Raw genomic sequence first — 51,313 nt, 5'->3', positions numbered from 1 at the left:
GCGCTGGCGTGCGTTGCGTTGTCCTTTCTTTTGCCTTCCGGTATTTCCGGGTCGTCGACGCCTTCGGATAGGGAAAACCTGCGCGAAATCGTTGGCTACACGATACAGCAGGAAAAGGAAAGGATTGAAAGGCCCGTCTTCAGCCCATCCATGCATTTCTACACGGAATCCGTACAGGTAAAAATCTCCAGCGGGCGGCCTGATGCGCGGATATTCTATACCGTTGACGGCTCCCGCCCCACAAGGTCCGGCACCCGCTATACAGGCCCCATTACCCTTGTACCCGAGCAGGGCAAAACCTGCATTGTCGTCAAGGCTGTCGCGGTGATTGACGGGCAGGAAAGCGCGGTCAGCACGCACAGCTATTTTATTGAGCCGGGCATCCGTTCGCGTTACGGCTCTTATGTTTTTTCTCTTTCGACGGACAATGAAAACCTGTACGGAGACGCTACCGGCATACTTGTGCCGGGCAAGCTGCGGGCAGAGTCCGTGCAAAGACATCCCGAAAAAGACACGAACGCCCACGACGCCAACTATAAAGGACGGGGCCGGAACTGGGAACGGCCGGTGGATGTGGAAATTTTTGATCCGGACGGTGTCCGTCTGCTGTCGCAAAAAGCCGGACTGCGTGTTTTTGGCGGCGTGTCGCGGCATTATCCGCAAAAATCTCTGCGCCTCACGGCCCGCAAGACCTATGAACCGGCTGCGGGTAAATTCAAATACCCCTTCTTTGCCGAACTGGCCCGCGAAGATGCCGTATTCCCTGTGTTTTCCTATGATTCCCTGACGCTGAGCAGCGGTGGGCAGGATCTTTATGATGCGCAGATACGCACGCCGCTGATTGCGCGTATCGCCGCCCGGGCCGGGTATTCTTGGGTATCGCCGATGCATTCCGCTGCGGTTTATATTAATGGCGCTTATTATGGCCATGCTTATCTGACCGCCCGGATGGACGACAGCCTGCTGGAGAGTTTTTTTAACCGTTCGCGGGAAGATTTTGTCGCTTTTAATGGCGGCGTAAAAAGACTGCGCTCATCGCCCAAATATCCGGAATTGCTGAATTGGCGCATGATAAAAGAATTCAGGGCGTTGACGAGGCGCTGTGAACTCGAACCAATGAGTGATTCTCTTTATAATGATGTCTCAAATAAGATCGATGTTGATGATTTTATTTTATATTATGCCATAGAGACATATATAGATAATAGAGAATGGCTGCACGATGACCAGAACAACATTAAAGTCTGGCGCTATACAGGTGTTGAAAAAGTGCCTGGTTCTGCTCTGGATGGTCGGTGGCGCTACGTATTATATGATATGGATGTTTCTGCCATGAGTCCGTGGGGTGGTGCCAAGCCTCCGTCCAATCCCACCCTGTTCGCCTCCCTGCTTGAGCGCCCGGAATCGGCCGCTCAGTTTGCCAATAATATTTGCGACATGGCTTTTGCTCATTACGCTGAAGACAATGTGCGGCAAGTCATGCAGGAACTGAATGTCATAAGCCTTGGCGAAATTGAGTATGCGGCGCAACATGGCGTATATAGCCCGCCCGGCCTGCAACAGACCATTGCCAGAGGGCGTGAAAACATTCTTACGTTTTTCAGGGAGCGTCCGGAACATGCGCTCAATGAGCTGCGCCGCATTCTGGGCTATACAGACCTTTATCACGTTGTGGTGAAAGGTCCGGCCCGCCTTAATACCATCGACCGGCCCGATCCCGAAGGCTGGTATTTTGTTGAAAATTCCGTTGAGCTTGCTGCGACCCTGCCGCCGGATAAGGCCGTACGGCATTGGGAGGTGAACGGGCAGGTCAGGCGGGGGAACAAAATCACGCTTTCCTCGCGTGATGCGGTAGCGGGTGAAGTGCGGGTGAAGCTTGTGACAGAAGACAGCCCGTCGCCGCTGGTGCTCGAAGATGCCTATGATCACGGCCATGTCTGCGGCTTTTCATTGCGCAACACCACAGACAGACCATTTGAAGCGCAGGGGCTGTACCTGAGCGACAGATTGGGCAAACCCCAAAAGTACGCATTGGCGGGTATGGTTTTTACTCCGGGCGAAGCGGTTCCTTTTGTGGGCAAGGGCGCGCGACACATTTCCGCCCTGAAGAAAATGCAGGTGAACTTCAAGCCCGTGCAGGGCGAAACCATTTATCTGCGCAACCGGGATGGGCAGATACTGTCTTCTATTCGTGTTGAATAACCATTTACCATGTTTTGCATGATGCCGGTGACGTATGACTGAAGAGCTTCGCAAGGTTCTGCTGCTGTTTTCGCAGCAGGAAACGCTGACCATGTTTTCTCTGGCTGTGACAATGGCTGTTGCCCTTGGCTGCGGGCTTGCCATTTATTTGCTGTACCGCTTTTTTTATCGCGGCATTGTTTATAACGAAAATTTTGGCGTTCTCATTCTTATCGTCAGCGGCATAACCGCCTTTATCATCATTACCATCGGCACGAATTTTGTTCTGTCGCTCGGTATGGTCGGGGCGCTGTCCATTGTGCGTTTTCGCGCTCCCATCAAGGATCCGCTGGATGTGGGTTTTCTGTACTGGAGCATCGCCGCAGGCCTTACCGCCGGGGCACGGCTCTATATGGTCGCGATTTTCGGCACGGCGGTTATTGGCCTTGTTTATATTGCCATGACCTTTGTGCACAGGGATGCACGCACGTTTCTGCTGATCTTGCGCTATGCCCCCGAAGCTGAAGGGCAGGTGAGTACGCTGCTGCAAAAATTGAAATGCAAGCTGAAAAACAAAAGCGTTTCGCGCGGTGCTACGGAGCTGACCCTTGAGGTCAAGGTCAGGAAGGGCCGCATAGAATTTATGGATGCGTTTACTGCGGCCGATTTTGTGGATAGCGCTACGCTGGTGGAATACAACGGAACCTATTCGTAAAAGCAGCATTTGCACATAATACGCATCTGCGCGGCGTGATCCGCAGAAATGAAATATGACTCAGGGGCATAAAAACCTCCACGAGAGTGGAAGTTTTTATGCCCTTTTTGCGTCGCCCTGCCGCCTGCGCGCGGGTGCGCCATGCAGTAGATTTTACCTTTGCGCACACACATTCTCAATGTTTTTAAACGACCAGTGTCGTTGTTAAGCGTGAAGATAAATTGAACTTATGTTTTATCAACCGTCGAGTAGTGTTAAGGCTGCACGGCTTGGGTCCGCATTGATTGCCGTTTGCGGGCGCTTTGCTTTTGTGGAAAAAGCGGGCATAAAAGAGCAGGAATGTATACTGATAATACAAGGTACAGGCTAGGTTATGAAGCATTCACGACGTATGTTTCTTATGGGGGCAGGGGCGGCGGGCCTGTCGGCAGTGACGGGGCGCGGCAGTGGCGATGCGTTGGCTGCCACGGGTGGCGGCGCTCAGTACGCCACGTTGCTGGAGCTTGAAAAATGCATCGGCTGTGGCGCATGTGTCCAGGGCTGCCAGGAGCGCAACGGCGCGCGGTATCCCGTGGTGAGCAGGCCCATGCCCGAGCTCTTCCCACCGGGTACAAAGACTGAAGACTGGTCGCAACGGCAGGATGTGGATGACAGGCTCACCCCCTATAACTGGCTGTATATTGAAACCGTGACCGTGCAGAAAAACGGCGCAAGCTTTGACCTGCACATACCGCGCCGGTGCATGCACTGCACCAATCCGCCCTGTGCCAATCTCTGTCCCTGGGGTGCGTGCAGCCGTGATCCGCAGACCGGCACTGTGAATATCAGTCCGTCCACCTGTCTTGGCGGGGCCAAGTGCCGCACGGTCTGTCCGTGGCATGTGCCGCAGCGCCAGTCCGGGGTAGGGCCGTATCTGCATCTTATGCCGCGCTTTGCAGGCAACGGCGTCATGTACAAATGCGATCGCTGTGCGGACAGTTACGCAAAGGGGCAACTGCCCGCATGTATTGAGGTCTGCCCCGAGCAGGTGCAGACCATCGGTCCCCGCGCGGGACTGCTCGCCCATGCGCAGGCGCTTGCGGCCGAGCGCGGCCATTATCTTTATGGTGTGACAGAAAACGGCGGCACCAACACGTTTTATCTCTCGCCCGTGCCGTTTGAAGACCTGGCAGCCGTAAAGGAGCCGGGGCCGGGCAGGCCCACCTTGGCGGATGTGCCGGACAGTATGGCACAGGCTGCGAACCTGGGGCGTATGCTTGTGGCTGCCCCGCTGGCGGGCATTGCGGCAGGCATGGCGCGAAGCGCCAAAAGCGGCAGCGCCGCGCTGGATGCAAAACAGGCGGCCACCGGGCTCACGGGAGTTGCGGCGGCAAAGCCCGCGTCGCTGGCGGTTCCCGGCTGGATAAAACGGCTATGGGTTACTGTGGCTCTTATACTGGGCTTTACCGGCATGATGCAGATGCCCATAGCCACGCGCTATGGTTTGACAGGACTGCCCGGTATGGGCTGGACCGGAGATTTTTATACCACCCTGAATATCCACTATGTGGCAGGTGCGGTGCTGATAGCATTGTGCTGCCTGTTGATGACGCTCAAACTGAAAGCAGGTGGCGGTTTTCCCCGGTTTGTGTTCTGGGGGGCGGTGCGCGCGTGGCTGGTTGCGGGCTTGATATTTACGGGAATTTTTCGCGTATTGAAAAATCTGCCTGCATTTTCTTTTGCACCGGAACTGGTCATGGGCATGGACCTCGCGCATCTGGGTCTTGCCGCGGTTCTCGGCGTGCTGTCTCTGACGCTGTGGGCCAGCGGCCGTAAGGCCTGGACGGGCCTGGCGCGGTAACGCACCCGCAGGCGCGGGCAGCTTGTTTTTCCGGTGACAGAAGCCGCTTGCCGTTCTGCATGATACACAGGTCGGCAAGCGGCTTCTGTTTTGTTTTACTGGCGTAACGGCGCGGGGACAGCCCCAGGGCGTTTATGTTTTGCGAACAGGCGCCGTAATATCTTTACAGCGCTACGTGACTGTTACGAGCATCCGGGGCGCATTTGCCGCAACGGCATTGAAAAACAGTGCCTACAGCATTTCCAAAAAGGCCTCAATGCGCACCTTGAGCTGTTCGGTGTCTGTTTCGGAGTAATCTGTTTCAACATTCAGATAGGGCAGCCCCAGGTCATTCTGCACAAATTTTTTCAGGGTCCAGGCTTCAACAGCATAGGTCTGGCAGCCCTGCCATGTGAGGTCCACCACGGCATCTGCCGAAAAATCCGCCGCCATCTGCCGCAATGCCTCGTACCTGTGCGGATTGGGGGACATGACGGCGCAGGGTACATCCAGATAGCGTTTTGCCATCTCGGTCAGCGGGTCGCTGTCTTCTTCCATCATGACGCGGGTTTTTTTATAGGCCGAGCAGTTATCAAGGCAGACAACGCTACCGCCACATTCCTCAATAAGGCGCACGACCTTGTGTGAGCCAAGACCCACAGGAACGCCCGTAAGCAGAATGCGCGGAGCCTCAGGGCTGAAAGCCGTCTGCCCCTCATCGGCCAGTGTACCCATTTCCCGGGCCAGATCCTCCAGCATGGCGATGCCCACTTCCTTGTCGGGAAAGAAGGACGTCTTGAAGGCGATTTCCACCAGTTCCACTCCGGTAACAGGCGAAGGCCTGCGCTGCGCCAGATCCATGACAGCCTTGAGTGCCAGCCGCTCACGGTTCATCAGGATAATGGCCTCGCGCAGTTTGGCATCGGTGATGCTGACGCCGAATTCCTGCTCAAGACGGCGTACCAGCCCTTCAAACTGCTTGCGCCAGTAGGACAGGGCGTCGTTGTCCTGAATCTGCGGCAGTTGCAGCAGGGCCACAGGTTTATACGGGGCGAGCAGTTCATACATTTTTTTCTTGCCGTCACAGGTGGTGTCGGCCACCACAATGTCTGCGGCCGCCAGGTAGGGACAACTGTCATTGAGGGCAAAGCCGAAGCTGCTTTTGATCAGCGGGCAGAGGGAGCGGGGCAGCACCTCTTCGGCGGCGGGTATGGAATCGTTTTTTGTGCCGCAAAGAGACACGGGAATGGCCCCGGCAGCCAAGGCAATCTCTGATGGCGAATACAGGCAGAACTGCCCCACCACTTTTTTGCCGTTCTGCTTGGCTTCCGTAAGGTTGAGCACGTTTTTTTCAAAGGCCGTGGTAATTCTGTCAAAACTGGCGCATTTCATATCCGCTCCTTGCTGGTTTACGATTTGGCCCTTTTGCCGGGCCGACTAGGTATGATGTTTCTTTTCAAGCTGATGCGCCGCAAGCAGGGCAGCACCCAGAGCGCCCACCAGTTGCGGTTCATCGGGAACACGCACAGGCATTTCCAGTTCCCGGGAAAGAAATTCGCAAAACGCCGGGCTTGTAGCCATACCGCCGGTAAAAACACATTGCCCCGTAAAAGAAATGCGGCGTGCAAGGCCCCGCATGCGCCTGGCTATGGACACAAAAACCCCGGCCGCCAGATCGGCGGGCGGGGTTCCCTGCGCCAGCAGGCCGACAATTTCTGTTTCGGCAAACACTGCGCACATGCTTGAGATGGGTACCGGGCTGCCGCCAGCCGCGGCTTTGCCCAGTTCGTCCAGCGGCATGCCCAGAATACCGGCCAGTACCTGCAAAAAACGCCCAGTACCTGCCGCGCATTTGTCGTTCATTACAAAGTCACGCACACCGCCGTTTTCATCCAGGCTGATGGCCTTGCTGTCCTGCCCGCCGATATCGAGCACCACACCGGAACCGGGAAAAAGCCACGAAGCGCCGCGGGCATGACAGGTGATTTCCGTCACGGTTTTATGGGCAAACGGCAGGGCGATGCGTCCGTAGCCCGTGGCCACAATGCGGGCCAGGTCGGCCCGGTCCACCCCGGCCTGGCCGCAGGCGGCATCCAGCGCGCGCTCGCCCGCTTCCCGGGTGTTCCAGCCTGTGGGCAGCACCGTGCCACCCGCCATGCTGCGGCTTGTCGTATCAAAAATGACGGCCTTGGCGGCCACAGAGCCTACATCTATTCCGGCTGCGAACATTGTTTGTCCTCCTGGGCATTGGGCATGCCGTGCGTGAACGCTCCGCAAGGATTTTTATGAAATCCTCGCCGCAAAACAGGCGCGGGCAAGCTGTGTCTGCCGCGGTGCGGCTGTTTCACCCGGTCTGCCCAAGGGCGGGCGCGTTACCGTGTGAGCCATGCCGCCCCTGGGCATTGTGGATGCACCTGCGACAGGCATAAAAAAACCCCGCGTTTTGCGGGGCTGCGCTATGAAGAGGAGGACCGGCGGAAAATCTGAACCGCCGCTGATGGAACAGGAATGGCGCTGTTCAGAATTTCAGGCGGGACAACCTGCCCCACAGCGCCACGATTCAGGTTACGCCAACGCGCGTGCGGCGCTGGACGGCAGACAAGGCAGGGCCGGCGAGAAAGCGTCTTGTGCTGAGCGGCGTTACATCCGCCGCCCTCAGGAACTCATCTGTCTGTATGGCCTGCCTTGCTGTTGTTTTCATCTATGAACTATCGTCAAAAGAAACAGGACTGTCAATCGGTGGCCCTGTGGCTCGCGCTCGTGGTGTTTCGCGAAAAAACTGCTGCGCGGCGCTTTTCGCTTGTCGTTGCCGCAAGACCGGTTTTTCCCGATGCTGCGTACCGGGCGCGTTGCAACGTTTTTGCAGCCAGGCGGGAGCGACATGCACGGGACAGCGATTACGGCCTGTTCACTGCCTGTTCGCGGCCTGTTCGCGGTATGTAAGGATGCCGCTTTCTGCGGTGCGGCAGTTGTTTCAAAAAGAGGCCCTCTGTCCTGTAACAAACAGAGGGCCTCCGGGTCGGTTTACTATGCGTGTTTATTGCTTCGGCTGCTCTTTTTCCGGAGCGGAGGCATTGTCTGCATTCGTTTTTTCGGTAGCGGAGGCATCTGGGGCAACAGGCGCTTCAGGTGTGGCTGCCGCAGGCTCTTCGGGGTGCGCGCTCTGGGCCTTGGCATCGTCTTCACCGGCAGCGGCGGCCTTTTCGTCCTGCGCCGTGGTGGCGGGCGCTGCCTCTGCCGCCGTGTCTTCAACCGTGGGAATTTCGGCTGCACCCGGTACTGTTGCAGGGCTGGACGCGGCGGAGGCATCTTCCGCATCCTGTGCGGGGGCGGCGTTACGGTTTTTTATTTCTTCGGCTGCACGGGCATCGTAGGCGGCCGCTTCAGAAGCTGCTTTTTCCAGCGCTTTTTCAACCGGGCTCGCCGTATCAGCAGGGGCCGCAGTATCGGGTTGCGGTACGCCTGTTTCCGGCGCTGCCGGTTCGGAGGTGGTTTCTTCCGGCGCAGGGGCAGCCGCTTCAGGGCTTTTTACTGCGGGCGCAGGAATCGCGGGGGCGGCTTGGGGGTGCAGCAGTTCATCAAGGTGACGCAGTTGCGCCTGCGGCACGGTCTTGAGCTGGGGGCCAAGCAGCATGGTGCCGGGCTGGGCCAAAAGAATCACAATGACGGCGCAGATAAGCAGAGCCCCACCCATGCCGCCATGCGCACCCTTGCGCACCATGCGGCTCAGCAGTACGGCGGCTACTATGCAGATGCTGCCAAGAATGGGCAGAGCCTTGAGGCCGAGCACCATTTCCCGCTGTTCGGGGCTGAGGCTGAATTTGAAGAAGCCGCCCATCCAGTCGAGCGTGGGGCCAAAGCCCGCCGCCACCAATGCCATGCCCGCATGCAGAAGACACAGGGCCGCGAAAATGAAGAACAGGCGGCCGCCAAGGCCGGAAAGGCGCAAAAGGGCCTTGCCCAGCAGTGGGGCGGCCAGGCAGATGATGGTAAGGGCTGCGGAGGCCGGGTCGTAGGCAGCCAGGCTCAATACGCAGGCCACAGCCAGGCTGATCCACAAAAAGGCAATGCCCGAACGCTCCTTGCGGGAGGCAGCGAGGTCGGCGGGGGCGGTGCGCAGCACTCGAACCCACGAAACGCAGGCCATAATGGCGGCCCAGGGCAGCAGGCCCGCTGCCGCCACAAGCAGAGGCAACCACCACTGGGCGCTGGGCCAGGGCCAGAGAATAAGGCGCTCGCCCAGAAACTTGAGATAGCCTTCAGGCTGCTGCCACAGCATGACGCCGCCAAGCCAGCAGGCCAGCAGCAGCAGGAGCAGCACAAAACCGGTCACGCCGTCCATGCCCTGCGCCCGGCGGAAGGTTCCGCGCCAGCTCAGGAAGAAAACACTGGTCACAAGCGGCAGCATTAGCTGAAAAATTCCGCCTGTAAGTCCGGCCAGGCCCGCCAGGATGAAACCGGCGGGCAGGCTTACCCAGGCATGGGGTTTTTGCCAACCGTGGCAGAGCAGCGCCAGAGAAAAGAGCGTGAGAGCCGTGGCAAGGCTTTCAGGCCCGGTAAAATGGGCCATGGGAACAAAGAGCGGCGCGGAAAGAAGAATCATGCCGCCGGCCAGCGCTGCCTGAGCGCCAAGGCCCGCAACACGGGCCAGGGTCCAGACGCTCATGAGGCAAAGCAGTGCGCCCGCCAGGCCCGCCATGGGAAAGAGCAGATGCCCGAAACCGGGACCCGCCAGAGCCACGAGGCTTTGCATGCCCGCAAGATACCAGTGGTACACAGGCCAGTGCGCCAGACCCGGGGCGGCGGGGGCCAGCCACAGGCCGCTCTGGCTGGTCTGGCTGAAGATGAAGATGCTCTCCGCTTCGCGCGGGCAGTACAGGGCATTGCCCATAAAGGCGGGCCAGGCCTGAGCCAGAAGGAGCAAAAGCAGAAAGAACGGTCCTACCCGGCTGGCGGTTTCAAAAAATTTCTGGGCGGCGTTTGGTTCCGGGGGCGTCATTGCAGCCTTGATACCGGCTGCCACGACGTTTTCGGACGTGGCGGCTCCGGTGCTGCGGCCGTTTTTGCCACGCCAGGACGAGAATACGCCCCGTTTTTTGGCTGTACCGGCAGCCTGGCTGCCGTCGGCGGGGATGTGCCCCGCATGCGCTTCGCCGGGGCGGCAGGACTGCTCATGCATCTGCGGCTGTTCCTGCCTGCTGTTTGGCATTGCCTCCGGGCTTACATCCGGGCTTGCGCCGGTTTCAGCATCTGGCCTGGAGTCTGTCCCGGCATGAGGCGCAGCACAGGGGCAGTCTGCCGCAGGGTGCTGTTCATCCGTGTCCGCACCGGACGCCGGACAGGCGGTTTCCTGTTCCTGGCCGGGCGCGGCTGCCAGAGTTTCCTGCCCCGGCCCGGAAGAAAGGTGCTGGTCGGCATTGTCCGTGCATTTGGGCTGGCCGTCCTCAGGCAGGGTGGAGTTCTGGGTCATGGGTTCGCTCCTTCAGGTGTTGCCGCCTGTCCCGTGAGCAGAATATGCCGGGCCTGGCGGGCGTCTAGGTCAAGTTCCACAGTGCGCCCTTGCAGGGGCAGGTTTGGGCCGGATGGTACCTCGTGTGCCGCGCGGGCCGCTGCGGGCAGCGCGCAGGCAAGGCGCTGCCGCTTGCCGGAAAAATTGGCGGCCAGCAGCCAGTAGCCGCCGGGCAGGGCGCTCAGCACGCCGACACAACCCGGAGGCCCTGAAAAAATTTCTGCTACCCGGCCTCCGGCCAGACCGGCATCACGCCGGGCGCGTAAAAGAGCCGCCAGTTCATGAAGAAAACTCTGCCTGTCGGCCCACTGCCTGTCCAGAGAGCCGAAAGCCAGCGGCAGGGGCGGTATGCTGCCCGCATGCCCTGTCTGCTCATCCCACAGGGGAACGCTGCCCATACTGGCGGGCAGACCCGCCGGGGGGCGCGCCATGTTGAGCGCTCCTGTCATATCCTGCGGGCTTATAAAAGCAAGGCCGGGCAGTCCCACGCGGAAGGAAAGCAGCAGCAGCACTGTCTGCCGCAGGATTTTCGCCTGCTCCGGCCGTACTGCTGCCGTCGCATCCAGCCCCAGAGCCAGTGCCGCAAGACCGGTCTGCGTGGTCCACAACTCCGTGGCATCGGCAGGGGCCTGGGCCTGCTCCTGCGCGCGGCGCGCCATGTTCCGTCCTTCGGGCAGGGCCAGCAGGGGGCGCCAGTCCACACTCTGTCTGTCTTTTTGCCCACGGGCCAGACGGCTGTGGTCCACGCCTTCGGCCAGCGATGCCCGCAAAAATCCGGCAAGGGGAGCGGCATCGCCGCTCAGCAGCGCGTAGGCCGACGCCGGTTCCGTAATGGTGTCGCGTGTAAAATCCACGGCCGTATCCAGCACCGCCCGCGTCAGGGAGGGCGGCAGGGCGTCGTCCTGCATGGCCCATCCGCCGTAGCGGTGGACTTCACCCGACAGGGCGTCCAGCGCCTCCAGGCCGGGTGTCAGCTCCATCAGCCGTTGCGCGTCCGCCGTACTGCCCGGCGTACTGTCCCGGTCAGGAGCCACTCGCCGGGGCTGGGCGGAGCGTCGTGCTTCAGGCGCTCCATCGCCGGATGGCGGAACATCCAGCCCCATAAGGGCCTCCATGCGCAATCCGGCCAGGGTCTGCTGCTGCAGCCCCGTATGACGGATAACCGCAGCGGAAAATATGCGCCGCGCCTGCCCGGAGGGGTCCTGCCAGAGCAGAACTGGGCGCAAGGGATGCCCGCTGTAGCGGTAAACCCACCGCCGCGGCTGCCCGTCCGCGCCGCGCACTTCACCCGTGACCGCCCAGCCGCCGGGCGTGGTCCAGGCCACGCCGTCGCGCACGAGACGTTCAGGTAAAATGCCGCGCTGGGTCAGCGCCTGCACGGCCTGCGGGCGCAGGGGCAGGCAGTCCCATTCATCGGCGGTGACAGGCAGGACATCCCAGTCTTTTTGCGGCACGGCCATCATGGCATAGAGGCCGTCAAAACGCGAGGCGTGCCGCGCCTGCAAAATAAAATCAGGCCCAAGGCCCGTGGCTGAGGGCGGCAGTTCGCCGCCCAGTTGCACATCGAGATTTTCCAGGCGGCCTGCGGCCCTGTCAAAATCTTCTTCACTGCCCAGAGCAGTATCGAAACGCAGGGCCGTTACGTTACCTCCGCCGGGGGTAAGCATTTTATAGCTGCCCCATATGTCGCCTCTTTCGCCAGTGGGGGCTGCGAAAAGACCATTCAGGCCTGCCTGCCCGAGCATGTCGGGCAGGGGGGACAGGCCGAGCGCCCGCCAGAAAGGCTGCCCTGATGTAACCGTGTGCGGATTCACATCCAGCCAGGACGGAGCGGCGGAAAGCAGCAGGGGAACCCGGCGGGCCGCGGCGCTGTTGCGCCAGATAAGACCTGTACCGGACACCTGCGCCGTCAGGTCCTGGGTGGAACCCAGCATGGATTGGCGCTCAAGCCATTGCAGATAGCCCGGATCAGCCCGGGGCAGAGGGCTTGTGTGCGCTCCGGCCCGGGCGCTTGCGTTCTGGTCTGCCGTTTTTTGCGCGGCGGTTTTCTGGCCCGGCGCGCATGCGCCGAGCAGAACAGTCAGCAGCAGGCAAAGCAGCAGTGCGCCCTGCGTGAGAACGCTGTGAGCAGCGCTCGGCGCAGCCTGGCTGCGCGAAGGCAGCGCGCGGGTCCCCGCCTTTTGCGCGGCACGGCAGGCTGCCGCCACAGGGCGGCATGCCGCACCGCACGTAGCGGGCGTTGCGCCGTGCCGGTTCAGGACCGGGCTTCTTCCTCTGCCTTGGCCGTATTCCACAGTTCGTCCTTTTCATCGAGGCTCAGGGCGTTGAAGTCCTGCCCCTGGGCGCGGGCCAGCTCTTCCATACGGGTAAAGCGCTTCAGAAAGCGGCGTGTGGCCAGGTCCAGGGCCTCACTGGCCTTGATGCCCTTGCGGCGGCCCAGTTCGGTAATACTGAAAAGCAGGTCGCCAAGTTCATGCTTCTGGGCTTCCGCGCTGCTGTTGGCGGAGGCGTCCAGCCATTCCAGCCATTCGGCTTCCACCTGCTGCTCCACCTCATCGTCCTTGGCCCAGGTAAAACCCACGCGGGCGGCCTTGGAATGAATACGGTAGGCCTTGATCAGCGGCGGCAGGCTTTCGGGCAGGCTGTCAAACAGGCCCTTGGGTTTGCCGTCTTCATCGGCGTGTTCGGCCCTTTTGATTTTTTCCCAGGCTTTGAGCTGTTCATCAAGGCTGTCAAACACCGTGTCGCCAAAAACGTGGGGATGGCGGCGGATCATTTTGGCCCTGTTGTTGTTCAGGGCATCGGCAAAGGTGAATTGCCCGTTCTTTTCGTACAGCCGCGCCACAAAGAGCAGCAAAAAGGCCACATCGCCCAGTTCTTCGCGGATGTCGGCCACATTGCCCGAACGGATGGCGCTGACAAGTTCGTGGCTTTCTTCAATAATATAGTCGGCCAATGTGTGGGCGGTCTGCTCCTTGTCCCAGGGACAGCCCTCGGGACCGGTGAGCGTGTCAATGATGCCCTGCAACTCTTCAACAGCGTTTTTTTCCATGAATTTGTGTTCCTTGTGCCGGTTACTGATACGAAGGCCGGAGGCAGCCCTTGCGGTATGCCCGCCGTCAGGTTGCCGCACTGTGCGCGGTGTGCCGTCAGACGGCGCGGTTGCGGCGGAAGCCAGTTTTCCGGCCGCATTGGCCTTTTAAAACATACAGCCCATCACGGGACCTGTTCAGGGCAGGCGCACATGACATTGCCCTGACGGCAGGCGGGCAGATGGCTGCCGCCGTGATGCGGGCGCAGGGCGACTGCGCCGCCAAGCATCATAAGTAAACGCCGTAAACGCCTTGAGAGGCTGCCCTCAAAGCTGATATACCCTAGAGACCCAGGCGCGACACAATATCCGGCGGCAGCCAGCCGCGGACCTGCGCCGTGAGGGCGTTAAAATAGGGCAACACACGGCTGTGCTGCATAAAGGCCGCCTGGGAAAAGAATTTTTGCAGCAACAGCATGCCCAGGGACCACAGCAGGGCGCCCTTGGCAAGGCCCAACATGGCTCCGGCCATCCTGTCGGCCCAGGTGACGAAGGAAAAGGAAAGAATCTTTTGCAGCAGCCGGGCAATAAGCGCCACAGACACAAGCACGCCGAGAAAGACCAGCACGTAGGCGGCCACGGTGCGCCAGCCGGGGTCTGTGATGAGCGTCAGGTGGGGTGAAAGCCTGTCGTGGTAGTTGTGGGCCATCCAAAAGCCGCCCAAAAGCGATACGATGCCGGCAACTTCACCAACAAAGCCGTGCAAATATCCACGCCCGGCAAAAAACACCAGCGTCAGAACAACAATGAGGTCAAAAATATCCTGGCCCATGCCTTCTCCCTGGAAAGTGCCTGTATGCGGCTTCTTGCGCACGCTCCGCAGCCTCATGCGAACAGCGCAAGGCAGCATAGCAAAAGCGCGGGCGCGGCACAATGCACCGGGGCCGCCCGCGAAGCTGCCGGTATTTTATGGAGGCCGATATTCTGTTGCCGGGGCGGCGGCAGGGTTTGCCCCGGCACTGGTCGGCATATCTGTGGCTTTGACAAGATGACGGCAGATATTACATTGCTCAGATGTGCGGCCTCGCGCATGACGGCAAAGCGGAAGCAACGGGGGAAACATGAACAGCGAAAAAGGCCGGGTCGCCGGAGTGGTGCTGGCAGGAGGGCTTTCAAGCCGCATGGGCGCGGACAAGGCCCGCTTGCGCCTGCCGGGCGCTTGCGGCGCGGGCATCGACGCTGCCGCCGCGCCCGACCTGCTGTTCACGGCCTGCGCCCTTGTGCGTTCTGTTTTGCCTCTCTGCCTTGTTTCCTGCCGCGCCGATGCGCCCCGGCAGGGCTATGACTGCGTTTTTGACGCACTGCCGGGCCAGGGACCGGCTGCCGGGCTGCAGGCGGCTCTGCGCCATGCCGGGGAACTTGGCTATACGGCCCTTCTGGCTCTTTCGTGCGATCTGCCTCTTATGGATGCCCACACACTGCGCAGACTGCTGGCGGCCAGGGATGCCGCGCCGCCGCAAACACTGGTTACGGCCTACCGTGCGCGGGATACCGGCCGTGTGGAGTCACTCACTGCGGTGTATGAGGTGGCTGCCCTGCCGTATTTTGACGCGGCCCTGGCCCGGGGCGAGCGCAAGCTGGGCCTGATGGTTCCCGGCGAGCTGCGCCATTTTGTAGACTACGGACCGGAAGAGTCTGAACCTTTTTTCAACTGCAACTGTCCCGCCGACCTTGAGCAGGCCCGGACCCTGCTGGCGCAAAAAAATGCACGCTTTGCTGAAAAAGGGTGATTTTTACAGTAACGTCCAATTGTTATAGCGCGTTAGCGCCGTATGCGGCTTTATGGGCGCGCGCGTGAAAACCAGCGTTATCCGCGCGTGCGGGGCTTTCAGCGCACAGGGAGAGAAAAGCGGCGCACAGGTAGCCAGAACAGACGAATTGGCTTACACAGGGTCAAAACAGTATTCGCATCCGCTCCGGCAGGGGCTGCGGCATTGGAGAAAAGCATGAATATCGGTTCCTATACATTCGACGAATTCCGGCGTCTGGCGGAAAACTTTCATGGCTATGCCGCGCCAGGGCTGCTTGTGGGCGGATATATGGTGGAGCTTGCCAAAAGGCATATCCCCGAAGGCACGCTTTTCGAGGCCGTGGTGGAATCCGGCAAATGCCTGCCTGACGCCGTGCAGTTGCTCACCCTGTGCAGTATCGGCAACGGCTGGATGAAGATACACAATCTGGGGCGCTATGCGGTATCGCTTTTCGACAAGCATACGGGTGAAGGCGTGCGCGTAAGCCTGGACCCGGAGAAAATGGCTGCCTATCCGGAAATCAAGGCATGGTTTTTTAAGGAAAAGCCCAAGAAAGATCAGGATGTTCCGCGTCTTGAATCCGAAATAGAACAGGCCGGAGACAGCATCTGCAATGTGGAGCCTGTGACCATAAAGCGCCGCTTCATCGGGCATAAACACATGACGCGCATTGTCTGCTGTCCGGGCTGTGGCGAGGCCTACCCGGTGGAAGACGGCCCGGTATGCCGGGGCTGTCAGGGCGAGGCTCCCTATGTGGTGGCGCGGCGCGAGATCAAGGCGGCTCCCCGGCAGGAAACCGCCGGAATACGGGTGGTTCCTGTGGAGGAGGCCGTGGGGCATACCGTGGCGCACGACATGACCCGTATAGACCCCGGCCAGTTCAAGGGGCCGGAGTTCAAGGCCGGGCAGCGCATCAGCGTGGGCGATATATGCCGCCTACAGCAGATGGGCCGTTTTCATGTGGCAGTGACCGACAGCCCGGTAGGGGAGAGTGATTTTGCCGCCTATGCCGCGCGAAGCGGTGACACGGTACACGAAAATGAAGCGGCCGAGGCCTTTGCCCGGCGCATGGCGGGCGAGGGCGTGGCTTTTTCGCTGCCGCCCCGCGAGGGCAAGGTGGAATTTACCGCCGAGCGTGCCGGTCTTTTTACCGTGAATGTGGAGCGCATGCGGCACTTCAACCTGGTCCCCGAGGTTATGGTAGCCTCGCGGCAGGACGCCACTGTGGTCAAGCAGGGCGGCCCGCTGGCCGGGACCAGGGCCATACCGCTTTTTATCAGCCGTGAGCGCCTCTCCCAGGCGCTTGAGACGCTGGAAGGCGGCCCGCTTTTCAGCGTGCTGCCCCTGCGCAAGGCGCGCGTGGGCATTCTTGTGACCGGAACCGAGGTTTTTCAGGGTATTATCGAAGACAAGTTTATCCCCATCATCACGGCCAAGGTCGCCATGCTGGGCTGCGAGGTGGTCAGAACCGACATCGTACCCGATGACAGGGCCATGATGGGCAAAGCCGTGGCGGAAATGCGCGCGGCGGGCGCGGATCTGCTGGTGACAACGGGCGGGCTTTCCGTGGACCCTGACGACGTGACCCGCCAGGCCCTGCTGGACGCCGGGCTTACCGATGTGCTGCACGGCGTACCCGTGCTGCCGGGAACCATGAGCCTTATTGGCCGCATACCCGGCCCCGGCGGCGGCATGCAGGTGCTTGGAGTACCCGCCTGCGCCCTGTACTTCAAGACCACGTTTCTGGATCTTGTGCTGCCGCGCCTTCTGGCCGGGCGCGAGATTACCCGCGCCGAGCTTGCCCGCCTGGGCGAGGGCGGCTATTGCCTGGCCTGCCATACCTGCACCTGGCCCAAGTGCTGGTTTGGCAAATAATGGAGTAAAATCCGCAGTTTCATATTCTGCTTAACGGCCTGTGAAAAAGTTTTCGCAGGCCGTTTTTTTGGGCGCTTTTGCGGCCGGGACCGCCCCGTTGGCAACGGGCGTAAAAAGAATTTTGCTGGTAAATAAAATGATAAAAGAAAAAATCAGTAATTTCAGGCGATATTTTGTGCACGTTTTTTGTGGTTTTTTAGCAAAAAATGGACAGCGGCAAGGGGTAGTTTAAGTATCTCGCTGTAATGGTATGACAATTTGCGAGATAGAGAAAAATATCACAAACACGTGAAACTATAATATAAAATGCCGAACAATCTTGCGACATCACGATTTTTGGAATATGGTGATCGCAACTCTTTTTATTATTATCAAGGCGCACACATTGTCGCCAAAGCTTCTTTTGCGCGGCTGCCTGCCTCGGCCCCGCGCATGTGACAGGCACAAACAAGGAGAGGTCTCATGAAAAGCACTCGACGGAGTTTTCTCAAAGGTGTCGGTGCAGGGGTATTATGCCTTACGCTGGGGCACCTGGGTTTTGACCTGGGCGAGGCCCAGGCATACGCCGGCAAACTCAAGATCGAGGGTGCCAAGGAAGTATCGAGCATTTGCCCCTTCTGTTCTGTTCAGTGTCAGATCATCGCTTACGTCAAGGGCGGCAAGCTTGTCTCCACTGAGGGCGATCCGGACTTTCCCATCACCGAAGGCGCGCTCTGCGCCAAGGGCGCGGCGCTGTACTCCATGTACACCAGCGACCACCGCCTGATGAAACCCATGTATCGCGCTCCGTTCAGCGACAAGTGGGAAGAAAAAGACTGGGACTGGACCCTTGAGCAAATAGCGCGTCGCGTCAAGGACGCACGCGACAAGGACATGATCCTTAAAAACGACAAAGGGCAGACGGTCAACCGTCTGGAAACCATCTTCTGGATGGGAACCTCGCACGCTTCCAACGAAGAATGCGCTGTTATCCATCAAGCCTTGCGCGGCCTGGGTGTTGTCCATATGGACCACCAGGCACGGGTCTGACACAGCCCCACTGTTGCGGCTCTGGCAGAGTCGTTCGGACGCGGTGCAATGACCAACCACTGGATCGACATCAAGAATGCCGATGCGGTGCTTATTATCGGCAGTAATGCCGCTGAACATCATCCCGTGGCTTTCAAGTGGATCATGAAAGCCAAGGACAACGGGGCCGTGCTCATGCACGTTGACCCCAAGTTCTCGCGTACATCCGCCAGGTGTGATTTCCATGTACCCCTTCGTTCGGGTACGGACATTCCCTTCCTGGGCGGCATGCTCAACTACATCCTTGAAAACGGTTTGTACCACAAGGAATACGTCAATAACTACACCAACGCGGCCTTTGTGGTGGGTGACGGGTACGCCTTTGAAGACGGGCTTTTCAGCGGCTATGACGCCGCCGCCCGCAAGTATGACAAAAGCAAGTGGGCTTTGGCCAAGGGGCCTGACGGCGGTCCTGTCGTGGACCCCACGCACCAGAATCCGCGCTGCGTCATCAATCTCATGAAGGACCATTACTCCCGCTACACGCTTAAAAACGTCTCCGACATTACGGGCGTTTCGCAGGACAACCTGCTCAAAGTGTACAAGAACTTCTGCGCCACCGGTAAGCCGGACAAGGCGGGAACCATTCTTTACGCACTGGGCTGGACACAGCATACCGTAGGTGTGCAGAACATCCGCCTTTCGAGCCTTGTACAGCTTTTACTGGGCAACATAGGCATCGCCGGGGGCGGCATCAACGCGCTGCGCGGCGAACCCAACGTGCAGGGCTCAACCGACCACGCCCTGCTGTACAACAACATTCCCGGTTACCACGGCACGCCCCAGGCCCCGTGGCAGACCCTGGCCGAGTACAACAAGGCCAATACTCCGGTAACGGTGGTGCCTAACAGCGCCAACTGGTGGGGCAACAGGCCCAAGTATGTGACAAGTCTGCTCAAGGGCTGGTTCGGCGACGCCGCCACCCCCGAAAACGACTTCTGCTACAGCCTGCTGCCCAAGCTGGAACCGGGCGTGGACTATTCGTACATGTTCATTATGGACAATATCTATAACAACAAGATCAAGGGCGGCTTCATCATGGGTGTAAACCCCATGAACAGCTTCCCCAACACCAACAAGATGCGGGCAGCCCTGGACAATCTTGACTGGCTGGTCTGCTCTGAAATCCATAACTCGGAAACCACGGATAACTGGCAACGCCCCGGCGTAGACCCCAAGACCAAGAAGACCGAGGTCTTTTTGCTGCCTTCGGCCCACCGCATCGAAAAGGCGGGAACCATCAGCAACAGCGGACGCTGGCTGCAGTGGTTCGACAAGGCCGTGGAACCCGCCGGAGAGGCGCGCAACTTCGCTGATGTGGTTGTGCCTCTCTTCAACACCATTCGCAGTATGTACAAGGCAGAGGGCGGCGTGTTGCCCGAAGCCGTGCTGAAGATGCACTGGACGGACAAGTACGATCCCGAAGAATGGGCCAGGCGCATCAACGGTTTCTTCTGGGCTGATTCCAAGGTGGGCGACAAGACCTATAAACGCGGTCAGCTTGTACCCACCTTCGGCGTGCTCAAGGACGACGGCACCACGTCTTCCCTCAACTGGATATACACCGGAAGCTGGACGGAAGAAGACGGCAACAAGTCGCGGCGGCGCGACCCCAGCCAGACGCCCATGCAGGCCAAGATCGGCCTCTTCCCCAACTGGTCGTGGTGCTGGCCGCTCAACAGGCGCATCCTGTACAACCGCGCCTCGGTGGACATGAACGGCAAGCCCTTCAACCCCAACAGGGTTGTTATCGAATGGGACGGCAGCAAGTGGGTGGGCGACGTGCCCGACGGCCCCTGGCCGCCCATGGCTGATGCCAAGGGCAAGCTGCCCTTTATCATGGTCAAGGACGGCCTTGCCCAGTTCTACGGTCCCGGCCCGGCTGACGGTCCGTTCCCCGAGCACTACGAGCCTGCTGAAACGCCCCTGGCGAGCCATCCGTTCTCCAGGCAGCTCAGCAGCCCGGTGTATAAATACCACAAAACCGACATGGACAAGATCGCGCCTCCGGCCGATCCGCGTTACCCCATAGTGCTGACCACCTACAGCCTTACCGAGCACTGGTGCGGCGGCGGTGAAACGCGCAACGTACCCAACCTGCTGGAAACAGAGCCGCAGCTTTATGTGGAAATAAGCCACGAGCTGGCCAAGGAAAAGGGCATCAAGAACGGCGATGGGGTCGTACTTGAAAGCGCGCGCGGCAACTGTGAGGCCATCGCTATGGTAACGGTGCGCATACGGCCCTTCACGGTTATGGGCAAAACTGTCCACCTGGTGGGCATGCCCTTTGCCTTTGGCTGGACAACGCCGAAAACCGGTGATTCCACCAACCGGCTTACCGTTGGCGCGTATGACCCCAATACTACCATTCCCGAGTCCAAGGCCTGCTGCGTAAACCTGCGCAAGGCTGATAAGCTCACCGAAATAGGCTAACGAGAAGGGCGCGCCCTTACGGTAGGGCGCGCCTGACAAGGAGCATACTATGCCGAAAACATTCTTAGTTGACACCACGCGGTGCACGGCATGTCGTGGCTGCCAGTTGGCCTGTAAGGAATGGCATGATCTGCCTGCCAACCACACCAAGCAGCTCGGCACGCACCAGAATCCGCCGGATCTGAACCCCAACAATCTCAAGATTGTACGCTTTCACGAATATATCAATGATGAAGGCAACGTGGTCTGGAACTTCTTTCCCGACCAGTGCCGCCATTGCCTTACGCCGCCCTGTGTGGACGTGGCAGACATGGCGGTGCCGGGCGCCATGATACAGGACAAGAAAACAGGGGCCGTGCTGGCTACGGAAAAATCGGCCAAGCTCAGCGAGGACGATGCCCAGGCCATACAGGAAGCCTGCCCCTACAATATCCCCAGGCGTGACCCCGAAAACGGCCTTCTGACCAAGTGCGATATGTGCATCGACCGTGTCAGCGCGGGCATGCAGCCTATCTGCGTCAAAACCTGCCCCACCGGGGCCATGGTCTTCGGCGAGCGTGAAGAGGTGCTGCCCCTGGCCCAGAAGCGCCTTGAAAACGCCAAAAAGCGTTGGCCCAAGGCTTTTCTGGCCGATATGGAAGATGTCAGCGTGATCTACCTGCTGGCCGACACCAAAGATAAATATTACGAATTCGCGGCCTTTATGTAGAGCGCTTCAGTCGGGTTTCAGTTTGGCATTGCCATAATTGTCAACTGAAATTATGCTGATTCACAGCGTTGCCGTCAGGCCTGCACAGTATTCAACGGCTTCCGGCTTTATGCCGGAAGCCGGAATTCACGGCACAGCCGGGCGGAGCACTTGGGCATATCTTCGGCGAAAAAGCCTTTTCGCCGAAAACAGGCCTGCCGCTTCGGTGGCCGGGCCTGCGATACGGCATCAAGTGCGGCGCGCGGGAAACAGCCCGTGCGCCGCTATCACCTTTCGGACGGAGGTTACGGCCTCCGGGTTTGGGAGCATCAATGGCCTCATCCTGCCAAAGCGTGGCAAAAACCCTGGCGGAGGTGGTGGAATACCGCCCCGTGCTGGAACCCGTGCTGCGGGCGTTTGAACCCCTGCTGGCCGCCCAGGCCCAATTGGCCGAAGATCTGGCCGACAGCGTACGCGCTTCGGGGCTGAAACTGCCTGAAGCGCAGCCCGGCGCTCTGGAGCAGGGCCTTTCCCTGCTGGCAGGCGTGCCGCTGACGGGAGCCGCCGAACCGCTGCGCCAAAGCGCCGAAAAACTGTTGCCTCTTTTGTCTACGCTGGAAACCATATCTTCCCATATACCCGCCCTTGAGGCTTTTTTGCTGGCTCCGGCCGGAGCGGCAAAGAAGGGCAAAGGGGCCAAGGCCAAACAGGACTCGCGCGAGGCGCTGGCCGAAGCCCTGCTGTCGGGCAACAGCGAAGAAGAAACCCGTCTGGCTGCCGCGCATGACCTCGATCCTTCCGTGCTGCATTTTGCCTTCAGCTTTGTGCTGGCCCCGGTATTACGCGCTCTTGTGTCAGGGAGCCTGCCGGAAGAAGGGGACGCCCCCTGGGATGCGGGCAGCCTGTGGCGACAGGGCTACTGCCCCGTATGCGGCTGTTTTGCTACCATCGCCTGGCTCGACAAGCCCCAGGTTGATGAAAAAAATGCCTATCTGACCGGCGGTGGCGGCAAAAAACACCTGCACTGCGGCCTGTGCGGCACTGACTGGAAATTTATGCGCGGAACCTGTCCCTCGTGTGGCGAAAAGGGCAGCGGCGTCATCGAAATGCTGCGTGAAAGCGGCTCGGCCCACGGTGAACGGCTGGACTGGTGCACCAAGTGCAAAACATATTGCCCCACGGTGGACCTGCGCGAACGCGACGGAAAGCCGGATATGGACGCGCTGGCCCTGGGCATGATGCATCTGGACATGGTAGCGGCCCGTAAAAAGCTGCGCCCGCTCAAGGTTTCGTTCTGGAATACTTTTTAGGGCAGGCTAACGGTGGAGCTGTTCTGACGGCTTGGGAGCAGGCGCCCGCCGCAAGGGTGCAGGCCGCAAGCATGGCGGAGGCAGTGGCAGCATGAGATTCATGCGCCGTGAGCCGCCGCGAGCGCAAAGAGTTGTGTGTAAAAGGCCGGAAGCATGACGGGCCGGGCCAACGGGCAGAAGCGCGCCCGCAAGCCGCCGGGCTGAAGATACGCGCCAGCGGCGCGTCAGAGGCCAGGTCGGCCGGGTGGTCCGGCATGCGCAGAGACACAAAGGAAACCGTTGCAGTAATGAGGATTTCTGCTCTTTACCAAGGCTGACGGTCCGGGCGAAACCTGGCGCATCAAGGCATGCATGAGGTTTTGCGCTTCGGGCCGCTGTGGGCAGAGAGCAAAAATGATCATTTTGCTGGGCTTCCGAAGATTTACTACCTCAGGAGGAGCTTGTTCATGAAAACCCTGGTCATCACTCTTTTTGCCCTGACGTTTGTGTGGGCCGGCGGCGCGCAGGCCCGCAGCGTCAAAGAGATGTCGCAAGCCATCAAGGAACCTATTGAGATTGAAGCTTCCGGCTCCAAGCGCATGAACGTCATGTTTCCCCACACTGCACACAAGGGTATCTCCTGCTTCCACTGCCACCACGAGGAAGGCGGCGACGGCCGCTATGTGGCCTGTACCGAGTGCCACTCCACGCCCGGCGCTCGTGAGCGCGACCCCATGAGCATGTTTATGGCGTTCCACTCCAAAAACGGCGACCGCTCGTGTCTTGGCTGTCACAAAAAGCTTGCCGCTGAAAATCCGGGCAAGTTCCCGCAGTTCAAGGGCTGCCGCCCTTGTCACATGAGCCCCGCCGCGCGTGAAGCCGCCGAGGCCGCCAAGGCTGCCAAAAAATAGTTTTGCAAGCACAGGCGGCACTTGTGCCGCATGCAGGATGCCGGTCAGCCAGAGGTTGACCGGCATCCTTGCCTTTATGGACAGAGATTTGCCTTGTAATGTGGATTTTTCGGCAGTTTCTGCGGGAAGACCGGGTGTTTTTTACTGTTCCGCTGCATTTTTTATCCGCGAGTTGCCCGGCTGCTGTTTTATTCTGCCCGAGGCCCCTGATCCTGCGTTATGTACTGGCTAGAGTCTTTCACACTTGAAATGCGCTACAATGATTTGTTTCCAGATCCTTGTCGCCAGATGGTTGCAGGGTGGCTTTGCCGATCGTCAAGCAATCATTTGAAGCGTTAATTGCCCTAGCTGCTGACTCCTGACGGCGCAGGCTGTCAACAAGAGCTTTCAGGGCGGCCGCCTGGCCCGCCAGCCCGGTTACGGCTCCTGCCGCATCGGTCAAGGTCTGGGCATTGTGCCTTCCGGACTGACTCACCTGGCTGACCGCATGGGCAACCGCGTCACTGGCAGCGGACTGTTCTTCGCTGGCAGCAGCAATGGAGCGCACCTGTTGCGCCGTGGCCTCAGCCATGCCCACGATGGCTTCAAGGGCCGCACCTGATGCGTTCGCGCTCGTTGTAGCCCTTGTTACCTGCGCTACGGCTTCATCAAGTGAAGCCATGCTGTGTGTTGTGCTTTTTTGCATGGCGCTGACGGCGCTGTCCACATCTTTGGTGGAAGCCATAGTTTTTTCGGCCAGCTTGCGTACTTCAGCCGCGACCACGGCGAAACCCCTTCCGGCATCTCCGGCACGGGCTGCCTCGATGGCGGCATTGAGGGCAAGCAGGTTGGTCTGGTCGGCAACGTCTGAAATAAACCCCATAATACGGCTGATATCGCGCGCGCGAACATCAAGGTCGTCCATATCTGTCTTGAGCCGTGTGGAAAGTTCGCTGACCCTGTTGATACTGTCCAGAGCTTCTCTTACTACCTTGGCTCCATCCTCGGCGCTGGCTTTTGTGGCGGCGGACGCCTGAGCTGCCTGCCCGGCGTTTGCGGCTGTTTGCCGCGCTGTGGTGTTGATCTGCCCCATGGCCACAGCCGCTTGATCCAGGCTTGCGGCGGTGGTCACGGCTTCCCGGCTGGACTCATCCATGCGCAGGGTCAACTGCCCGGATTCGGCACTGAGGCAGTGGGCCATTGTTTCCAGTTGCGCGGCTGTCTGTAGAATGGTTTCCGCCCTCGTCTGTGCCTGCTCCCGTGCCGACTCGGCTTCGCTCAGGGCTTTTTCCGCCCGCTGCGACTGCCGCAAAGCTATTTCAGACTGCTCGTTGGCCCGTTCTATATGCTGTTGCAATGAGGCCACCATGGTCAGGATGGAGGCGTATACGCCGTGCGCAGACGTTTTTTGTGCGCTCGTGTTCACTTTGTAGTCCCCCTGGGCCACACGGCGGGCAAGATCGCACAGCTTGCCGGGGTCAATGCCCAACTGGCGATTGACGGACAGGGTGAGCAGGCTGGCGACCAGAATGCTGCACAGTATGGCTACACCGGTAAGAACCGCCGCCAGGGTCTGCGACTGGGCGGCAATATGGCGGGCGGCCTCAGCGGCCTGGCGGCTGCGGCTTGTATCCAGCTCAAGCAGATGTTCATAAAACCGCGTGAGTCGCAAGAAATTGGCCCGGCTACGGTCGAAAAGAGCTACGGCCTGCTCGCTTTCTCCGGCCAGGGCCAGCTCGATGATCTGCTCACGGTTACGGCTGTCTTCGCGGGTGGCGGCGGCAATGCCTTCCAGCAGTGCCGGCAGGCTCTGGGCCTGTTCCTGCGGATCCGGCAGGGTACAGCCGGGTGGTACGGCGCGCGCCGACAGTTCGCCATACGCCTTTTCATGCCCGGCCAGCGCCCGGAGAGAGCGGCTGATCCGCGAGGTGTATTCCGTGATGCTGACGCTGTCCGTGCGGGTGCTGACGGCGGCAAGGTCCGAGCGGATGGAATAGAGCAGGGCATTCATGGCCTGTACCGCAGCCAGTGAAGGAATAACCGTTTCGTTTATATGATCTACAGTGGTGGTAATTTTTTGGCTGTTGCGCATGTATACGGCAAAAAGAAGCGTCATGAAAAGAATTATGCAGCAAAACGAAAGAACAAGTTTGACGCCAAGCTTCATGTGTATCCTCAGTATTGTTATTGTCTGGCATGGGCTTTTTACCGCACGGCATGAAGATAGCTTCATACGTCGACAAGGCATGACGGTCATATGGCAGCAAGGTTATTCTTTCGGGGGAGGGTGATTGTCTGTAGCTTCTTTTGCTTCTTCTGCATCATCAAACATGCTGTTGCTGCCCGGCAACTGTTTGCAGCGCTTTTTTAGCGAAGCCGCTGCACGGGCAAGGGCAAAGCCGCTTTTGAACCTGCAAGAGCGCACACCCACTATGGTCAGGGACATGAGCGGAAAACGCTCTTTCTGCTGTTGGCGGTTTTTGCTTTCCATCCAGCCATTGTGCAGGTCTTCGGTAGTGTAAAATGCGGCCACACCCTGCTCGAATGCGTTCAGGATGCTCAGGCAGATATCTTGCGCCCGCGACAGACTGGTTACAGCTATGAAGTCGTCGCCGCCGATATGCCCCACAAAATCGCCTTGAGGCATATTTTCGGCAATGATGGAGGCCAGGCGCTTGAGTACGCGGTCGCCGTTCTTGAAACCGTATTTGTCGTTGTATGCCTTGAAATTGTCGATATCGAAGTAAAGTACGCGCCTGTCCTGCCCAAGGCGTGCCAGGCGCTCAAGCTCGATGTCTATAAGGGCGTTGCCGGGCAGCTCGGAAAGGGGGTTGAGCTGGCGGGCGTTTGCCACTTCAAGCTCGATGCTTTTTTCAAGCAGTTCGCGCACGGTGACAATGCCTGTATGGCAGCCGTTGCGGGTAACGGTTACAAAGTCGTAGATCTTGTTGTTGTCGCGGCGCATGGCCTGCCGGGAGACAATATCTATGGTGGTCTGGTGGTCCACAGCCAGAAAATCTTCATCCATCACCGAGGCAACGCTTTTTCCGGCAAAAAGGGAAAAGCCGAAGCGGCCGCTCAACTGGCGATGTAACTGGTGGCGCATGACCACGCCCACAGGTCTGCCTTCATGCACCACGCACAGGCCCTGAAGATTTTCGTCGCGTTCAAGGTAGGCGGTCGCCTCCAGTACGGGCAGGCTGGGAGGCACGGCAACGCCGGGCCGGGTAATGTGGCGGACGTGGAACTTGTGTACGCGCGCGCCGAAAAAGCGGTTTTTTATTTTGTTTTCACGGTGGATGATGCGCGTCACACGGGCGTCAATGGGCTGTGGAGCTGGGGCGGGGCGCTGTATGAAGTAGCCCTGCCCGTAAGGCACATCAAAGCTGATGAGTGTGGCCAGCTCTTCTTCTGTTTCAATACCTTCGGCGATGATGCGCGTATTGGTCAGGGCGGCAAAATCTTGCATGCTCTTGATCAGGGCCTGCCGGGTAAGGTCTTTGTCTACCCCGCGGATAAGGCACATATCCAGCTTGATGAAGTGGGGCTGCACGTCGGAAATAAGATTGAGGCCGGAATATCCCGCTCCGGCGTCATCAATGCTTATTTTGTAGTTTTGAGCCTTGTAATGCTCGATGATCTTTTTGAAGCCGCGCAGATTGTCCACCGACTCGCGCTCTGTGATTTCAAAAACGATGTCTTCGGCGCTTATGGCGAAGCGGGTGAGGTATTCCTTGGTAAAGCCCACGCCAAAATGCGGGTCCTGAATGATATTGGGGTTGACGTTAAGGAAAAGCCGTATGCCCGGAGCAAGCTGCCGTGCCGCCCGCAGGGCGCTGTAGCGAAAGAGGTGTTCAAGCTCGAGCATGCGGCCATGCCGCAGGGCGGCGTTGATGAGGGCTTCGGGATTTCCCAGAGGGCTGCCCACCGGGCCGCGGCCCAGGGCCTCATAACCGAGAACAGAGCTGTCCCGCAGGGAAACCACGGGCTGGAGTACGCTGTGGATGCTTTTATTGTGCAGGATGTCCCACAAGGCCTGCCGTTCTTCCGCGGCCAGGGCTGTTGCGCGGGCAGCGGCCCGGGCAGCGGCGCGCATGGCGGCCAGGGGCTTTTCCAGCGGGCGCGGGGCAGGACAGAGAACAAAAGGTTCATGCCCGGAAGAAGGGCTTTTGAAAGGCGGTTGTCTGCGCATGGTCTGTCTCCGGTGTGTGGAGTGGGGTTGCTCCATGAGGTAGCGTCCCGGTATTACAGCCATGTGACGGTTGTGCCGGTATTTGCACAAAAAGCGTAGCAGCAGGTTTGTGCGTTGCTGCATGCAGCGCATCAGGTTCAAATACAGGCAGTTGCCACGGCGGTTTTTTACGCAGCAATGCCTTTGCTGAAGATGTCTGAAGGCCGGCACAGACAAAGCGGTGATGGGGGAAGATTATTTATGCTGAAGATATGCGGCTGGGAACGCCACTTGAAATGATGATATTTTGAGGACAAAAAAATAGTTTAATTAACTTGTGCAATCGCTTTTTTTGTGCCACCGTAAACAATAATGAAATTGAATAATGAGATTACAAAAAAACAACGTAGTGAGATCGAACGTATTTTATCAAACTGGACAAACTATCTTAAGAGCGTACCGCCAGCTTCAGATGAAGTTAAAGTTCACAGATGGTTTGGAGCGAATACGCAGATTGTAAAAAAAGATGATTTTAACCAGGGGCTAAGAAGGATTATTGACGAAACAAGAATGAAGCTGGATGCATCGTCGTTTCAGCATCAATAAAAAATTTGCGCCACTGATATCGAGGTGCGAAGTCGTTCATACGACATAAAAGCGGAAAAGCCGGGGTGATAACCTCGGCCCTTTTTATTTTTTCTACAGCAGCACGTTAGCAGCGCCTTGGCTATGCTGTGAGGAGACGCATCCGCGAGGGGGAAGAGACAAAGAACTGGGAATTTCCGCATGCCCCGTTGAGCAATAAAAAAAGCCCTTGCGGCGTGGCCGTAAGGGCATGTTCTTTCTCTGGAGCGGGAAACGGGATTTGAACCCGCAACCTTCAGCTTGGGAAGCTGACACTCTACCGTTGAGTTATTCCCGCAAAAGTGGAGCGGGAGACGGGATTTGAACCCGCGACTTCAACCTTGGCAAGGTTGCACTCTACCACTGAGTTACTCCCGCATGGTCTGCGAAACGGCGAAGCGTGAAACTTTTTTGGAGGCGGCATCCAGATTTGAACTGGAGATGGAGGTTTTGCAGACCTCTGCCTTACCACTTGGCTATGCCGCCAGCAAAAAAATTGGAGCGGGAGACGGGATTTGAACCCGCGACTTCAACCTTGGCAAGGTTGCACTCTACCACTGAGTTACTCCCGCTCAGCGAGGTATGCTTTTACGTGGATTGAGCCTGAGTGTCAAGCTTTGTTCCATAAATTTCGGCAAGATTTATTTTTTTCTGCGCTGCCGGTAGGGCAAACCGGGGCAAAACTGCATGAAAAGCCGGGGTGCAGATGAAACGCAGGACGGGCCGTGATAACGGCCCGTCGAAGTCTGCGTGCGTCAAAACGCGCATCTGTCGTGTGCTACGGTTTTTCGCGCTGGTCCACGATGCGCTGGGCCTTGCCTTCGGAGCGCTGGATGGAGCGCGGTTCCATCAGGCGCACCTTGGCCGAGACGCCCAGAAACTCCTTGATGCTTTTTTGCAGGCGGTTTTCAAGCATCTGCAGCTTGCGTATTTCGTCGGCAAACAGGGTGTCGCTGACTTCCACGCGCACCTCAAGGGTGTCGAGGTTGTGGGATGTGCCAACAAGGAGCGGATAGGTGGGTGTAAGGCCGTCACTTTCCATAAGCAGGCCTTCGATCTGCTGCGGAAAGACATTGACCCCGCGTATGATAAGCATGTCGTCGCTGCGGCCCTGAAGGCGCGAAATGCGCACATGCGTGCGCCCGCAACGACAGGGGGTGTAATCGAGGCTTGTGAGGTCGCGGGTGCGGTAGCGCAGCATGGGTATGCCCTCTTTGGTGAGGGTAGTCAGCACCAGTTCGCCGACCTGACCGGGGGGCAATTGCTCGCCGGTGACGGGGTCGATAATTTCCGGCAGGATGTGGTCTTCCCACAGGTGCATGCCGTGCTTTGCCTCAACGCATTCCATGGCGACGCCGGGTCCCATTATTTCAGACAGGCCGTAGATGTTCATGGCGTCCATGCCCATCTTTTCTTCAATATCACGGCGCATGGCCTCAGACCACGGCTCCGCGCCGAAAATGCCTGTACGCAGCGGCAGTTCGCGAAAATCTACCCCGGCCTCGTTGGCGGCTTCCCAGAGGTGCAGGGCGTAGGAGGGGGTGGCGCACAGCACGGTGGCGCCGAAGTCGCGCATCAGGTGCGCCTGGCGGCGTGTGGCGCCGCCGGATGCGGGAACCACCGTGGCGCCGATGCGCTCCGCGCCGTAGTGCGCGCCAAGGCCACCGGTAAAAAGGCCGTAGCCATAGGCTATGTGTACCACATCCGAGCGGTTGACGCCCGCGGCAGACATGCTGCGGGCCATAAGCTCTGCCCAGGTTTCAAGGTCGCGGGCTGTGTAGCCCACCACCACGGCCTTGCCCGTTGTTCCGCTGGAGGCGTGAAGCCGCACGATGTGGTCGCGCGGCACGGCGAAAAGGCCAAAAGGGTAGTAGTCGCGCAGGTCCTGCTTTTCGGTGAAAGGCAGAAGCTTCAGGTCGGCCAGTGACTTGATGTCCGCGGGGGATATGCCCGCTTCGTCAAAGCGTTTGCGGTAGAAGGGCACGTTGGCGTAAACACGGTTGCACAGGTCGCGCAGACGACGCAACTGCAATGCTTCCATTTCCTCGCGGGGCAGGGTTTCCTGTTTGATGTCGAAAAGCACGGCCCTCTCCTTTAGCTAGCTGGCTTTTGGCGGCGGCCTTGGGCCGTCAATACAAAAATGAAAAACGGCGTTGCCGTGTGTAAACCCTTTTCGGTATGCCGCAATGTCCGCAACTGGTCAACAAAAACAGGGCCGCGCACCGCGCCGGATACGGCTGCCGCAATGTTTTTTGAGAGCTTCCGGCGGGCCGGCATGAGATCCTGCTGCCGTATGCCGCGGCCAGGTATACCTTTTTACGCGGTGGGGCGGCAGCCCGGAAAAGAGCAAAATACTCCACTCGGGCAGGGCGCCACCCAGGCAAGCCCATTGCCCTTGACCCGGCTTTACGGTATGTGCTGTCTATGGAAAATAATCATCCCAATACACCCGTCGGGGGCCGCGCCCCCATACAGTTTTCAGATGTTCCCGCGAACCGCAAGGCGGCGGAGGTGGCCCAATGGCTTGAAGAGCACAAGGCGCTGCGCGTGGTCTGCCTTGACCTTGAGGGTGAGGGCAGCTTTGCCGACGTCCTTGTTGTGGCCGGTGCGAACTCGGTGCGCCACGCCCAGAGCCTTGCCGACGGCGTGGCCCAGCTATGCCGCGAACACAACTACGAATTTCTGCGTACAGAAGGGTATGCCACCGGGCAGTGGATTCTTGTGGATATGAACGATGTTATTGTAAACATCTTTCAGGAGCCGGTGCGCGAGCTCTACGCCCTTGAAGCCCTGTGGGGCCACGGTTCCGGAAAAGGCACGTCCGCTGGGCAGAACAGCGGAGAATAAGATCATGACGCCTACACTGCTACTGATACTGGACGGATGGGGCATTGCCCCTCCGGGACCCGGCAACGCCCCGTCGATTGCCCGCACCCCCAATCTGGATGCCCTGACGACCCGTTGCCCCCAGAGCCGCCTTGTGGCGTCCGGGCGTGAGGTGGGCCTGCCCAAAGGGTATATGGGCAATTCGGAAGTAGGCCACCTGAACATCGGCGCGGGGCGCGTGGTCTATCAGGACATGACCCGCATTGATGTGGCTGTGGAGGATGGCTCCTTCGCGGCCAATCCGGTGCTTGGGGACGTGCTGTCCGCAGTGCGTCGCAGTGGCGGCAGGCTGCATTTTGTGGGCCTGCTGTCCGATGGTGGCGTGCACAGCCATATCCGCCATCTTGAAGCTCTGTGCGCCATGGCTGCTGCGCAGGATATTCCCGTGCGTATTCATGCGCTTACAGACGGGCGCGATTGCCCGCCCCATAGCGGGGTGGATTTTGTGCGCGCCCTTGAGTCCAGCATCAAGAGCCAGCCGCAGGCACGCATTGCCAGCCTGGTGGGGCGTTTTTACGCCATGGACCGCGACAAGCGCTGGGAGCGGGTCAAGGAAGCCTGGGATGTGATCGTGCACGGCAAGGCCCCGTTGGCGGCCGATCCCGTGGCAGCGGTGGAAGCGTCTTATGCTGCGGGTATTACCGATGAATTTCTGAAGCCCGTGCGTTTTGATACAGGCGATGCAGCGCCCGGCATGGCCGACGGCGATGCGGTCTTTTTTTTCAACTTTCGGGCCGACCGGATGCGCGAGCTGACCATGCCCTTCATCACGCCCGGATTTGAAGGCTTTGACAGGGGCGAGCTGCCCGTGCTGTCGGCCCTGGCCTCCATGACCTCTTACGAAGCCAGCTTCAGTCTGCCTGTGGCCTTTCCCAAAGAGGCGGTGGATCAGGGGCTGGGGCAGGTGGTATCCCGTCAGGGTATGCGTCAGTTACGGCTGGCGGAGACGGAAAAATACGCCCACGTGACCTACTTTTTCAATGGCGGCGTGGAAGAGCCTTTTACGGGCGAGGACCGCATCCTTGTGCCTTCGCCCCGTGATGTGGCGACCTATGACCTGAAGCCCGCCATGAGCGCCCCCCGGGTGACAGACGAGTTCATCAAGGCCTGGAATTCAGGCCAGTATGACCTTGTCGTCTGCAATCTTGCCAATGGCGACATGGTTGGACACACAGGGATTCTTGAGGCCGCTGTTGCAGCCTGCGAAGTGGTGGACCAGTGCGTGGGGCGTATGGTTGAAGCTGTTGAAGCCCGCGGGGGGCGTATGCTCATCATTGCCGACCACGGCAACTGTGAGGTCATGCTCACGCCCGAGGGGCAGCCGCAAACGGCACACACAACCAACCCTGTGCCTTGCATCCTGCTTGAGCCGGGCGGCGGGGTCAAAGCCCTGGCTGACGGCAGGCTGGCTGATGTGGCGCCCACCCTTCTGGCCTTGTGGGGGCTTGATCCTTCTCCCCTCATGACGGGGCAAAATCTGGCCCGTGAAGACGGGACAAAGCCGGACAAGAAGGAGGGCGCCCGTGGCTGAACGTAAACGGCCCATCGAGCCTGTGGCCCCGGATGGCATGGAGATCCTTTTCTTTTATCAGTGTCCGGGGTGCGGCAAGCACGTGCCGCAGGCCAGCCCCACAGAGCCGCGCATGGTGCGTTGCCCGGGTTGTGGCCAGGGCTTTCCCATCATCCCCGTGGATGAGCACAGCCTGCATTATGTGCGCATCATGCTGGCCGAAGGCAAGGCAGCCGCTGATCCCGACTTTTTGTAACACAACTGTTTGGGCCGCTCCCGGATTTTTCGGGGAGCAGGCCGGAAGAATCCGGCGTAAAAAACGGCATTCGCAAGGGCGGATGCCGTTTTTTACGCCTCGTGGGATAACACGGAAATCCTGTGGAGCGATTTTTCTTGCAGGCGGTTAAAATTTTTTGACGAAAATTCTTGCCACCGAAAATGAATACGTGTAAAACGAATTTCAACCTAAATGTAGGTTGCTGTATTTTTCTATTTTGTGGGATGTTTTTTCAAAGAGAGGAAGGCTTATGAAACGTATCTGTACACTCGTGCTGGCCGCCGGCCTGCTTTTTGGCGCGGCCACGGGCGCCAGCGCCATCGACTTCAAGGCCAAGGGCCAGTGGCTCATGGGCTTCGGCGTGGGCGATGCCAACCCCATCAAGAATTTCCGTGGCGCTGACGGTAGCAAGACCGCAGGCAAGAGCAGCAAGTTCAACAGCGACGACGATTTCCAGGCCGCCCAGCGCCTGCGCCTGCAGTTGGACGCCGTGGCTTCTGAAGCCCTGTCCGGTACCGTGTACTTTGAAATCGGCACCTCCCAGTGGGGCAAGGCCGACAACGGCGCGGCCCTCGGCGCTGACGGCACCAACCAGATCAAGCTGAAGCGCGCGTACCTCGACTGGATCGTGCCCGATACCGACGCCAAGGTGCGTATGGGTATCCAGGGCGTGGCCCTGCCCAACGTGGCCGGCGGCTCCGCTGTGCTTGATGCCGACGCTGCCGGCATCACCGTCAACTACAAGTTCAACGAAAACGTCGGCCTGACCGCCCTGTGGGCGCGCCCGCTGAACGACAACTATGCTGATGACAATCATGGCGGCAAGCACGCCAACTACCTGGACAACATGGATCTGTTCAGCCTGATGGTGCCCCTGACCTTTGACGGCGTGAACGTGACCCCCTGGGCCATGTACGGCATGGTGGGCAAAAATGCCCTGAAGTCCAAGTGGAACACGAAGGACAGCGCGTATGACGGCGTCGGCACTGCTGACGGCAACCTGCACTACTCCCTGCGCCCCTACCCGCGCATGAGTGGCGCTGGCGACATCGGCAGCACCGGTAACGATTATGCCAATGCTTTCTGGGCTGGTCTGCCCATTGCCGTGACCATGTTTGATCCGCTGAACATTGAGCTTGACATCAACTACGGCTACATGCAGGGCATGGGTCGTTTTGATGCCATGAAGAACGGCGTGACCAAGCGTGCCAGCACCGAGCGTCAGGGCTGGCTTGCCAAGGCCCTGGTGGAATACAAGCTGGATTGGGGCGTACCCGGCATCTTCGGCTGGTACGCTTCCGGCGACGACAGCAATCCCAAGAACGGTTCCGAGCGCATGCCTTCCGTGGCCGCTTCCGGCAACTTCACCTCCTTTATCGGTGACGGCAACATGGGCTGGATCCGTCAGGACTACTCCCTGACCTATGACGGCACCTGGGGTATCGGCGCGCAGATCCGCGACATGAGCTTCATCGAAGACCTGTCGCACACCTTCCGCGTGGCTTACTGGGGCGGCACCAACAGCCCGACCATGGCCAAGTACATGGACAGCGCCTACGCCTGGTCCGATGGCTGGGGCAACAACACCGGCCCTTACCTGACCACCAACGACGGCATGCTGGAATTCAACCTCGTGAACAGCTACCAGATTTACGAAAACCTCGAAATGAATCTTGAGCTGGACTACGTTGCCAACTTCATGGACAACAGCACCTGGAAGAAAGCCAACAACGGCAACGGCGGCAGCTTCGACAAGCAGGATATGTGGAAGGCCCAGGTGGTCTTCGCGTACAGCTTCTAAGCTGCGCAGCCTGCCGCAAGGCAAGCATCGACTTCAAGGGGGGGCTTCGGCTCCCCCTTTTTGCGTGGGAATCGCAGGAGCATGCAGGGGAAGCGGCACTTTTCTGTACGGATAGAGCGCACCCGGGCTTGAAAACCCACGTTTTCAAAACTGTTACAGCCTTTGGCATGGTGATTGACACCGCGGGTCAGTACGCGCATGCCCTTCGTGACAACGGCTGCCGTCAGCCTTGCAATGACGCCGGGATGCCGAAGAATGATCCCGGAGGAGGGCGGGAAGACTTTGGAGGCGACCGTTCCCGGCAGATGTTTTTTCTGCCCGCTGCCTGTTGCCCATCGCCTGTTGCCGTCGCCGTGCGGTCCCACCGAAAACAGTAGGAGCATTTCAGGCGGTAACTGTTGTTTGCACAAGATTTTCCAGTAACGTGATACAGGCTTGTCCTGTGGTTGCGCCGTCCCTATGGGCAGCGTCCGGGTTGCCGCAGCCCCATACGCGCCGTACGGCTTGCCTGCCGGTACGAAAAACGCCGCCCGTCATGCTGGTGACGGACGGCGGAGTCAGGTGGGAGTGCCGGGAAGGCGGCAGAAAAAGTCAAAAACAGGGCGGAATCAGCGCTTGCGCTGCAAATGGTCGCGCAGCAGTATTGCCATCAGGTTCATGCCCAATACCAGAAGCAGCAGCACAAGCCCGGTCCCGTATTGCAGGGGACGGGTTTTTTCTATTTCCGTTCCGGCGGTTGCCAGCACATACATGTGATAGGGCAGGGCCATGACGGAACTGAAGATGGAATCCGGAGTTTTGGGCGTATAAAAAACAGCCGCCGTGAACATGATGGCCGCTGTTTCTCCTGCGGCGCGCGCCACGCCTAGTATGGCCCCTGTGAGCATGCCGGGCAGGGCGCAGGGCAGCACCACGCGACTGATGGTCTGCGACTTGGTGGCGCCCAGGGCCAGCGAGGCTTCGCGGTAGGTATCCGGCACGTTACGCAGGGCTTCTTCGGCCGTGCCTATGATCACGGGCAGGGTAAGCACGGCAAGCGTGAGCACGCCCGAGAGGATGCTGACCCCGAACCCGCAGAAGGTCACAAAAAATGACAGGCCGAAAAGGCCGAAAACCACTGAAGGGACCCCGGCCAGATTGTTCACCCCCAGGCGTACATAGCGTGCAAAGGCATTGCGCTTGGCGTATTCATGCAGGTAAACGGCCGAGGCTACGCCCAGGGGAAAGGCCAGCAGCAGCGCCCCCAGCGAAAGGATGGCCGTGCCGATAATGCAGGGCAGTATGCCCCCTTCGGTCATCATGCTGCGGGGGGGCTGGCTTATGAATTCCCAACTGAGGGCGGGCAGGCCGTTGTAGAACAGAAAACCGCACACGGCCACAAGGGCCAGCACGTTGCAGGCGGCTACGCCCCGCAGAAAAATAAACATGATGTTTTGCGCGCGGCCGCGCGCCTTGCCGCTTGTGGGCGTAAAACGTTTCTGCGGTGTATTCAGGGGGCCGGTCTGGCCGGGCCATATGGGCTGTGACATGTTTTTTCCCGATTCCGGTGGCATTGTTACAGGCTTGAAGTTCCGGCCTGACGATGTTTTTCGGCAATATGGGCCGCCAGCATGTTAAAGGCCAGAGTAAGCAGAAAAAGCACGATGCCGATGGCAAAAAGCGCGTGATAATGTTCGCTGCGGAAGGGAGCTTCGGCCATTTCCGCAGCGATGGATGCAGGCATGGGCCGCACGGGGTCAAGCAGTGACGTGGGGATGATGCCCGCCCCGCCCGCCACCATAAGCACCACCATTGTTTCCCCGATGGCTCGCGACATGCCGAGCATGACAGCCGTGCCGATGCCCGAAAGCGCCGCCGGAATGACAACGCGCACCGTGGTTTGCCAACGCGTGGCCCCGAGTGCCAGCGAAGCTTCGCGCAGGTCACGCGGCACACTGTACAGCGCGTCCTCAGAAACCGAGCAGATGGTGGGTACACTCATGAAGGCCAGTACCACCGAGGCATTGAGCAGGTTCAACCCTGTGGCCGCGCCCAGATAGTCCTGTAAGAAGGGAGCCAGCACCACCATGCCCAGAAAGCCAAGTACCACCGAGGGCAGGGCGGCCAGCAGCTCCACAAAGGGCTTGATGACGCGGCGCACGGCAGGGTGGGCAATTTCCGTAAGATACACGGCGGTGAGCACGCCCAGCGGCACAGCCAGCAGTGAGGAAAAAAACGTCACCGCCAGGGAAGCCGCCAGCAAGGGGAAAATACCGAACAGGCCGGGATCTTCAGTGGGATACCACAACCGACCGAAAAGGAAATCCATGACCGGATAGTGCGCAAAGAGCGGCAGGCCCTCCATAAACAGAAATATGACAATACCGGCCAAGGCCAGCAGCGAGCTGCCCGCCATGCCGGTGAGTATGTAGCGAACCAGTTTTTCTTTCAGGTCTGCGGAACGCATGGGCCGTTCTCCTGACGCGTTGGCCGCGTCCATTGCACTGTGCCGCAGGCGGGGCAGACCGGTTTGCGGTATCCGGCCTGCCCGCGCCCTGCAAGGATTTTTCGTCTGTCGCCTACTTGCTCAGGGGTACGTAGCCCACTGCGAGCACGTCTTTTTGTCCCTTGTCGGGGGCCACCAGGTATTCCACAAATTCTTTCACCGCGCCCTGGGGCGCGCCGTTGGTGAAGATGTACAATTCACGGGCGATGGGCCACTGCTTTGAAAGGGCCGTTTCAGCGCTGGGTCTGACGCCTTCAACAGCGACAGGCCTGGTGGACTTGTCCACATAGCCCAGGCCTACATAGCCGATGGCATTCTTGTTCTTGCTTACAGCCTGCACCACGGCCCCGTTGGAAGCCTGCATGAGCGCCCTGGGGCTGACGCGCTCCTTGTTCATGACAAGCTCTTCCCAGGATTCAAACGTGCCGGAAGAAGTATCGCGCGAGATGGCTACAATCTGGGCGTCTTCACCGCCAAGGTCTTTCCAGTTGGTGATCTTTCCGGTGTAAATGTCGCGCAGTTGCGCAAGGGTAAGAGCGCCCACCTTATTGGCCGGGTTGACCACAGGCACGATGGCGTCAATGGCGATGGCCGTGCGCAGGGGCGTAATGCCGTTTTTGGCGGCGGCGTCCTTTTCCTTGTCCTTGATGTCGCGCGAGCTCATGGCTACATCGCACTGCTTTTCAATGAGAGCCTTGATGCCGTTGCCGGAACCGCCGCCGGAAATGCTCAGCTCCGTGCCGGGGTGCGAAGCCATGAACGCTTCTCCGGCTTTTTGCACCACGGGCAGCACGGTGGTGGAGCCGTTGATGATGATCTGCTGGGCGGCGAAGGCCGAACCGCTCCAGCAAAGCACGGCCAGGGCGCAGGCCGCGAGCCTGCCGCTGTAACGGGAAACGCGTTTTTTGCAATCAAAAGACATGAGTTTCTCCTGGTTTTATCTATGGTGAGAACATTTCACCCGCGGCATCTTTTTGCCGTGTCTTTCTTTTGGCCCGCCTCTGTTACAGAATGATGACGGATACACGAAGACTGCGTGAAAGGAGACCGGGCCGTTCCGGCCACGCTGCCTCCACGCGGCATCCGGCTCTTTGGGGCTGCATGTGCGGTGCGGGGGCCGGTTTTTACGGAAAGTCGTTGTCCGGCGTGTGTGGCGTGCACCGGAGCATTTCCGGAAAAGGCATCAATTGATTTGCCACGGCCTGTGAGGCATGCTTTTTCAGGCGTTTCGCCATGTCACGCAATTGTAACAGAGCTACCATCACATTGGCGCAAAGAGGCGGTTTACTCGGGCTGCGTCACAGAGGTGTGCACTATGAGCCAACAGATATTGATAGTTGAAGATGAAGCCGACATTCGTGAGCTTTTGCGCTTTAATCTCGAGCGTGAGGGCTTCAGCGTTCTGGAGGCGGCGGATGGCAACGAGGCTCTCAGGCTGGCCCGTCAGCATCTGCCGGACCTCATGCTGCTGGATGTCATGATGCCCGGCCCGGACGGGTTCGAGGTCTGCCGCCTTTTGGGGGCGCAGGCTGAAACCGCTCATATCCCCGTGCTTATGCTGACGGCCAGAGGCGAAGAAATGGACCGCGTGGTGGGCCTGAGCCTTGGCGCGGACGATTATGTGGTCAAACCTTTCAGCGTGCGTGAGCTTATGCTGCGTATACGGGCAGTGCTGCGGCGCGGGACGCGCAGCGGCGAAAGCCCGGTGCTGGAGCGCCACGGCATACGCCTGCGGCCCGATGCCCATACGGCTGAAGCGCACGGCGAAGAGTTGCAGTTGACAGCCACGGAGTTTCGCCTGCTGGAAGACCTGCTGCGCCATGCCGGATCGGTTCGCACGCGCGAACAGTTGCTCAACAAGGTGTGGGGCTATTCCTTTGAGGGATATGCCCGCACGGTGGATACCCACGTGCGCCGCCTGCGTGCCAAGCTGGGCCATGCGGCCTCCATGCTGGAGACCGTGCGCGGGGTAGGCTACAGGATAAAAGAATAGCCGCCTGGGTCACGGGCAGGCTTGCAGGCCTGTGACGTGTCCGGGCAGATACGGCGGCACAGCCGCATTGGCGGAAGATATGCTTTCATTCAGAACCAGAATTTTTGGCGGCATGCTGGCCGTGGCCCTGGTTTCCATTGCCGTGGCCGTATTTTACGGCAAGGCCTGGTTTGAAAAAGTACAGCTTGAGTCGGCGCGTGAACGTCTTGTACGCGAAACAGCGCTGGCCGGAGTTATTCTGGACGGTCTGGGCGACCATACGGCAGGGCTGATGCGCCTGGCCGCCATTCTTGATATGCCCGAAGAGCGCCTTTCACTGCTGGATCCGCAGGGCCATGTGCTTGGCGATACCGCGCCGGATGCGCAGCCCGTAACCCGGCTGGACAACCATGCCGACAGGCCCGAAGTGCGCGAAGCCATGAGCAGCGGTGCGCCGGGTTTTGCCATCCGCCCCAGCGGCACATTGGGCAAAGACCTGGCCTATGCCGCCGTGATGCTGCAAAATGGCGATATCCTGCGCGTCTCTGTACCCCTGGCGAATCTCAGGCAGATTATCGACAGCCGCCTTGCCGTATTTACGCAGATCGGCGTGATTACCGTCATCCTTTCCCTGGTTCTGGCAGGGCTGCTTTCCGGGGCGTTACGCCGTTCTTTGCGGCAGATGGTGTCTGTGGTGGAGGGCATTTCGCTGGGCAATTTTCAGCGCCGCCTGCGGCGCATCCCCGGCTGCGAATTTGCCCCCCTGGCCGATGCCGTGAACCGCATGGCCGAAAACATTGAGGAGCACGTCCGCGTCGCGGCGGAACAGACCGCCCAGCTTGAAAGCATACTGGATACCATGAGTGATGGGGTGCTGGTGCTTGGCCCGCGCGGGCGCATCCGCCGCTGCAACAGGGCGCTGGTTCGCGAATTTCCTGCGGCGGCGTCTGCCCTGGGCGCGCAGGTGGTGGAAGTGATACCCTCGCCCCCCCTGCAAAACGCCGTGGACGAACTCATGGCCGAGGCCGACGCCCGCACCGAGGCTCGCCAGCGGGCCGCAGCCCTGGCTGCCTCGGCACGGCATGTTGCCGTTAATCAGGATGACGAAGCAGGCTCTGGTTCTTCCGCAGCGGCGGTTTCCGCCTCTGCCCCGGCGGCCCACGGCCAGGCCTCGGCATCGGTCCCGACCGCTGCCGGCTCCGCAGATCCGGCCATACACGGCACGGAGGCGAAAAATGACGAGCCTCTTGTTCCCGACGAAGCATTTGCTGCGGAAGGCGGGCGTGTGCAGCGCTACCTGCACCTTGAGCTGCCTTCGGGCCAGGCCATGTCGGTCTGCATTTCCCTGCCGCCTGCGGCGGAGGCGTCAGACGGCGGGCAGGTGGGCGCCGTGGCCGTATTTCATGACATAACGGAACTTATGCGGCTTGAGCGTGTACGGCGTGATTTTGTGGCGAACGTGTCGCACGAGCTGCGTACGCCGCTCACGGCCATACAGGGCTATGCCGAGACCCTCACCAGCCTTGACGGGCCGCCGGAATGCCGCCGTTTTGGCGAAATAATCCTTAAAAACGGGGCCTGCCTTTCACGCATGGTTGATGATCTGCTGACGTTGGCCCGCCTTGAGGGCAAGAGCGGCAGCCTTGAGCTTGTTCCCACAGATCCGCGTGAGGCCCTGGCCCAGGCAACGGGCATGTGCCGCGAGGTGCTGGAACGCCGCCGCTGCCGGGTCGAGTCGCATCTTTCCGCAGACTGCCGGGTCATGGCAAGCCAGCCCCATTTGACGCAGGTTTTTCGTAATCTTCTGGAAAATGCAGGGCGTTACGCGCCCGAGGGCGGCAGCATACGCGTGACGGCGCGTCAGGTGGGCGACAGTGTGGCTTTTCGCATTACCGATGACGGCCCGGGCATACCCCGGCAGGACCTGGAACGGATATTCGAGCGCTTCTATCAGGTAGAGCGCCACCGGGGGCAAGCCAGCACCGGCCTTGGGCTTGCCATCTGCAAGCATATCATTGAGCGGCACGGCGGCAGTATCCGGGCGGAAAGCCCCGCTACGGACGGCAGCACGGCCCTTGTTTTCACTCTCACTTCCGCCCACGGAGCAGCACAGTCATGAAGGAATACCTGCAGGCACGCAATGTCAGCGTTTACTACGGGCAGCACAAGGCCCTGCATGAGGTCAGCCTGGCCTTTGAGCCGTGCCGGGTTACGGCCCTCATCGGCCCGTCCGGCTGTGGCAAATCCACCTTTTTACGCTGCCTGAACCGCATGAACGACCTCGTACCCGGTGCGCGCGTGGAAGGGGAAATCCTGCTGGACGGCAACGATGTGAACCGGCCGGATACAGATGTGGTTTCCCTGCGTTGCCGGGTAGGCATGGTCTTTCAGAAACCCAACCCGTTTCCCAAAACAATCTATGAAAATGTGGCCTACGGCTTGCGCGTCAACGGCCTGCGGGATGAAAGCCTGCTTGCGGAAAAAGTGGAGCTTTCTCTGCGGCGGGCCGCCATCTTTGATGAGGTGAAAGATCGTCTCCAGGCTCCGGCCCTGGGGCTTTCCGGCGGGCAGCAGCAGCGCCTGTGCATTGCCCGCGCCCTGGCCGTGGAGCCAGAAGTGCTGCTGATGGACGAACCCGCCAGCGCCCTGGACCCCATTGCCACACAAAAAATTGAAGAAAGCATACGCGAACTGCGTGAATCGCTGTCCATCATCATTGTCACCCATAACATGCAGCAGGCCGCCCGCGTGTCCGACACAACGGCCTTTTTCTACATGGGCGAACTTATCGAGCACAATGCCACGGACATCATGTTCACGCGGCCCGGCAAAAAGCAGACAGAAGACTATATTACAGGTCGATTCGGCTAGGGCGTTTTTACTTTGAAAATGCTCTGGCGGCTGCGCGGGCAGACGTTCGCTGTGGAGGCGCAGCGCAGTTTATCTGTGCGGTTAAACGCCGTAGCGAGCGCGCCCTGAGTTTTGAGAATATGTATTTTCAAAGGTAATCTGCTCTGGGAACGTCAGGCGATCCTCACCCATTCCATCGCATTTTTCAGGAGAGCACCATGCAACAGGCCAACTATCTGCAGCAACTGCTTGTAACCTTACGTACCCGCCTGCTGGTCATGTGCGCCAGCGTGGGCATTGCGCTGGAAGAAGCGGGCAAAGCGCTTGCGGCCAACGACCCCGGCAGGGCCGCCGCGGTTATTGAAAGCGATGCGGCCATCGACGCCCTGGAAAACGAAATTGACGAAATGGCGTTGCGCCTGCTGGCTCGTTCCCAGCCTGTGGCCGGGGATCTGCGTTTTGTGGTAACGTCGCTGCGCATGGTGGTGGATCTGGAACGTATCGGCGACGAGGCCGTGAGTATGTCCGAGCAGGCCATTCTCATGCAGAACATGCCGGGTTTCAGTATCATATCGCATGTGCGTGATCTGTATGAAGGCGCGCGCGATGCTTTTGAAAGCGCCGTGCGGGTCTTTCGCGAAAACGATGCCCAGGGGGCGCTGGCCATGAGCCGGGGCGATGATGAAGCCGTGCAGAATGAAGTACGTATCATACAGGGCATTATGGAATGCCTCTCTGATCCGCATTGCAGCCTCAAACCGCACGTCGCCATGCATATCATTCTTGTCACACGCTCGCTGACGCGCATCTGGCGGCGGTCCGTCAATATTGCCGAGCATGTGTATTTTATAAGCCGTGGCGAAAGCCTCAAGCACCGGAGCGACGGACGGGAAGAAACGGCAGATCCCGTGGCGGGCGCGGTGCAGCCCGAAGCCCCTGCCCATGCGGCGGTAACAGACGCCGGCGGCGAGGCCCAGGCTGCGTCGGTAAAAGAAAAACAGCAGTTGCGCGGCAAGAAGGAAAAGCATACCGATAATACCTGAGCGCCGGGCTGTTCCGGCCGCAAAACAGCACTGGAACCGTCATGTGCCAAACCTCGCCCCTGCCTGAAGCGGCCCTGCGCTACAGATACGCCGACAGGCAGCTTGAACGTCTTTACCCCGGCCTGTCTTTGCTGCTGGACGCCTACGCTGTCGTGGATATGGGGGTGAACGAGGCCGTGCTGGCCCACGGGCGCGAAACGGTGTGCCGCGCGGGCTGTTTTCAGTGCTGTTGCCAGCCCATACCCGTCAGCCCGCTGGAAGCTCTGGGCCTGCACTGGCATATGCGCCACAGGATAAAGCCGGAGATGCGCCACGTGTTGGGCCACAGGCTTGCATCCTGCCAGGGGCGTAGTGAGGACGTGCTCTTGCCGTGCCCTTTTTTGTGGGACGGGGCCTGCCAGGCCTATGCCTTGCGCCCCGTTGCCTGTCGCCAGTATATGGTTTTCAGCCGTCCCTGCGCTCCGGGTGAGGATCCCGCGCGCGACCGCCCGCAGGATGTGCTTATGCCGCGTCATGCCCGCATGCTGGAAGCCCTTGCCCGCACACTGCCCTGGTATGCCGGGCGTGAACCTCAGCCCCCGCCGCAGTCTGCCAGAGAAGAAGTGCGAAAGTTTTTTCGCTCCGTCACCACCGTGATTCAGGCAATCCCCTGGAAACGCTTTACGCAGGCCTGACGGCTCCGATAATGCGCGGTTATTTTTTGGCGGCCGCGTTTGAGCAGCAAAAAATAAAAAACATATTGACTTTCCCCCTCACTGTAATGTTTTTGTGAAAGAAGCATCGGTCGATGACATGCCCGCCTGCACGGCGTGCAGCAGTGGGCAGACTGAAAGCACCAAGCTACAGGCAGCCCGTTTTTTGCCAAAGCCCGAGGTTGATTGCTCCAGATGCCAATGCCTTCGCAGGGTGGATGAAAATGCCTGCGCAAGGCCTATACACGCCAAAGGCCCGCACGGTTTGCCGCCGCGCGGGTCTTGTGTTTCCGGTGGTCAGTTTCTAGCCGTCTTCTGTCAGGTTTTGCTGTTCAAGCAGGCCAAGAATATGGGCGACCATGCGCGCATAGGCGGGATCGTCCCTTTGCCGGGGGCGGGGCAGAGCCACATCAAAGCGGTCCACAATGCGCCCGGGATTTGTACCCATAACGATGATTTCATCGGCAAGATAGACGGATTCGTCAACGCTGTGGGTGACAAAGACGATTGTTTTACGGCTCTGTTCCCATACTTCAAGCAGGCGTTTTTGCAGGGTAATGCGGGTGAAGGCGTCAATGGCGCCAAAAGGTTCGTCCATAAGCAGCACATCGGGGTCATTGGCCAGCGCCCGGGCAATGGCTACGCGTTGCCGCATGCCGCCCGAAAGCTCATGGGGCATGGCAAGGGCAAATCTTTCAAGGCCTACCATGGCGAGATAGCGGCGGGCCTTCTGCTCGCGCTGGTTTTTATCCATACCGTGAAATTCAAGGCCTATGCCCGTATTGTCAATGACGTTCAGCCAGGGGAAAAGAGAATATTCCTGAAAAACCATGCCGACCTGGCGGCACGGGCCATGCTGCAATGCGCCGCGAAAGCGTATTTCGCCCTGCTCGCACGGGGTAAGCCCGGCCATCATGCGCAAAAGCGTTGACTTGCCGCAGCCGGATGGCCCCACCAGGCATATGAAGTGCGAGGCCGGCACGGTCATGCACACGTTACGCAAGGCCTCCACAGGGCCGCTCTTGGTGCTGAACACCTTGGATACGTTGTGGATGGCAATTTCCGCTTCTGCCTGCCCGGCGGCCTGCGCTGCTATTTGGTCAGTCGTTTCCATACAAATTTCCTGTCTTCATAAAATCTGAACAGCCTGTCCAGCAGCGCGCCCACAACGCCGATGCTTATCATGCCCGCAATAACCACATCGGTTCTGCCCACGGTGTAGGCATGCGTTATGAGATAGCCCACGCCCGAAAGGCTGCCGGGCAGCATTTCCGCAGAAACCAGGCACATCCACGAGACCCCGAGGCCGATGCGCAGGCCGTTGACAATGGAAGGCGCGGCGTAAGGCAGCAGCACCTTGCGGAAAATGTCCATCTGCCCGGCTCCCAGTACCCGTGCGGCATCGGTAAGCGTTTGCGGCACCATGCCCACGCCGTGTATGGCGCTGGTCAGGATGGGGTAAAACCCGCCGATGAAGATGATAAAAATCATGGATACTTTTATGTTATGAAAATATGGATAGGCTGCGCCAATGGGGACGGAAAAAACGTCGGCCAGGCTGAGCATGCCGAACCACGCAAGCACCAGCGGAACCCAGGCCAGCGGCGGGATGGACCGGAACAGGCCAAGAAAGGTGCTGAGCGCCGTGTTCACGCCGGGCTTGTAGCCCATGACAATTCCCAGGGGAACGGCCAGCGCGGCGGCAATAAAATAGCCCGCAAAAACGCGCGCCAGGCTTATGAGGGTGTTGGCGGGCAGGGTACCCATAGATATCACGTCTTCCTGCGGGCTGGTCATGAGGCTCCATACCTGCGGAATGCCAGGCAGAATGATGTCATTCTTTACCACATGGGCCATAACGTGCCACAGCAGCAGAAACAGCAAAGGAAAAACCAGAGGCAGAATAAAGGCTTTGATATTTTTCATTGATGCCAGTTGCGCCCGAGTGATCAGCGTCTTGGTGATCCGCCCGGCACGCGAGGTGCCGCAGGTGACCGGCGGAATGGGTATATGCGGGCCTTGCCCGGATTGTGCCGCAGGGCCGGTTCCGGCCCGAATAGTGACCGGAACCGGCGGCAAGCGTGCTATTTGCCGTTCAGAAACTGCGGATCCACAAGAATGTTTTCTACTTCACCAAAGCTTTTGTCTTTGAGCGCGCCCTTGAAGTAACCGGCTTTGTTCAATTCGCCCAAATAGCCGTTGGCGCCTTCTTTCCAGCCATCAGTAAAGCTCTGCAAAAAGCGCAGGTTGGAATTTTTGCCGATTTCTTCCGGCAGGCCTATCCATTTGGAACCGACAATGCCGGCGCGCTGGGCGTCTTCGTTGCACCACTGGCCCACGCCAGCCATCAGGCTTACAAAGTCGCGCAGAATGGCAGGGTGCCCGGCAATGATTTCGTCGCGGGCAGCGATGACGCAGCAGGGATAGTCCGCCCACTGTCCCGCAGGGGGAAGGTCGCGCAGCATGCCGATATCGCAACCGGCTCCTTTGCCTGCGGCAGTCTGGGGGAAGGGTTCCGGTCCGACAACGGCATCAACCTGCTTACTGCTCAGCGCCGGAATAAGGTTGGACATGCCCTTCAGATCCACCAGCACCACCTGCGCCTTTTGGTCAAGGGGATTGCTTGTATAGCTGATACCCTCTGCCTTGAGCGCGCTTTCCAGAATGATGATGGGCGCGCTGCTGGGCGAATGGTAGCCAATGCTTACCGGTTTGGAAGAGGCTTTGATGTAAGCGGCAAATTCCGGCCAGGTTTTGGCCGGGACGGCATTGGAAACCACAACGCCGCCGCTGGCAAGCACCAGCGGGGAAACGATTTTTATGGGAATGCGCTTGTCGATGCCCGCCATGATGGCGGTAATGGAAGCCAGGCCGATATCAAGCTGCTTCTGGGCAAAGAGGGTGGCTGTTTCAGAGCCGCTCTTGATGACGACAATGTCCAGCACGGCAACGGGCTTGCCGTCTTTCATCAACTGGTATTTTTCCTTGGGAACCACGGGCTGCAGCCACATGCCGTTGACCGTGAGTTTTTCTCCCATATCCATCGCGGCCATGAGGGGCGTGTGGTTTGTGGTAAAAATATACCCCACCTTCAGTCGGGGCAACTCTGCGGCGTGGCTCGCGGCTGCCAGGGAAAGAACAAAAAGTGCTGCAAGAACTTTACTGAACAGGGTTCGCATACTGTCTCCATCAGGTTACTGGTGTTGCAGGGTATTCAACCTTGACCGTGTGCATCCGGGCAGGTCTGCGCGTATGCCGCGTATGGTCTGGGTGGATGCAAGATTTTAAGCGCCCGCGGCGGTTCACTGACCGCACGCATGAAGTTTCCGGTGTACGGGCAGCGGCCCGTGGCAGACATCCTCCAGTTGTCCTTCTTCGCCAAGAAGGCCCAGCGCATCGGCGCGGCAGCGTGTGCAGTGGCGCATCTGGGGGATGAGCATGGCGGCCTCGTCCCGCAGGCGGCGCATCATTTGCGGGTCCGGTGAGGGCGTGCGGGCAAACCGGGTTCCCTGCACAGGCAACAGGGGAATGCAGTTCATAAGGTCTGCTCCCCAGGAAGACACCGTCTGGGCGACAGCCTGCACGTGCCTGTCGTTGATGCCCGGGATAACCACGGAGTTTATTTTTACGGTTACCCCTGCTGCCTTGAGGCGGCGTATCCCTTCTTCCTGCCGTTCAAGCAGCAGGGCCGCGGCGTCTGTTCCCGTCAGCCTGCGCGCGCCATCGCTCACCCAGGTGTAAATGTCTGCGCCAATGGACGGGTCAACCGCATTGACGGTAACTGTCACATGCCCCACCCCCAGAGACGACAGGGCCGCAGCATGCAGCGGCAGGGCAAGGCCATTGGTGGAAAGACAAAGCAGAATGTGGGGCAGTGCCTTGCGCAATGCTTCCAGTGTGTGCAGTGTGCGCCCGGCGTCTGCCAGAGGGTCGCCGGGGCCGGCAATGCCGATGACGCTCAGGTGCGGCATCTGCTTTACGGCACGCAGGGCGGCCTCAAGGGCTTCTTCCGGCTCCAGCAGCCGGGCTGTAACGCCCGGGCGCGATTCGTTGACGCAGGAATAGCGGCGGTCGCAAAAACCGCACTGTACATTGCAGCCCGCAGCCACAGGCAGGTGCGCCCTGCCGAAGGAGCGGTGGGCCTCGGCATTGAAACAGGGATGCCGCGCACTGTCGGCCTGGGCTATGGTCATGCCTTGCTCCCCGGTTTTATGCCGAACCGTATGCAGTCCTTGGGGCATGATCCCACGCAGTCGCCGCAATTCGTGCAATTTTCTTCATCAGGCCGTGTGCGCATGAGACAGGCGCGCTTACACTGGTCACAATCGTTGCATTCCTGTGTTTTATAAAACCGGAAAAAGGAAAACCGGCGCACCAGCTCAAGGGCAGCGCCAAAAGGGCAGGCAAAGCGGCACCAGCACATGAGCACGCCAAGGCCCAATGCCAATATCGCTACCGTGATCACAAGGCGCAGTTGCCACATGGGAAAAGCGTGCTCCCACGTCAGCCATACAGACGGCCAGAATTCGCCAATCCGCAACGGCACGTTTACGCGGGGCTGCCCCATGACGAACCATATGGTCAGCCCCGCAGCCAGCATGAGGTATTTTGTCCATTTATAGCTGCTTATGCCGGGCGGACTGGCCTTGAAGCGCAGGGGGTTGAGGGCGAGCGCCCGGTTGACCAGGCTGCCGGGGCACAGCCAGCCGCAAAATGCCCTGCCGAAAAACAGGGCCACAGCCAGCCACACTCCCCAGAAGCCCCAGAACAGGCGTGACATCTGGCCGGGGCAGGTTATGACAGGGCAGTTTTGGCAACTGACAAACGGCACGACAAAGGGGCAGCGAAATGCGCCGTACAGCCCCCATTCACCGATAAAGAGGGTAGAGGCAAAAAGCGCCGCCCTGTTACACCAGTGCAGCATCCGCAGTTTGACGCTGGGCCTGGCGACTATTTCATGCAACATCTTTGACCCCCAGCTTTTCGATCATTTCCTGGCCCTTACTGGAAAGGGCGGGGATGAACCCGGCATGTTCAAAAAAGGCCTGGCCCTGCGGCCCGGTCAGCCAGTCTATGTAGGCGGCAGCCATGTTTTTATCCGCAGCGTCCGCCATAAGCCCCACTGTGAAGGTCAACGGCCCGGCAGGAAAAAATTTTTCCGGGATCTCGACCACGTCCAGATGATCGGCAAAGCGTTGCATGCGGCATATGCGCCGCTCGACGATCATTGCATCGGCATTGCCACTGGTGACGTTTTCTACAGAACGCTGCACGCAGGTTCCCTGCTCAGGCACATTTGCCAACACCTGCTGTGTGAGGCCAGATGCCTTGAGCAGCCCCATAACCGCCTGGCCGCCGGGGGCGGAAGCGTCTTTGGCCATGGCAACGCGCACGCCGGGACGGGCGAGGTCGTCAAGAGCCTGTATCCGGGCCGGATTGCCCCTGGGGACGGCGATGACGTAGCTTGTAAAGCACAGGGGGCGAAAACTGAGCATTTTTCCCGCCTTGCGTAGGTTCTGCGCGAGGGCAAGCACCCGTCCGGCAAAAACCTCGGTGTGTCCGCTGCCCGTGAGCAGGGATTTGCCGAGGGCTGCGGCAAAAGCGCCGGTATAGACGATATTGACGCCGGATTGACTGGTGTACTCCTCATGTGCCGGACACATGGCCTCGGCAAGACCGCCGCACGACCAGACCTGGAGCGTGCCGCCTGTTGCCGCGGCGGCAGCCCGGGGAGCGATGATCGCAGCTCCGGCAGCCCCCAGGGCCAGCGATTTTATGAAACTGCGACGTCCGTTTTCTTTCACATCCATAACAGCCTCCATAAACATATGTTGGAACCGATGGCCTGCCGCAGCCGTGAGGGGCTTGCAGGCGAACTGTTGTACACTCATGGAAAAACCGCGTTCGCGCTCTTGTTTCCGCTGCCGTACGGCTGGCGGCAGATGTTTTCCGGCCTGGAAAATAAAAAAAGTTTCGCATGGACATGCGAAACTTGCGCTGTGAAAGATGATTGTCGCACCCTGTCAGGCAGGGCTAAAGATATGGCTAACCGGAGGCCCTGCGTGAAAGATGATGCGAGACAACCTGCCCCACAGCGCCGGTACGTCAGGTTCCGCCGGTTGCGATGCTATAATGCCGCAGAAACAGCGCCGCCGTGGTGCGGGCGGGGCTGAAAAGAAGCGGCATATGGGGTCGGTTGTTCACTTTCATTTCAGAAAACAGGGTTGTTATCCTGCCACAGGGCAGAGCGCTTCGGGCAGGGAGTCTGGAGTATGCTACTGTGAAAAAAATGTTCCAGCAAGGGGCATTAGCCGCGCTGCCGGAATTGACCGGCGCAGCCTGGATAAAAAATTTTGTGCCATGGCGTATGGGTCTGCCAGCAGGCGTACATTTTGGCCGTATGGCTGAACAGCCGCTGCGAAGGGGCCAAAGTGCGCAGCGTGCAGTATGCTGCATTTCTGGCTGGTGCTGAAGGGACCGGGCCTGCCCAGAGGACAAGGCTTCAGGCGTATCGCCCGCGCAACCGCCGGGCATGATGCGTATCCCCCGGCGGCTGGCCGCCCCTGCCGCAAGGCAGGGCGGTCAACCACCGGGGGATGTTTTATTGCATGCTGGCAGCGGCCGGAGCTGCGTTTTGCTATTCAGTCGTAAAGGTAAGGGCTTCGTCCTTGACGTCCACGGTCACGCTCTGGCCGTCGCGTATTTTACCGCCCACAATCTGGCGCGCCAGCGGCGTTTCCACAGCCTGCTGCACATAGCGCTTGAGGGGCCGTGCGCCGTAAACCGGATCATAACCCGCCTCACCGATGAAGTTTCTGGCGGCATCGGTCATGTCGAGCCTGATCTTGCGGTCTTCAAGGCGCTTGCGCAGGCGGGCCAGTTGCAGATCCACAATGCGGCTGATCTGGTCGCGCCTGAGCGGCAGAAAGACCACGGTTTCGTCCACGCGGTTCAGGAATTCGGGCCTGAAGTGCGCCCGCAGGTCTTCCATAACACGCTCGCGCGCGCCTTCTTTCAGGGTTCCGTCCGCCTCAATGCCGTCCAGAAGGTGCATGGAGCCGATGTTGGACGTCATGATGACAATGCAGTTGCGGAAGTCCACGGTACGGCCCTGGCTGTCAGTGAGGCGGCCGTCATCCAGCAGTTGCAGCAGCGTGTTGAACACGTCCGGATGGGCTTTTTCTATTTCGTCAAAAAGAATGACGGAATAGGGCTTGCGCCGCACGGCCTCGGTCAGCTGGCCGCCTTCGTCATACCCCACATATCCGGGAGGCGCGCCGATGAGGCGGGATACGGAGTGCTTTTCCATATACTCGCTCATGTCCAGGCGGACCATGTTGTCCTCAGTGTCAAAGAGCGCCTCGGCCAGAGCCTTGGAAAGCTCTGTTTTGCCCACGCCCGTGGGACCGAGGAAAATAAACGAGCCGGTGGGCCTGTCCGGGTCGGAAAGCCCGGCGCGGGCGCGCAGCACCGCATCGGATACCGCATTAACGGCCTCATCCTGGCCCACTACGCGCTGGTGCAACTGCTCGGGCAGGCGCAGCAGCTTTTCGCGTTCCGATTCCAGCAGGCGGGTGACGGGTATACCTGTCCACTTGCCCACAATTTCGGCCACGTCGTCGGGCCGCACTTCTTCCTTGAGCAGTCGGGGGCCTTCAGCGCCGTTGCCGTCCGAATCTTCGGCTTCAGGCAG

At 59.4% G+C, this 51,313-nt stretch carries 38 protein-coding genes and 4 tRNA genes; 19 read left to right on the top strand and 23 right to left on the bottom strand.

Going from position 1 to position 51,313, the window contains the following annotated elements:
* The 3 genes from QZ377_RS05375 to QZ377_RS05365 all read left to right on the top strand — a co-directional run.
* On the top strand, nucleotides 1–2,202 hold a 2,202-nt coding region (locus tag QZ377_RS05375), incomplete at its 5' end, for a CotH kinase family protein (protein WP_291440170.1).
* 34 nt (nucleotides 2,203–2,236) lie between these two features.
* Entirely contained in the window at nucleotides 2,237–2,896 is a 660-nt protein-coding gene (locus tag QZ377_RS05370; RefSeq protein WP_072312150.1) for a DUF4956 domain-containing protein, read from the top strand.
* 373 nt (nucleotides 2,897–3,269) lie between these two features.
* Complete coding sequence (locus QZ377_RS05365; RefSeq protein WP_291440169.1) at nucleotides 3,270–4,736, top strand: 4Fe-4S dicluster domain-containing protein; 1,467 nt, start codon at nucleotides 3,270–3,272, stop codon at nucleotides 4,734–4,736.
* 231 nt (nucleotides 4,737–4,967) lie between these two features.
* Here the strand turns inward: QZ377_RS05365 and QZ377_RS05360 are convergent, their stop codons facing one another.
* The 6 genes from QZ377_RS05360 to QZ377_RS05335 all read right to left on the bottom strand — a co-directional run bounded on the left by QZ377_RS05360 (nucleotide 4,968) and on the right by QZ377_RS05335 (nucleotide 14,087).
* A complete protein-coding gene (locus QZ377_RS05360) occupies nucleotides 4,968–6,107 on the bottom strand; it encodes a double-cubane-cluster-containing anaerobic reductase (protein WP_291440168.1) in 1,140 nt (379 codons plus the stop codon).
* Between the two features lie 45 nt (nucleotides 6,108–6,152).
* Nucleotides 6,153–6,944, bottom strand: coding sequence for an acyl-CoA dehydratase activase (locus QZ377_RS05355; RefSeq protein WP_291440167.1), 792 nt, complete (start codon nucleotides 6,942–6,944; stop codon nucleotides 6,153–6,155).
* A gap of 808 nt (nucleotides 6,945–7,752) precedes the next feature.
* Nucleotides 7,753–10,185 carry a hypothetical protein gene (locus tag QZ377_RS05350; protein ID WP_291440166.1) on the bottom strand — a complete coding sequence of 811 codons (2,433 nt, stop codon included), beginning with the start codon at nucleotides 10,183–10,185 and terminating at the stop codon, nucleotides 7,753–7,755.
* Nucleotides 10,182–12,518, bottom strand: a complete 2,337-nt coding sequence (locus QZ377_RS05345) for a hypothetical protein (protein WP_291440165.1) — start codon at nucleotides 12,516–12,518, stop codon at nucleotides 10,182–10,184. The genes QZ377_RS05350 and QZ377_RS05345 overlap by 4 nt, the downstream gene beginning before the upstream one ends.
* Nucleotides 12,479–13,276, bottom strand: coding sequence for a nucleoside triphosphate pyrophosphohydrolase (gene mazG, locus QZ377_RS05340; RefSeq protein ID WP_291440164.1), 798 nt, complete (start codon nucleotides 13,274–13,276; stop codon nucleotides 12,479–12,481). Before mazG ends, QZ377_RS05345 begins: the two co-directional genes overlap by 40 nt.
* Before the next feature lie 322 nt (nucleotides 13,277–13,598).
* Complete coding sequence (locus QZ377_RS05335) at nucleotides 13,599–14,087, bottom strand: CvpA family protein (protein WP_291440163.1); 489 nt, start codon at nucleotides 14,085–14,087, stop codon at nucleotides 13,599–13,601.
* 289 nt (nucleotides 14,088–14,376) lie between these two features.
* On the opposite strand from QZ377_RS05335, the gene QZ377_RS05330 reads away from it, so the two are divergent.
* The 6 genes from QZ377_RS05330 (at nucleotide 14,377) to QZ377_RS05305 (ending at nucleotide 23,330) form a co-directional block, all read left to right on the top strand.
* Complete coding sequence (locus QZ377_RS05330) at nucleotides 14,377–15,045, top strand: molybdenum cofactor guanylyltransferase (RefSeq protein WP_291440162.1); 669 nt, start codon at nucleotides 14,377–14,379, stop codon at nucleotides 15,043–15,045.
* Nucleotides 15,046–15,261: 216 nt separating this feature from the next.
* The gene (locus tag QZ377_RS05325) at nucleotides 15,262–16,941 is read left to right on the top strand and encodes an FmdE family protein (protein WP_291440161.1); all 1,680 of its coding nucleotides are present in this window, start codon (nucleotides 15,262–15,264) and stop codon (nucleotides 16,939–16,941) included.
* Between the two features lie 462 nt (nucleotides 16,942–17,403).
* Nucleotides 17,404–20,442, top strand: coding sequence for a formate dehydrogenase-N subunit alpha (gene fdnG / locus QZ377_RS05320; protein WP_291440160.1), 3,039 nt, complete (start codon nucleotides 17,404–17,406; stop codon nucleotides 20,440–20,442).
* A 49-nt stretch (nucleotides 20,443–20,491) separates the two neighbouring features.
* On the top strand, nucleotides 20,492–21,151 hold the full coding sequence (locus QZ377_RS05315) for a 4Fe-4S dicluster domain-containing protein (protein ID WP_291440159.1): 660 nt from the start codon (nucleotides 20,492–20,494) through the stop codon (nucleotides 21,149–21,151).
* A gap of 311 nt (nucleotides 21,152–21,462) precedes the next feature.
* Nucleotides 21,463–22,440: a formate dehydrogenase accessory protein FdhE gene (locus QZ377_RS05310; protein WP_291440158.1), complete on the top strand. Its 978-nt coding sequence runs from the start codon at nucleotides 21,463–21,465 to the stop codon at nucleotides 22,438–22,440.
* 446 nt (nucleotides 22,441–22,886) lie between these two features.
* On the top strand, nucleotides 22,887–23,330 hold the full coding sequence (locus QZ377_RS05305) for a cytochrome c3 family protein (RefSeq protein WP_291440157.1): 444 nt from the start codon (nucleotides 22,887–22,889) through the stop codon (nucleotides 23,328–23,330).
* Nucleotides 23,331–23,568: 238 nt separating this feature from the next.
* Here QZ377_RS05305 and QZ377_RS05300 read toward each other — a convergent pair whose 3' ends face one another.
* Together QZ377_RS05300 and QZ377_RS05295 are read right to left on the bottom strand one after the other, a co-directional pair.
* On the bottom strand, nucleotides 23,569–25,476 hold the full coding sequence (locus QZ377_RS05300; RefSeq protein ID WP_291440156.1) for a methyl-accepting chemotaxis protein: 1,908 nt from the start codon (nucleotides 25,474–25,476) through the stop codon (nucleotides 23,569–23,571).
* Nucleotides 25,477–25,578: 102 nt separating this feature from the next.
* Entirely contained in the window at nucleotides 25,579–27,501 is a 1,923-nt protein-coding gene (locus QZ377_RS05295) for a GGDEF domain-containing protein (RefSeq protein WP_291440155.1), read from the bottom strand.
* A gap of 351 nt (nucleotides 27,502–27,852) precedes the next feature.
* Here QZ377_RS05295 and QZ377_RS05290 point away from each other — a divergent pair, with 351 nt between their 5' ends.
* Nucleotides 27,853–28,086 (top strand): hypothetical protein, encoded by a 234-nt coding sequence (locus QZ377_RS05290; RefSeq protein ID WP_291440154.1) that lies wholly within the window; start codon nucleotides 27,853–27,855, stop codon nucleotides 28,084–28,086.
* Between the two features lie 241 nt (nucleotides 28,087–28,327).
* On the opposite strand, the gene QZ377_RS05285 is transcribed toward QZ377_RS05290, so the two are convergent.
* From QZ377_RS05285 to QZ377_RS05265, 5 genes are all read right to left on the bottom strand, one after another.
* Nucleotides 28,328–28,402: transfer RNA gene (locus tag QZ377_RS05285), tRNA-Gly, on the bottom strand.
* 5 nt (nucleotides 28,403–28,407) lie between these two features.
* Nucleotides 28,408–28,482 (bottom strand) — tRNA-Gly (locus QZ377_RS05280).
* A 34-nt stretch (nucleotides 28,483–28,516) separates the two neighbouring features.
* Nucleotides 28,517–28,590 (bottom strand) — tRNA-Cys (locus QZ377_RS05275).
* A gap of 11 nt (nucleotides 28,591–28,601) precedes the next feature.
* Nucleotides 28,602–28,676, bottom strand: a tRNA-Gly gene (locus tag QZ377_RS05270).
* Nucleotides 28,677–28,882: 206 nt separating this feature from the next.
* Nucleotides 28,883–30,187: a phenylacetate--CoA ligase gene (locus tag QZ377_RS05265; RefSeq protein WP_291440153.1), complete on the bottom strand. Its 1,305-nt coding sequence runs from the start codon at nucleotides 30,185–30,187 to the stop codon at nucleotides 28,883–28,885.
* Nucleotides 30,188–30,528: 341 nt separating this feature from the next.
* Here QZ377_RS05265 and rsfS point away from each other — a divergent pair, with 341 nt between their 5' ends.
* The 4 genes from rsfS to QZ377_RS05245 all read left to right on the top strand — a co-directional run bounded on the left by rsfS (nucleotide 30,529) and on the right by QZ377_RS05245 (nucleotide 34,578).
* On the top strand, nucleotides 30,529–30,951 hold the full coding sequence (rsfS, locus tag QZ377_RS05260; protein WP_291440152.1) for a ribosome silencing factor: 423 nt from the start codon (nucleotides 30,529–30,531) through the stop codon (nucleotides 30,949–30,951).
* Between the two features lie 4 nt (nucleotides 30,952–30,955).
* The gene (gene gpmI, locus QZ377_RS05255) at nucleotides 30,956–32,521 is read left to right on the top strand and encodes a 2,3-bisphosphoglycerate-independent phosphoglycerate mutase (protein ID WP_291440151.1); all 1,566 of its coding nucleotides are present in this window, start codon (nucleotides 30,956–30,958) and stop codon (nucleotides 32,519–32,521) included.
* Nucleotides 32,514–32,756 carry a hypothetical protein gene (locus QZ377_RS05250; RefSeq protein WP_012624199.1) on the top strand — a complete coding sequence of 81 codons (243 nt, stop codon included), beginning with the start codon at nucleotides 32,514–32,516 and terminating at the stop codon, nucleotides 32,754–32,756. The genes gpmI and QZ377_RS05250 overlap by 8 nt, the downstream gene beginning before the upstream one ends.
* Before the next feature lie 271 nt (nucleotides 32,757–33,027).
* Nucleotides 33,028–34,578, top strand: a complete 1,551-nt coding sequence (locus tag QZ377_RS05245) for an outer membrane homotrimeric porin (protein WP_291440150.1) — start codon at nucleotides 33,028–33,030, stop codon at nucleotides 34,576–34,578.
* A gap of 608 nt (nucleotides 34,579–35,186) precedes the next feature.
* Here the strand turns inward: QZ377_RS05245 and pstA are convergent.
* The 3 genes from pstA to QZ377_RS05230 form a co-directional block, all read right to left on the bottom strand.
* Nucleotides 35,187–36,005, bottom strand: coding sequence for a phosphate ABC transporter permease PstA (gene pstA / locus QZ377_RS05240; protein ID WP_291440184.1), 819 nt, complete (start codon nucleotides 36,003–36,005; stop codon nucleotides 35,187–35,189).
* Nucleotides 36,006–36,133: 128 nt separating this feature from the next.
* Nucleotides 36,134–37,024, bottom strand: a complete 891-nt coding sequence (gene pstC / locus QZ377_RS05235) for a phosphate ABC transporter permease subunit PstC (protein WP_291440149.1) — start codon at nucleotides 37,022–37,024, stop codon at nucleotides 36,134–36,136.
* Nucleotides 37,025–37,136: 112 nt separating this feature from the next.
* Nucleotides 37,137–37,985: a phosphate ABC transporter substrate-binding protein gene (locus QZ377_RS05230; RefSeq protein WP_291440148.1), complete on the bottom strand. Its 849-nt coding sequence runs from the start codon at nucleotides 37,983–37,985 to the stop codon at nucleotides 37,137–37,139.
* 393 nt (nucleotides 37,986–38,378) lie between these two features.
* Here QZ377_RS05230 and QZ377_RS05225 point away from each other — a divergent pair, with 393 nt between their 5' ends.
* The 5 genes from QZ377_RS05225 (at nucleotide 38,379) to QZ377_RS05205 (ending at nucleotide 43,602) form a co-directional block, all read left to right on the top strand.
* Complete coding sequence (locus QZ377_RS05225; RefSeq protein WP_072311676.1) at nucleotides 38,379–39,056, top strand: response regulator; 678 nt, start codon at nucleotides 38,379–38,381, stop codon at nucleotides 39,054–39,056.
* Between the two features lie 79 nt (nucleotides 39,057–39,135).
* The gene (locus QZ377_RS05220; protein WP_291440147.1) at nucleotides 39,136–41,154 is read left to right on the top strand and encodes an ATP-binding protein; all 2,019 of its coding nucleotides are present in this window, start codon (nucleotides 39,136–39,138) and stop codon (nucleotides 41,152–41,154) included.
* Nucleotides 41,151–41,906, top strand: coding sequence for a phosphate ABC transporter ATP-binding protein PstB (gene pstB / locus QZ377_RS05215; RefSeq protein ID WP_291440146.1), 756 nt, complete (start codon nucleotides 41,151–41,153; stop codon nucleotides 41,904–41,906). Before QZ377_RS05220 ends, pstB begins: the two co-directional genes overlap by 4 nt.
* A gap of 197 nt (nucleotides 41,907–42,103) precedes the next feature.
* Nucleotides 42,104–42,928 (top strand): phosphate signaling complex protein PhoU, encoded by an 825-nt coding sequence (gene phoU / locus QZ377_RS05210; RefSeq protein ID WP_291440145.1) that lies wholly within the window; start codon nucleotides 42,104–42,106, stop codon nucleotides 42,926–42,928.
* A gap of 41 nt (nucleotides 42,929–42,969) precedes the next feature.
* Nucleotides 42,970–43,602: a YkgJ family cysteine cluster protein gene (locus QZ377_RS05205; RefSeq protein WP_291440144.1), complete on the top strand. Its 633-nt coding sequence runs from the start codon at nucleotides 42,970–42,972 to the stop codon at nucleotides 43,600–43,602.
* Between the two features lie 322 nt (nucleotides 43,603–43,924).
* Here QZ377_RS05205 and QZ377_RS05200 read toward each other — a convergent pair whose 3' ends face one another.
* The 7 genes from QZ377_RS05200 to QZ377_RS05170 form a co-directional block, all read right to left on the bottom strand.
* Nucleotides 43,925–44,734: an ABC transporter ATP-binding protein gene (locus QZ377_RS05200; protein ID WP_291440143.1), complete on the bottom strand. Its 810-nt coding sequence runs from the start codon at nucleotides 44,732–44,734 to the stop codon at nucleotides 43,925–43,927.
* Nucleotides 44,713–45,546, bottom strand: coding sequence for an ABC transporter permease (locus QZ377_RS05195; protein ID WP_012624210.1), 834 nt, complete (start codon nucleotides 45,544–45,546; stop codon nucleotides 44,713–44,715). Before QZ377_RS05195 ends, QZ377_RS05200 begins: the two co-directional genes overlap by 22 nt.
* Before the next feature lie 158 nt (nucleotides 45,547–45,704).
* Nucleotides 45,705–46,799, bottom strand: coding sequence for an ABC transporter substrate-binding protein (locus QZ377_RS05190; RefSeq protein ID WP_291440142.1), 1,095 nt, complete (start codon nucleotides 46,797–46,799; stop codon nucleotides 45,705–45,707).
* A gap of 123 nt (nucleotides 46,800–46,922) precedes the next feature.
* A complete protein-coding gene (gene nifB, locus QZ377_RS05185) occupies nucleotides 46,923–47,813 on the bottom strand; it encodes a nitrogenase cofactor biosynthesis protein NifB (RefSeq protein ID WP_291440141.1) in 891 nt (296 codons plus the stop codon).
* Nucleotides 47,810–48,586: a 4Fe-4S binding protein gene (locus QZ377_RS05180; RefSeq protein WP_291440140.1), complete on the bottom strand. Its 777-nt coding sequence runs from the start codon at nucleotides 48,584–48,586 to the stop codon at nucleotides 47,810–47,812. The genes nifB and QZ377_RS05180 overlap by 4 nt, the downstream gene beginning before the upstream one ends.
* Nucleotides 48,576–49,430: a substrate-binding domain-containing protein gene (locus tag QZ377_RS05175; protein ID WP_291440139.1), complete on the bottom strand. Its 855-nt coding sequence runs from the start codon at nucleotides 49,428–49,430 to the stop codon at nucleotides 48,576–48,578. Before QZ377_RS05175 ends, QZ377_RS05180 begins: the two co-directional genes overlap by 11 nt.
* 827 nt (nucleotides 49,431–50,257) lie before the next feature.
* A partial coding sequence (locus tag QZ377_RS05170) for an AAA family ATPase (RefSeq protein WP_291440138.1) occupies nucleotides 50,258–51,313 on the bottom strand: 1,056 nt, incomplete at its 5' end.

It is taken from the genome of Desulfovibrio sp. (genome assembly GCF_019424165.1).
Classification (GTDB): Bacteria; Desulfobacterota; Desulfovibrionia; order Desulfovibrionales; family Desulfovibrionaceae; genus Desulfovibrio.
This window is presented reverse-complemented; position numbering and strand designations above follow the sequence as displayed.

What these genes read in the sequence shown, in the direction of transcription:
- QZ377_RS05370 (WP_072312150.1), top strand. Translation starts at nt 2,237, where the DNA reads ATGACTGAAGAGCTTCGCAAGGTTCTGCTGCTGTTTTCGCAGCAGGAA.
- QZ377_RS05365 (WP_291440169.1), top strand. Translation starts at nt 3,270, where the DNA reads ATGAAGCATTCACGACGTATGTTTCTTATGGGGGCAGGGGCGGCGGGC.
- QZ377_RS05360 (WP_291440168.1), bottom strand. Translation starts at nt 6,107, where the DNA reads ATGAAATGCGCCAGTTTTGACAGAATTACCACGGCCTTTGAAAAAAAC.
- QZ377_RS05355 (WP_291440167.1), bottom strand. Translation starts at nt 6,944, where the DNA reads ATGTTCGCAGCCGGAATAGATGTAGGCTCTGTGGCCGCCAAGGCCGTC.
- QZ377_RS05350 (WP_291440166.1), bottom strand. Translation starts at nt 10,185, where the DNA reads ATGACCCAGAACTCCACCCTGCCTGAGGACGGCCAGCCCAAATGCACG.
- mazG (WP_291440164.1), bottom strand. Translation starts at nt 13,276, where the DNA reads ATGGAAAAAAACGCTGTTGAAGAGTTGCAGGGCATCATTGACACGCTC.
- QZ377_RS05335 (WP_291440163.1), bottom strand. Translation starts at nt 14,087, where the DNA reads ATGGGCCAGGATATTTTTGACCTCATTGTTGTTCTGACGCTGGTGTTT.
- QZ377_RS05330 (WP_291440162.1), top strand. Translation starts at nt 14,377, where the DNA reads ATGAACAGCGAAAAAGGCCGGGTCGCCGGAGTGGTGCTGGCAGGAGGG.
- QZ377_RS05325 (WP_291440161.1), top strand. Translation starts at nt 15,262, where the DNA reads ATGAATATCGGTTCCTATACATTCGACGAATTCCGGCGTCTGGCGGAA.
- QZ377_RS05315 (WP_291440159.1), top strand. Translation starts at nt 20,492, where the DNA reads ATGCCGAAAACATTCTTAGTTGACACCACGCGGTGCACGGCATGTCGT.
- QZ377_RS05310 (WP_291440158.1), top strand. Translation starts at nt 21,463, where the DNA reads ATGGCCTCATCCTGCCAAAGCGTGGCAAAAACCCTGGCGGAGGTGGTG.
- QZ377_RS05305 (WP_291440157.1), top strand. Translation starts at nt 22,887, where the DNA reads ATGAAAACCCTGGTCATCACTCTTTTTGCCCTGACGTTTGTGTGGGCC.
- QZ377_RS05300 (WP_291440156.1), bottom strand. Translation starts at nt 25,476, where the DNA reads ATGAAGCTTGGCGTCAAACTTGTTCTTTCGTTTTGCTGCATAATTCTT.
- QZ377_RS05295 (WP_291440155.1), bottom strand. Translation starts at nt 27,501, where the DNA reads ATGCGCAGACAACCGCCTTTCAAAAGCCCTTCTTCCGGGCATGAACCT.
- QZ377_RS05290 (WP_291440154.1), top strand. Translation starts at nt 27,853, where the DNA reads ATGAAATTGAATAATGAGATTACAAAAAAACAACGTAGTGAGATCGAA.
- rsfS (WP_291440152.1), top strand. Translation starts at nt 30,529, where the DNA reads ATGGAAAATAATCATCCCAATACACCCGTCGGGGGCCGCGCCCCCATA.
- gpmI (WP_291440151.1), top strand. Translation starts at nt 30,956, where the DNA reads ATGACGCCTACACTGCTACTGATACTGGACGGATGGGGCATTGCCCCT.
- QZ377_RS05245 (WP_291440150.1), top strand. Translation starts at nt 33,028, where the DNA reads ATGAAACGTATCTGTACACTCGTGCTGGCCGCCGGCCTGCTTTTTGGC.
- pstA (WP_291440184.1), bottom strand. Translation starts at nt 36,005, where the DNA reads ATGTTTATTTTTCTGCGGGGCGTAGCCGCCTGCAACGTGCTGGCCCTT.
- pstC (WP_291440149.1), bottom strand. Translation starts at nt 37,024, where the DNA reads ATGCGTTCCGCAGACCTGAAAGAAAAACTGGTTCGCTACATACTCACC.
- QZ377_RS05230 (WP_291440148.1), bottom strand. Translation starts at nt 37,985, where the DNA reads ATGTCTTTTGATTGCAAAAAACGCGTTTCCCGTTACAGCGGCAGGCTC.
- QZ377_RS05225 (WP_072311676.1), top strand. Translation starts at nt 38,379, where the DNA reads ATGAGCCAACAGATATTGATAGTTGAAGATGAAGCCGACATTCGTGAG.
- QZ377_RS05220 (WP_291440147.1), top strand. Translation starts at nt 39,136, where the DNA reads ATGCTTTCATTCAGAACCAGAATTTTTGGCGGCATGCTGGCCGTGGCC.
- pstB (WP_291440146.1), top strand. Translation starts at nt 41,151, where the DNA reads ATGAAGGAATACCTGCAGGCACGCAATGTCAGCGTTTACTACGGGCAG.
- phoU (WP_291440145.1), top strand. Translation starts at nt 42,104, where the DNA reads ATGCAACAGGCCAACTATCTGCAGCAACTGCTTGTAACCTTACGTACC.
- QZ377_RS05205 (WP_291440144.1), top strand. Translation starts at nt 42,970, where the DNA reads ATGTGCCAAACCTCGCCCCTGCCTGAAGCGGCCCTGCGCTACAGATAC.
- QZ377_RS05200 (WP_291440143.1), bottom strand. Translation starts at nt 44,734, where the DNA reads ATGGAAACGACTGACCAAATAGCAGCGCAGGCCGCCGGGCAGGCAGAA.
- QZ377_RS05195 (WP_012624210.1), bottom strand. Translation starts at nt 45,546, where the DNA reads ATGAAAAATATCAAAGCCTTTATTCTGCCTCTGGTTTTTCCTTTGCTG.
- QZ377_RS05190 (WP_291440142.1), bottom strand. Translation starts at nt 46,799, where the DNA reads ATGCGAACCCTGTTCAGTAAAGTTCTTGCAGCACTTTTTGTTCTTTCC.
- nifB (WP_291440141.1), bottom strand. Translation starts at nt 47,813, where the DNA reads ATGACCATAGCCCAGGCCGACAGTGCGCGGCATCCCTGTTTCAATGCC.
- QZ377_RS05180 (WP_291440140.1), bottom strand. Translation starts at nt 48,586, where the DNA reads ATGTTGCATGAAATAGTCGCCAGGCCCAGCGTCAAACTGCGGATGCTG.
- QZ377_RS05175 (WP_291440139.1), bottom strand. Translation starts at nt 49,430, where the DNA reads ATGGATGTGAAAGAAAACGGACGTCGCAGTTTCATAAAATCGCTGGCC.